The following is a 55,558-nucleotide window of genomic DNA, read 5'->3' on the forward strand; positions in this document are numbered from 1 at the left end:
AGGCGAACGTCGCCAAGGGCGGTGACCTTGGTCCCGATGAGGACAAATCGCCAGGTCAGAGTGCAGATGGCCGGCGGATGCGGCGGCCGCGGACGATCTCCGGCTGGATGCGGATGTAGTGCGGCCGCTCCCCCAGCGCCCACGGCGTCAGCCCGAGCCCGGCCAGCCCGCGCCGCTCGATCTCGTCGACGACCGCGTCAGCGCGTCCGACCAGCACCACCGACCAGCCGGTCAGGGCGTCCTCGTCGTACTGGTCCGCCTCGAACGCGACGACGGCGGACCGGGTGGCGGCCGCGAGCTTCGACCCCATGCCGGTGCGGATGATCACGTCGTCGCCGTCGAGAACGAAGTTCACCGGCTGGATCGCCGGGAGCGCGGCTTCGGTGAACACGATGCGGCCGATCGGCACCGTTCGCAGCAGCGCATAGCAGTCGTACCGGCCGAGATTCTCCAGACCGGCGGAATCGGCATGAGCGAGCGCGTTCACACCTTCAGATTCCACAGGCGGCACCGAGCCGACCAGGGACCAAGGTCCCGCCACATGCGCCGGAAGTCCGCCGAACCTCGCAGGCCCGGGCGTTCCACGTGGCCGGTCCGGCGCGCGGCCGGTCGTATCCTTGCTCCGACACGCGAAGGGAGAAGGCCGGGATGAGCGATCTGCCCGCGCGGCGATCGGACCAGAGGGCGAGCGACGACGATCGGGAACTGGTCGCCGAGGACCTGCGCGACGCCTTCGGGGAGGGTCGGCTCGACAACGACGAGTACCAGCGCCGCATCCAGGCGGTGTGGGAGTCGCGCACCTACGGCGAGCTGGACCGTCTCACGGCCGACCTCCCGCAGCCGCTGCAGCGCGAGCGCCGTCAGGCCGAGGAGGAGCAGCAGAAGGTCGTCGCGGAGCGGAAGAAGCGAGAACTTCGCGAGTACCTCGACGAGTGGCAGGCGTGGGCCGGCGCCGCCGTCATCATGATCGGCATCTGGGGCATCAGCAGCATCGCCTCCGGCGACCTGCAGCGGTTCTGGCCCGTGTGGCCCATCGGGATCTGGGGCCTGATCCTTCTGGTCAGCGGCCTCGGCGGGCGCGACAAGGACAAGAAGGAGAAGGGCGGCTGACGCAGGTCAGTCGGTGGCCACCGACGCCTTGAGGTCGCGACGCAGCTCGCGCGGCAGCGAGAAGATCAACGACTCCTCGGTGGTGCGGTGCTCCTCGACGGTGGGGAAGCCGCGCTCGCCGAGCCACGCGACGACGCCGTCGACCAGTTCCTCGGGCACGGACGCACCGCTGGTCAGGCCGACCGTGGTGACGCCGTCGAGCCAGGCCTCGTCGATCTCGGAGGCGTTGTCGATGCGGTACGAGGCGTCGGCGCCGGCGTCGAGAGCGACCTCGACCAGCCGCACCGAGTTGGACGAGTTGGCCGAGCCGACCACCAGCACCAGCTCGGACTCGGCGGCGATCTCCTTGACCGCGACCTGGCGGTTCTGCGTGGCGTAGCAGATGTCGTCGCTGGGCGGGCTGATCAGCGCCGGGAACCGCTCGCGCAGTTTGCCGACGGTCTCGTACGTCTCGTCGACGGAGAGCGTGGTCTGCGACAACCAGACGACACGGGACGGGTCGCGGACCTCGATCTTGTCGACGTCGGCCGGGCTCTCGACCAGCTGGATGTGCTCGGGCGCCTCACCCGAGGTGCCCTCGACCTCCTCGTGCCCGGCGTGGCCGATCAGCACGATGTCGAGGTCGTCCTTGGCGAACCGGCGGGCCTCGTTGTGCACCTTGGTGACCAGCGGGCAGGTGGCGTCGATGGTCCGCAGTCCGCGGTCGGCGGCCTCGGAGTGCACCATGGGCGACACACCGTGCGCGGAGAAGACGACGAGCGCACCCTCGGGCACCTCGGACAGCTCCTCGACGAAGATGGCGCCGCGCTGCTCGAGGGTCTCGACGACGTGCTTGTTGTGCACGATCTGCTTGCGCACGTAGACCGGCGGGCCGTAGTGGTCGAGCGCCTTCTCGACGGTGACCACGGCGCGGTCGACGCCCGCGCAGTATCCCCGCGGGGCGGCCAGGAGCACTCGTCCCGAATCAGTCATGTGTTCCATGCTAGGTGCTCTCGACGTCGGAGCGAGCGGCCGCTGCCGACCGGCGAGGTCCGCCGGGGAATCGAAGCAAGAGGTACGGTGCCCATCGTGGCCCTCGACACATCGCCGGAGAAGCCCGCACCGGTCCGCGTCATCTCGCAGCTGATCGGCCAGTGGGTGGCCCGGCTCGGCCCGGTCTGGGTCGAGGGCCAGGTGGCCCAGTACTCCCGCCGTCCGGGCACGTCGACGGCGTTCCTCACGCTGCGCGACCCGCATGCCGAGGTGTCGCTGACCGTGACCTGCCCGGTCGGCCTGCTCGACGCGCTGGAGGTGCCGCTGGCCGACGGCGCACGCGTCGTCGTGCACGCGAAGCCGTCCTGGTATTTCACCCGCGGGACGCTCTCACTGGCCGCCGACCAGTTGCGCACCGTCGGACTGGGCGATCTCCTGGCCCGCATCGAGCGGCTGCGGAAGATCCTGGCCACCGAGGGGGTGTTCGCCGACGCGCGCAAGCGGCCACTGCCGTTCCTGCCGCGGGTCGTGGGGCTGATCTGCGGCCGCGACTCCAAGGCCGAGCACGACGTCCTCGAGAACGCGCGACGGCGCTGGCCCGGCGTGCGGTTCCGGGTCGAGCCGGTCGCCGTGCAGGGGCTGAACGCCGTCAGCCAGATCATGGACGCGCTGCGGGTGCTCGACCGCGACCCCGAGGTCGACGTCGTGATCATCGCGCGCGGCGGCGGCTCGGTCGAGGATCTGCTGCCGTTCTCCGACGAGGCGCTGGTGCGCGCCGTTGCCGCCGCGACGACCCCCGTGGTCAGCGCGATTGGACACGAGGCCGACGCCCCGCTGCTCGACCTCGTCGCCGACGTCCGCGCGTCGACGCCGACCGACGCGGCCAAGCGCGTGGTGCCCGACGTCGCCGAGGAGGCCGAGCGGGTGGCCCGGGCGCGCGAGCGCATCCGGTCCGCCGTCCGGCACCGGCTGGACCGCGAGCGGCACGGCCTGGACTCGCTGCGTTCCCGCCCGGCGTTGGCCGACCCGCACCACGGCCTGCGGCTGCGCACCCAGGAGGTCGACGCGCTGGTGCAGCGGGCCCGGCGCACGGTGCGGCACGCGCTGGACCGCGCCGCCGTCGAGGTCGACCACACCCGGGCACGCATCCGGGCGCTGTCACCCGCCGCCACGCTGGAGCGCGGCTACGCCGTCGTGCAGAAGGACGACGGGACCGTCGTGCGGCAGCCCGCCGACGTCACGGCCGGGGACCACGTGCGGCTGCTGGTCGCGGGCGGCGAGATCGCGGCGACGGTCGACGCCGCCGGCGAGCGCCCGGCGCCCTGAGAGGTGCCTGACTGGTAGGTTGGCTGCCCATGCAGGCCGCCGAACCCACCTACGAACAGGCCCGCGACGAGCTCATCCAGATCGTCGCGAAGCTCGAGGCCGGCGGCACCACGCTGGAGGAGTCGCTGGCGCTGTGGCAGCGCGGTGAAGAGCTGGCCGCCCTGTGCGAGCGCTACCTCGACGGCGCCCGCGCCAAGCTCGATGCCGCCAGCGGCAAGGCCTAGGCCCCGACACCGAGGGCTGACGCCGGCGCCCAAGGCCGATCACACCTCGCCGTCGTACGCCGTCCGCTTGCCCTCCGCGGTGAGCCGAGCCAGCCGGTCCGCATAGTCGGCGGGCGGCGTCCGCCGCCAGGAGTGGCCGCGCCGGATGCCGGCGTGCTTGAGCCCGCGCTGCGCCAACCAGGCCCGCTCGTCCTCGGTCGCGTCGGCGTCGCTCTCGCCCACGGCGTGCTGGATGTACGGCGTGTCACGCGGATGGCCCCACTCCTCAGCCGGGACGGGGTAAGGGTCGCCCGGCGACGGATCGGGTCCGAACAGGTCGTACCAGAGATTGCGCAGCCACTCGTCGTTCAGCCACTGCGTCTCCTGCTTGCCCACCGGTGTGTGCGACGAGTCACGAATGTGGGCCGACAACTCGTCCTTGAACGCCGCGAAGCTGTCTCCCCACTCGGGGTCAGCCTCCCATTGCGCGACCGATTCGCAGCCCTCGGTATAGCCGTCCGGATAGGTGTCGACGCCCACGAACGAGTTACCCATCCAGCGCCGGTAGTTCTCGGTCCGCTCGGTCACGGCGCGTCTCCCATTCCGATGAAGTCGTCCTTCTTGGCACCGTCCGGAAAGCAGGTCACGAGCATCCACTGTCCGTCGATCTTCCGGAAGATCATCGCAGCTCCGGGACTGTCGTTGTCAGCGACCTGGTCGGTGCGGACGATCGGCATGGGCCCACCGCCACTCGCCATGGCATCGCGCCTGGCCCTGAACCAATGGTCGGTCATCTCTGGGTTAGAGGTGCCCGCGCCACGGAATCCGGCCGTGTCGCCCGGCGCCAATCCGGCGTCCTCCGCGGCGACGAAGATCCTTGCGCCGGCGATCGTGCCGTGGCGGTTCAGGTAGGCGTGCAGGCCTTCGAGCGTGCCGCCGGTGTGGGCGAGCAGCGCCTTGAGCGGCTTGATCAAGGCCTCCACCGTGGTGAACTTCCCCGCCACGTGGCCGATCCCGTGCTTCGTGTGCACCACTCCGTCGGCGTCGCGGCGCCAGGAGTTCTTGGCGTCCGTGCGGCCCATCGGATCTTTCTTCCAGCTCACCCGCGCCATCAGCGCCTCGTCCGGCACATCGGGGCCGTGCAGCTGGACGGCGTGGCCGCGGGGATGGCAGATCATCGCCAGCAGGTCGGAGCCCAGCACTTCGCCGAACTCGGCGCGCAGGCCGGCCGCCACCGAGAGCGGGATCGCGTTGACCGTGGGCGCCCGCTCGGCCACCTCGGACGGCTGCCGCTCGTCGACCGCGGCGTCGGCGACCAGGTCGGCGACGTACGTGCGCCCATCGCCCTCGGGGAACGCCGCCACGATGGCCTCCGGACCGGACCCCAGCGCCACCGGGGTGACGGTGCCCGGTGCGCCGGTGAGCAGCTCGACCAGTGCCCTGGTCTCGTCGGCGAACACCCGGGCCAGGTCGTCCAGCGAACGGGTGGCCCCGGCCACGCCGAGGGCGACCCGCGGCGGCACCAGCGGGGCGATGGCGGCGCCCTCGAGACGCGCACCATCGGCCGCCCGGGCCACCGCGGCCGCATGGGACCGGGCCTGGTCGAGCGGCGCAGCGCAGCTGCGGTCGAGATCGAGCCAGGCGTCGAGCAACCCGGTCAGCGCCCGCCGGATGGGCCCGCTGCCGTCATCGCCCGCCACACCATCGAAGGTGCGCCACACTCACCCGCTGTGACAGTCAGCGCAGCAGCCGCACGAAGTCCTCGAGCCCCTCGTACGAGACGGTGCCGCGGACGATCGTGATCGCGCCGCCGTCGACGCGGACGAGGGCGCGGTCGGGCCGGTCGTCGTCCTCGAGGAGGCGTTCCCAGGTGTCGCCGTCGATGGTGCTCTCGCCGTCGGGCTGGAAGCCGGCCAGGCGATCGTCGCGGTAGCTCTGGATCTCGCCGTCGGTCTGTTCCAGGCCGATGAACTGCTCGCCGTCGCCGATGAGGAAGCCGAGCTTCCAGCGGTCGCCGCCGGACTCCTGGGCGAAGTCGATGCTGGTGGCGCGCCAGCCGTCCGGGACCGGCTCGGGCGCCAGCACGTCGTACCCGTACTCCTCGCGGGCCACGGCGAGCGCCGGCTGATAGTCGACCGCGTCGGGCAGCCGCGGCTCGTCGTCGCTGAGCAGGTTGAACACGAGAGCGATCACGGCGATCACGCCGGCCAGGACGCCGACGCTGCGCAGGATGTCGCCCAGCGAGGGGTTGCCGCGGGTCGAGGTGGCTGCCACCCCAGCATCGTTCCAGGTCGCCGCCCGCCACGCCGCAGCGGCCCACCCACGTGCCGCCCGACACGACCGTGGACGTTTCCGATCGATGTACTCAAGTTACGCAACGGTGACACGACGATGTGGGCTGGCTCACACTCGGGCGTCAAACGACCGCCACCCGAGAGGAGCCGCACGTGTCCGTCACCGACCGGGCGACACCGCCGCCCACCGACGTCGACAAGGCGTTCCTCGGCCACGCCACCTATCGCAGCCTCGGTGAGCAGCAGCTGAGCCCCGCCGAGGAACGCTTCGAACGCGGCCGCCGCACCGCGGGGCTCTTCCTCGCGCCCCTCGTCACCGTGATCGCGCTGCTGCTGCCACTGGGTCTGGACGACCAGCAGCACACGCTCGCCGCGATCCTGCTCGGCGTCATCGTCCTCTGGGTCACCGAGCCGGTGCCGATCCCGGTCGGCGGGTTCATCGGTATCGGCGCGATCGTGCTGCTCGGCGTGGTGCCGGCGGCCGAGGCGCTGGCGCCGTTCGGCTCGCCGACGGTGTTCACGTTCATCGGCGCGTTCATCCTGGCGCAGGCGATGCTCAAGCACGGCCTCGCGAAGCGGTTCGCGATGTGGATGCTGAACCTGCCCGGCGTCGGCTCGTCCACCACGCGGGTGATCATCGTCTTCGGGCTGATCACCTGCCTGCTGTCAGCGTTCGTCTCGAACACCGCGACGGTGGCGATGCTGATGCCGACGGCGATCGGCATCCTCACCGTCATCGCCAAGCTGCTGCAGGCGAAGGGACTGGTCGCGGGGAACTTCGACCCATTGCGGCTGCGGGTCGGCGCCGCGCTGATGCTGATGCTCGCGTACGGCGCCAGCGTCGGCGGGCTGCTGACGCCGGTCGGGTCGCCGCCGAACCTCATCGGCCGCGGGCTGATCGAGGAGGCGACCGGCGAGACGATCTCGTTCCTGGACTGGATGCTGCTCGCGCTGCCGATCTGCGCGCTGATGTTCGTCGCGCTCGCCATCGTGCTGCTGCTGCTCAACCGGCCCGAGATCAAGCACCTCGAGGGCGTCTCGGAGTGGGTGGCGAAGGAGAAGGCCGCGCTCGGCCGGTTCTCGCGAGCGGAGAAGAACACCCTGATCGCGTTCAGCGTGACCGTCAGCCTGTGGATCTTCCCCGGCGTCATCGCGGTCGTCGCCGGCACCGAGTCCGAGCTGTACACGACCGTGAGCGGCCGGCTGAACGAGGGCGTCGTCGCGGTCATCGGCGCCTCGCTGCTGTTCCTGCTGCCCAGCGACTGGAAGCGGCGCGAGTACACGCTGCGCTGGAGCGACGCCGCCCGCATCGACTGGGGCACGGTGGTGCTGTTCGGCACCGGCATCATCTTCGGCTCGCTGCTGGAGTCGACGGGCCTGGCCGAGACGATCGGCAGCGGCGCCTTCGACTCCCTCGGCCTGACCAGCACGTTCGCCATCACGGCGTTCGCCGTGCTGCTGGCCATCGTGATCTCGGAGACCACCAGCAACACGGCCGCGGCCGCCGTCGTCGTCCCGATCATCATCCCGATCGCGGTCGCGGCGGGCGTCAACCCGTTCGTCCCGGCGCTGGCCGCGACGTTCGGCGCGTCGTTCGGGTTCATGCTGCCGGTGTCGACGCCGCAGAACGCGATCGTCTACGGGTCCGGCGTCGTGCCGATCACCAAGATGATCCGCTCCGGCGTCTCGTTCGACGTGCTCGGCGCGATCCTGATCCTGCTGCTGCTCCCGGTCATGGTGAGCGTCCTCGGCCTGGGCGGGTGACGGCGGTGGCGCAGACGATCGCGGTCATCCCCGGCGACGGGATCGGCCCCGAGGTGATCGAGTCGGCCCGGACGGTGCTGGACGCGCTGGACCGGCGGCACGGCCTGGACCTCGCCTACGAGACGTTCGACTGGTCCTGCCGGCGCTACGCCGAGACCGGCGCGATGCTGCCGGCCGACGGGCTGGAGACGCTGGCCCGGTTCGACGCGATCCTGCTCGGAGCCGTCGGCTGGCCGGGCGTGCCGGACCACGTGTCGCTGTGGGGACTGCTGATCCCGATCCGGCGGGCGTTCCGGCAGTACGTCAACCTGCGGCCGATCCGGGTGTTCGACGGTGTCGGCAGCCCGCTGCGCGCGGCAGCGCCGGGCGCCGTCGACCTCGTGGTCGTCCGCGAGAACGTCGAGGGCGAGTACAGCGAGATCGGCGGGCGGCTCAACCGCGGCTTCCCGGACGAGTTCGCCGTCCAGGAGTCGGTGTTCACCCGCGCGGGTGTCGGCCGGATCGCCGACTACGCGTTCGAGCTGGCCCGCGGCCGCCGCGGCTACGTCACGTCGGCGACGAAGAGCAACGGCATCGTCCACACGCTGCCGTTCTGGGACGAGGTCGTCGCCGAACGCGCGGAGCGCTTTCCCGACGTGCGCTGGGACCAGGAGCACATCGACGCGCTGGCGGCGAAGTTCGTGCTGCAGCCGGAGCGGTTCGATGTCGTCGTCGCGTCGAACCTGTTCGGCGACATCCTCAGCGACCTCGCGGCGGCCGTCGCGGGCAGCATCGGCATCGCGCCGTCGGCCAACATCGACCCGACCGGCACGTACCCGTCGATGTTCGAACCGGTCCACGGCTCCGCCCCGGACATCGCCGGGCAGGGCCGGGCCAACCCGATCGGCGCCCTGTGGTCGTGCGTGCTGATGCTGGAGCGCCTCGGGCACGAGAAGGCGGCGGCCGAGCTGATGACGGCGATCACGACGACGCTGAGCTCGGTCGCGACCCGCACTCCCGACGTCGGCGGCGAGGCCACCACCGCCGGCGTCACGGCCGCCGTCGCCGGGCTGGTGGCCGGCGGGGACGGGTGACGGGAGCGGCGCACGTGCCGCAGACTGACGTGATGGGGTCGCTCACGAGGCCGTGGCGACGGTGGAGTCTGGTGCGCAGCACGGTCGTCATCCAGCTGGCGGTCGTGCTCGGCATCGTCGCGGTCGTGACGGCGATGGTGGTCGTGAACGCCCAGCGCGAGGCCCGTGAGGCGGCCGGCGACCGCTCGCTGTCGGTCGCGCGGGCCGTCGCCGCGGCGCCGTCGGTGATCGCCGCGTTCGGCACCGACGACCCCAGCGCGCACCTGCAGCCGTACGCCGAACGGGTCAGGGCCGGCGCCGACGTCGACTTCATCACGATCATGTCGCCGGAGGGGGTCCGCTACACCCACCCTGACCCGGCACAGATCGGCGGCACGTTCCTCGGCAACCTGGGCGACGCGCCGTCCGGCGGCACGCTGCGCGAGACGTTCTCCGGCACCCTCGGCCCGTCGGTCCGCGCCGTCGTGCCGGTGCGCTCCGGGCCCGACGGCGGCGCCGTCGTCGGGCTGGTCGCCGTCGGCGTCACCATCGAGAACGTCGGCGAGCGGGTCGCCGAGCAGGTCCCGTGGATCGTCCTGACGGCGCTGGCCGCAGCCGTGCTCGGCGTCGCCGGGTCGGTGGTGATCGGGCGGCGGCTGCACCGGGTCACCGGCGGCATGGGCCCGGCGGAGGTCACCCGCACGCTCGCCTACTACTCGTCGGTGCTGCACGCGATCCGCGAGGGGCTGCTGATCCTGGACGAGCACGGCCGGGTGGTGCTGGCCAACGACGAGGCGGTCCGCCTGCTCGGCCTGCCCGATCCGCTGCCGTCCGGCTTCACCCTCGACGACGTCGACCTGCCACCCACCGTCGTCCGGGCGCTGACCGGCGCGGGCAGCACGATCGACGAGATCGTGCTCACCGAGGAACGGGTCATCGTCGTCAGCCGGCGCCCGGCCCGCACGGACGACTCCGCCGCCGGTCAGGGCCGCAGCGGCGCGGTGGTGACGATGCGCGACCACACCGAGCTGGAGCGGCTGGCCCGCGAGCTGGACACCGCCACCAGCTTCTCCGATGCGCTGCGAGCGCACGCGCACGAGTCGGCGAACCGGCTGCACGCCGTCGTGTCGCTGCTCGAGCTGGGCCGGTCCGACGCCGCGCTGGAGCTGGCGACCACCGAGCTGGCCACCACGCAGGCGCTGGCCGACCGCGTGGTGGCGGCGATCGACGAGCCGGTGCTGGCGGCGCTGCTGCTCGGCAAGACCGCGCAGGCCGACGAGCGCGGCGTCGCGCTGACCATCGAGGCGGCCGGCTCGGCACAGGAGGCCGGGGTGTCGACGCGCGACCTGGTGACAGTCGTCGGCAACCTGGTCGACAACGCGGTCGACGCCGCCGGTGCGGGCCCGCCGCCGCGCTGGGTGCACGTCGCGATCGACGCCACGGAAGGGCTGATGGTCGAGGTGAGCGATTCCGGCGCCGGCATCGCCGCCGCCGACCGCGACCGCGTCTTCGACCGTGGCTGGTCCACGAAGGACGGCGCCGGCGCGCACCAGGGCCTGGGCCTGGCGCTGGTCGCACAGGTGGTGCACCGCCTGGACGGCGAGATCGAGCTGGCCGAGACCGGCGGCGCGACCCTGTTCCGGGCCACGCTGCCCGCCGCGCCGGCAGTGGTGGAGCCGGCATGAGTGACGCGCTGCGCACCCTCGTGGTCGAGGACGAGCCGATCGTCGCGGCCGCCCACGCGACCTACGTCGAGCGGGTGCCGGGTTTCGAGCTGGCCGCCGCGGTGCACTCCGGCCGCGAGGCGCTGGCCGTGCTGGCCCGCGAGCGGATCGACCTCGTCCTGCTGGACATGAACCTGCCCGACCTGCACGGCCTGGACGTCTGCCGCAAGCTCCGGGCGGCGGGGCTGAGCACGGACATCATGGCGCTGACGGCGGCGCGCGACCTGGCGATGGTGCGCGCCGCGGTGTCGCTGGGCATCGTCCAGTACGTCATCAAGCCGTTCACGTTCGCGATGCTGGCCGACCGCCTCACCCGCTACGCGGCCTACCGGGCGCGGACCAGCGCGGAGTCGGAGGCGACCAGCCAGCACGAGATCGACCGCCTGCTGGGCACGCTGCGCGCGCCCGACCTGTCCCGGCTGCCGAAGGGCCTGGCCGAGGACACCCTCGACCAGGTGGTGGCGGTGCTGCGGGAGCAGGACGGCGCGTCGGCCCGCGAGGTGGCCGCCGCGCTGTCGGTGTCGCGGGTGACGGCGCGCCGCTACCTGGAGCACCTGCACGACCTCGGCCGGGTCGAACGCGAGGCGCGGCACGGCGGCGCCGGGCGGCCGGAGCTGAACTACCGGCTCACGCCGGATAGACACTGATCTCGCTGGCCTTCACCGATGCCCACACCTGCCCGCCCGGCTCCAGCCCGAGGTCGGCGACGGCGAGCGGGGTGACGTCCGCGAGCACCGGCACCACGCCGTCGGCCGTCACTCGGACGAGGTCGCCGTGCGCCTCGAGGTCGGCGATGACCAGCGGCCACGCGTTGCGGGCCGACCCCTCCGGCCGGCTCGGGCTGAGGGTGACGGCCGCCGGAGGGAAGGCGATGTGCACGAGTCCGGTGGCGTCGTGGGCCAGGGCGACGACGGCGCCGGACGGCAGCTGGGCCGTGCGCCCCGACGCGGCGCCCGTCAGCAGGTTCAGGCCGACCAGGCGGGCGACGTAGTCGGTGCGCGGCCGGCGGGCCACCTCGGCCGGCTCGCCCTGCTGGACGACGCCGCCACGCTCCAGCACGACGACGCGGTCGCCGAGCACCATCGCCTCCAGCGGATCGTGCGTGACGACGAGCGTGCAGCCGCCGTAGCCGCCGAGGTGCCGGCGCAGCTCCGCCCGGACCGCCGGGCGGGTCCCGGCGTCGAGCGCGGCCAGCGGCTCGTCGAGCAGCAGCAGCCGCGGCTCGACGATCAGCGCGCGGGCCAGCGCGACCCGCTGCGCCTGGCCGCCGGAGAGCTCACCCGGACGCCGGCGCTCGTACCCGTCCAGCCCCATCCGGGTCAGCCACTGGCGTGCCTCGGCGCGGGCGCGGTCGCGGGGCATGCCGCGCGAGCGCAGCCCGAACGCGACGTTCTCCAGCACGCTCATCTTCGGGAACAGCAGGTAGTCCTGGACGACCATGCCGACCCGCCGGTCGCGCGGCCGGACGTGCACCCCCTCGGCGGGGTCGTCGAGCGTCACACCGTCCAGCTCGACCCGGCCGGCCTCCAGCGGCAGGATCCCGGCCAGCAGCTGCAGCACCGTCGACTTGCCCGCGCCGTTCGGGCCGAGCAGCGCGACCACCTCGCCGGGCGCGACCGTGAGCGCCGCCCGCAGCTCGAGGTCGCCGCGGCGCAGCGAGAGGTCGGCGTCGAGGCTCATGCGGCCCCGATCCAGCGGTCGCGCAGTCCGACCAGGATGGTCACCGACACGGCGATCATCAGCAGGCTGAGCACGATGGCGACGTCGCTGTCGCCGGCGTTGATCGCGACGTATGCCTCCAGCGGCAAGGTGCGGGTGGTGCCGGGGAAGCTGCCCGCGAACGTCACCGTCGCGCCGAACTCGCCGAGCGCCCGGGCCCAGCACAGCACCGCGCCGGCCAGCACGCCCGGCATGACGGCGGGCAGCGTGACCCGGCGGAACGTCGTCCAGGACGTGGCGCCGAGCGTGGCCGCGACATCGTCGTAGCGGCGGTCGGCGGTGCGCAGTGCCCCCTCGACCGCGACGATGAGGAACGGCATGGCGACGAAGACCTGCGCCAGCACGACCGCCTCGGTGGTGAACGGCAGGCTGATGCCGAACGTGTCGTAGAGCCAGCCGCCCACCAGGCCGCGCCGGCCGAACACCATGAGCAGCGCGACGCCGCCGACGACCGGCGGCAGTACCAGCGGCACCGTCACCAGGCCGCGCAGCACCGACCGGCCGGGCAGCGTCGTCCGGGCCAGCAGCCACGCGACCGGCACGCCGCACACCAGCGCGACGCCCGTCGACACCGTCGCCGTGACCAGCGACAACCGCAGCGCCGTCAGGACCTCGTCGGAGGTGAGGATGGACGGGAGATCTCCCCACGGCGCCCGCACGATCAGCCCCACCATCGGCAGGACCAGGATCGCGACACCGAGCGCCGCGGGGATCAACAACCCCGCCGGGACCCTCAGGTCGTCGGTCCGACGGGTTCGGCTCACGGTGCCAGGAAACCAGCCTCGCCGAGGATCGTCTGGCCCGGCTCGCCGGTGATCGCGTCGACGACCGCCTGCGCGCCCTCCGGGTTGGGGGCGTCGGTCAGCAGGGCCACCGGGTAGTCGTTGACCACCTGGTCAGTCTCCGGGACGTCGATCGTCTCGACGGCGTCGCCCTCGGCCGCGGCGTCGGTCAGGTAGATCAGTGCCGCGTCGGCCTCACCCAGCGCGACCAGCGACGCCGCCTCCTTGACGTCCGTGGTCAGGGTGTCCGGCGCCGCCGTGACCCCCGCCGCGTCGAGCAGCCGCTGCGCCGCGCCGCCGCACGGCACCTGCGGCTCGCAGATCGCGATGCGCAAGTCGGGGTTCGCGAGGTCGGCCAGCCCGGTGACGTTGCCGGGGTTCCCCGCCGGGACGGCCAGCGCCAGCGTGTTGCGGGCGAAGATTCGCGGCTCGCCGTCGACCACCCCGCCCGCGACCGCGTCGTCCATCGTGTTCGTGTCGGCCGTCGCCAGCACGTCGGCCGGCGCGCCGGACAGCAGCTGCTCGACCAGGCCCGAGGACGGCCCGAAGGAGTACACGATCTCGAGGTCCGGGTAGTCGTCGCCCAGCTGGTCGGCCAGAGCCTCGAACGACTCCGTGAGCGACGCGGCCGCCAGCACCGTCACCGTCCCGGTGGGCGCGTCGGCCGGCTCGGTCGTCTCCGCCGCCGCCTCGTCGGACGGGGCCGCCGAGCTGTCGTCTCCGTCGTCACCCCCGCAGGCGACGGAGAGCAGCGCGGCCGCGGTGACGGCGAGCGCGAGCCTCGCGCGCCTCATGCCCGGCCCACCGGAAGGTCGACGACGACGTTCGTGGCCTTGACCGACGCGATCGCCGCGACGCCGACATCCAACCCGAGGTCGTCGGCGGCCTCCCTGCTCATCAGCGACACGACGCGGTGCGGACCTGCCTGGATCTCCACCTGAGCCATCACTCCGTCCTTCTTCACCGAGATGACGATGCCGGGGAAGTGGTTGCGCGCGGATTCCCGCGGCGTGGGGAGGGCGGCCTCGTCGGGCCCGATCTCCCGCGCCACCCGCGCCAGCTCGACCCCGTCGACGACCATGCGCCCGGCGTCGTCGCGGTCGAGCCGTAACCGCCCGCCGTCGGCCCACCGTCGCAACGAGTCGTCGCTCACCCCCAAGAGGCGAGCCGCGTCAGATATCCGAAACTGCGGCACAACGGACAGCATAGACCCGCAGATGCGGTTCCACAGCGCCCAGTCTGGGCCGGCAGCGTGGTATCGCCGCGCGGATCAGCGGCGGCGGGAGACGCGGCGGCGAATCAGGAGGGCCGCCGTCAGCACGAGGACGAGCCAGCCGATGGCGGCCCAGACGACACGCGACGGGCCCCAGCCCCAGCTGGGGTCGTCGCCGTCGGCGGTGCCGTCGGCCGCCAGACCGGACGATGCCGGCTGCGGCGGCGCGGCCGGCCGGGGCGGCGCGGAGCGGGCGGACTCGGTGACACTCACCGCCGGTGCGGCGGTGCCGGCGTCGGCGGACGCCGGCTCCAGCGCGCCCGCGAACAGAACGGCGACGAGGGCGAGGACCAGAGCCGACCTGCGACCGAACCGGCGCACGGCGCCAGGCGAGGTCATGGGCGAACGATCACGCACGACGATGAACCCCCCGGCATCGCAGGACCGCTGGTCAGTGACCGAGAAGCGGACGACGCTTGTCTCGCGGTGAGCGCACGGTGACCTCGCCCAGCAGCACGAAGCCGCGCACCCGGTAGACCGGGGCGCCCGGCGTGACCGGCTCGCGCAGCTTCATCTTCCGCTCGCCGAGGATGTTCGTGCCCTCGTCGAGCCGGACGTCGATGCCCTCGGGCACGATGAGGGTGAGGCTGCCGAGCACGATCGCGGTCTGGATCTCGACCTCGGGCGTCCGGACGACCGCCTCGGTGAAGTCGAGCACCACCTCGCCCAGGATCGACGTGACGTCGATGCGGGCGGGCACCTCCCACCGGCCCTGGCGCTTCTCGTTGCTGAGCACGCTGGTGATGCGCTCGGAGGGGCGGACCGGGCCGCCGGACGGCTGCAGCGGCGGCTGCACCCCTGCCTCGGGGGACGCGACCCGGGGGCCGGCGGCCGGCCGGCCCTGCTGCCAGTTCGCCGCCGGGTTGCCACCGGGCAGCGGGTACGGACCCTGCGGGAGATCGCGGGTGATCGGCTGCAGTTCGCCGTACGTGCGCGCCTTGAACGTCGCCTCGAGCCGTTCCTCCAGCTCGGTCAGCGTCAGCCTGCCGTCGCCGGCGGCCTGGCGCAGCGCCTCGGCGACCCGCTCGCGGTCGACGTCGGAGCAGCGCAGGTCGGCGGCGCTGCGGACGTCGGGGAACTCGACGCTCGGAGCGGGGGCGGGTTTCGGGTGGTCGGGAACCTCGCTCATTTCTCGCCCGCCGCCTTGCGCTGGACGTTGACCCCGCCGAAGACCGCCTTGCCGGTGACCCGCACGACCGGCGCGCCCGGGCCCGGCTGCGGGCCGCGGGTGGTGTCGTCGTTGAACGCGCCGAAGACGCCGTCGCCGTCGACGGCCACCCGGATGTCGGGCGGCACCACGATGTTGACGCCGCCGAAGACCGCCTTGATGTCGATCTCGACCTCGGCCGACTCGAGCGTGGCGTCGCGCAGGTCGAGGTCGGCGCCGCCGAAGACCGCCTTGATGCGGTAGTGCTGCGGCACGACCCAGTCGCCGCGCCGCTGGAGACCGCTGAACACGACCTTCGCGCTGCGCGACGACGGGACACCGCCGACCCGGGCCGACGAGGCCGGGGCGGGCGCGGCAGCGGCCCGGCGCACGATGGCGGCGGACGGCGGCAGCGGGAGGTCGCCGGGGAGGTCGCGGATCACCGGCTCGAAGTCGGCGTACGTCTTGGCGGCGTACAGCGCCTCGATGCGTTCTTCCAGCTCAGTGAGGCTCAACCGGCCGTCGGAGGCCGCCTGGCGCAGGACGTCGGCGACCTGCTCGCGGTCGGCATCGGACGCCCGCATCGCCCGCTGGTCGCTTGTCTCGTCCACAACTGACGACCTTAGCAATCACCCGGCCGTCCGGACGGAGGAGAAACCCCGGAGATCTACCCCTGAAGAAGGATCGGGGTACCCGTCAGGGCACCGTGTCGTCACCGCCCTCGCCGGCCTCCGAGGTCGCCCGCGGCGCGGTCTCCCCCGGTGTCTCACGCGGTGTCTCACGCTGTGTCTCCCCCGGTGACGCCGCCGCCGACGGCCGGCCGCCGTTCGGGGTCGCGGCGGCCGCCTGATCCCCGTGGTCCTTCATCGCCTCGACGGTGAGGTTGGTCCCGGACTCCGGGTCGAAGACGTGCACCCGCCGCAGGTCCAGCCAGAGGCTGGCCGGGGCCCCCTCGGGGATGCGGCTGCTGGCGTCCAGCGCGACCACCAGCTGGGTGCGCAGCGCCTCGCTGTCCAGCTCGCGCTCGAGCTCGGCCAGCTGGGCGCGGATGTCCTCGGGCGCGTCGTAGGGCACGTAGGCGTACTGCTCGTTGCCCAGCCACTCGATGACGTCGATGGTCGCGTCGAACACCACGCCGTGGTCGCGGACGGCGTCGGAGACGACGGACACGTCCTCGAACGCCTCGGGCCGCGCGCCCAGCAGCACGACGTCGTGGCCGCTGAGGTCCCCCGCACGCGACGCCGGCAGCTTCCACTCGCCGAACGGGGTGTGCAGGCTGTCGCCGGACACCGTCGCGGAGATGAAGTTCATCGGCGGCGACCCGATGAATCCGGCCACGAACAGGTTGACCGGGTTCTCGTACAGCTCGCGCGGCGTGGCGACCTGCTGGACGACGCCGCGGCGCAGCACGACGACGCGGTCGCCGAGCGTCATCGCCTCGACCTGGTCGTGAGTGACGTACACCGTCGTGATGCCCAGGCGCTTCTGCAGCCGGGAGATCTCGGTGCGCATCTGGCCGCGCAGCTTGGCGTCGAGGTTGGACAGCGGCTCGTCGAAGAGGAACGCCTGAGCCTCGCGGACGATCGCCCGGCCCATGGCGACCCGCTGGCGCTGCCCGCCGGAGAGGTTGGCCGGCTTGCGGTCCAGGTGCTCGTTGAGCTCCAGCAGATCGGAGGCTCGCCGCACTCGCTCGTCGACCTCCTTGTCGGGCGTCTTCGCCAGCCGGAGCGGGAAGGCGATGTTCTCGTAGACGGTGAGGTGCGGGTAGAGCGCGTAGTTCTGGAACACCATCGACAGGTTGCGGTCGCGCGGCGCCTTCTCGTTGACCCGCTGGTCGCCGATGCGCAGCTCGCCGCTGGTGATGTCCTCGAGCCCGACGATCATCCGCAGCAGCGTCGACTTCCCGCAGCCGGACGGGCCGACCAGGATGACGAACTCGCCGTCGGCGATGTCGAGGTTCACGTCCTTGACGGCGTGGAAGCCGTCGCCGTAGCGCTTGTTGATGTCCTTCAGCGTGATGGCAGCCATGGGATCTCCTCCATTAGCAGCGGGGTCAGCCCTTGACGGCGCCCTGGGTCAGGCCGGACACGATCCGGCGTTGGAACAGCAGGACGAGGATCACGACGGGGATCGTGACGACCACAGCCGCCGCCGCGATGGCGCCGGTCGGTTCCTCGAACTGCGAGGCGCCGGTGAAGAACGCCAGCGCCGCGGGGACCGGCCGGGCCGCCTCGGTCGAGGTCAGCGAGATGCCGTAGATGAAGTCGTTCCAGGCGATGAAGAACGAGATGATCGCGGTGGTGAACACGCCGGGCGTCGCGAGGGGCACGATCACCTTGCGGAACGCCTGCCAGGTGGTGGCGCCGTCGACCTGCGCGGCCTGTTCGAGCTCCCAGGGGATCTGGCGGAAGAACGCCGACATCGTCCAGATCGAGATCGGCAGCGTCAGCGACAGGTACGGGATGATCAGGCCCGGCCAGGTGTCGTAGAGGCCGATGTTGCGCCACAGGTTGAACAGCGGTGTCACGATCGAGATGACCGGGAAGATCGCCACCGCGAGCGCCGTCGTCAGGATCAGCCGTTTCCCGGGGAAGTCGAGCCGGGCGATGGCGTACGCCGCGAACATCGCCAGGACCACGGAGATGAACGTGGCGATCAGCGAGATGCCGACCGAGTTGCGCAGGGAGGACAGGAACAGGTCCTGGGCGTCGCCGCGCAGGATGTTGTCGTAGTTGTCGCCGACCCAGTCCGTCGGCAGGAACTGCCCCGTACCCAGGTCGCTGGGGGTCTTGAACGACAGCGAGACGATCCACGCCACCGGGAACAGGGCGTAGACCAGGATGACGATGCCGGCGACCCACCACCAGACCTTGGTGCCGCGCGAGAGCTGACCCTCGTCCATCATCGCTCCCCTCTCGCGCTGGCCAGATCGACCTTGAACAACTTGATGAACAGGAAGCTGATCAGCACCACGCACAGGAACAGCAGCACGGACACCGCCGAGCCCAGCCCGATCTCCAGCCGGCTGATCGTCTGCCGGTAGGCGAGGAACGAGACGACCTCGGTGTTGTTGGCGCCCTGGGTCATGATGAAGACGTTGTCGAAGATGCGGAACGCGTCGAGGGTCCGGAACAGCAGCGCGACCATGATCGCGGCCTTCATGTTCGGCACCGTCACCTTGTACAGCCGCTGCCACCAGGTGGCGCCGTCGACCTTCGCCGCCTCCTGCAGGTCTTCGGGCACCTGCGCCAGGCCGGCCAGCAGGAGCAGCGAGATGAACGGCGTCGTCTTCCAGATCTCCGACGCGATGATGACCGTCACCGACGTGCCGAACTCGCCGAACCAGTTGGTGTCGGCGCTGATGCCGGGCACCCAGTCGAACCAGGCGTTCACGAACCCCGAGCCGATGTTGAACGCGTAGAACCACGCGAAGGCCGAGACGACGGTGATGATCGCGTAGGGGATCAGGATGACAGTGCGCAGGATCGGCCGCAGCGACTTGAGCGCCCGGTGCATGACCAGCGCGAGCGCGAAGCCCAGCACCAACTCGATGAGCACGGTGACGACGGTGATCAGCACCGTGACGCCGACCGCCCGCCACCAGATCGGGTCGCCGAGCACGACGACGTAGTTGTTCAGCCAGGTGAACTCGCGGGCGCCCGGGTCGGTGAGCCGGTAGCGGAACAGCGACTCGTAGAACGCCTGCAGGATGGGGTAGGCGGTGACCAGCAGCATCACCACGAACGCCGGTCCGGCCAGCCACCACCCGAGTCGCCGCTCGGCCCGCGCCCGGTCGCTGATCGCGCCCTTGCCGCCGTCGTCGGCGGCCCGGCCGGTGTCGCCGGAGGTCTCAGTCACGCTCATAGCAGCCGCTCCCCCTTCAACACCTCGGTAATGAGCGTCGTGGCCTCCTCGGGCGAGGAGTCCGGCGTCACGGAGATCGGCGGGTGCCAGGTGTTCTGCAGGCCGGTGGAGACCTCGTTGTAGTAGGGGGTCTGCGGCCGCGGCGCCGCCGCCTCCAGCGACTCCCGGATGAGGTCGGCCATCGGGAACGTCTCCTGGACGTCGGGGTCCTCGTACGCCTCGGTGCTGGCCGCCGGGTTGCCGTTGGTGACCATGTAGTAGGCCTGGTTCTCCGGCTGGACGATGCACTGCGCGGCCTCGATGGCGAAGTCGGGGTGCTCGCTGAACGCGCCGATGCCGAGGCTGATGCCGCCGTATGGAGGACGGGAGTCCTCGCCCTCGGCGACCGCGGGGTACTGCGCCCAGCCGATGTCGTCGACCAGCGACTGGTCGAGGTTGCCCGCCTCGACGCCGGCCAGCGTGGCCGCCCAGACGAACGGCCAGTTGACCATGAACGAGCCGCGGTCGCCCTGGAACAGCAGCATCGACGCGTTCTCGTCCTCGTTGGCCAGGCCCGGCCCGCCCAGCCCGTTGCGGGCGATGTCCTCGATGATCTGCGCCGCGTCGCGCCCGGCGTCGGTCTCGAGGCCGAGCTGCACCTGGTCGGCGGGCGCCTCGGGGTTGTCGATGATCTCGCCGCCGGCCGAGGTGACCAGCGCGTTGATCCACACCGTCAAGGCCTCGGCCCGGATGCCCTGAACGCCGAGATACTTGTCCTGCGACTGCGCCGCGTCGATGATCTGCTGCCAGGTCACCGGTTCGTTCTCGGGGTCCAGCCCGGCGGCCTCGGCGACCGACTTGCGGTACCAGAGCAGCTGGGTGTTGGCCCAGAACGGGATGGCGACCAGCTCGTCGCGCCAGGTGGCGCCGTCGATGGCGCCCTGCACGACGTTGTCGGTGACCGTCTCGGCGACGTCGTCGGGGATCTCGGCGAGGAAGCCGGCCTCGGCCAGCTCGGGGATGAACGGCGGGTCGAGGCTGATGATGTCGATGGACGAGTCGTTGGCGGCCAGCCGCCGGGCCAGCTGCTCGCGCTGCGCCGAGGCCTGGCGCGGCAGCAGCGACGTCTGGATGCGGTATTCACCGTCCGATGCCTCGGTACATCGCTTGGCGAGCTCGGCCTGGCCGCCGTTGTCGGGGTTGATGTACCACGTCAATGTCGGCGTGGAGTCGTCGCTCCCGCAGGCGGCCAGCCCGGCGAGCACGACGACGGCGGCCGCGACGCTGAGGTTTCTTCGGCCCACATGCCCTCCCTGGAGCAGGCTGCCGCTCCTGGGTGACCGCTGCGTCATCGGAGCGTCAGAGTGTGAGTCGAACTTACGACATCGAGTGCCGCCGGTCGAGGACATACGGTGTTCTCGTGTTCGACGCCCCGCAGACCCTGGTCCGCCACGACGGCGTCGACGGCGAGGTGGTCGTCCGACGCCGCGACCAACCCGGCGGGCCGGTCTACGAGCTGATCGTCAACGGCACCTTCCTCATGGACACCGCCGAGACGTCGACGGAGCGCCTGCTGGCGGACCTGCTGCTGGACCGTCACCGGCAGCCGTCCGCGGTCCTGGTGGCCGGGCTCGGCTTCGGCTTCACCGCCGGGTCGCTGCTGGCCGACGCGCGAGTACGGCGGGTCGACGTCGTCGAGATCGAGCCCACGCTGGTGGACGTGCTGCGAAGCGGCGTCGTGCCGGGGCTGGACGCCGTCATCGCGGACTCACGGGTGCGGATCGTGGTCGACGACGTCCGCGCGATGCTGCCGGCGGCGCCGCCGTCGACGTACGACGGCATCCTGCTCGACGTCGACAACGGGCCGCACTTCCTCGCCCATCAGGGCAACGCCGAGGTGTACGAGCGCCCGCTGCTCTCCGCCGCCGCCCGGGCGCTGCGCCCGGGCGGCCTGCTGGCGGTCTGGTCGGCGACGCCGGCGCCGGTGCTGGCCGGCGTGCTGGCCGATGCCGTCGGCGACGTCGAGCAGGTGGTGCGCACCGTCCGGCGCGAGAGCCGCGACGTCGACTACCACGTGTACGTCGCGCACCGCCCGGAATGATCACGTTAAGTGGGTCTCTGCCCGCTCCACCGGGCATGCATTCCTGGTGAAGCGGGAGGACGCCTGGTAGAGGGCGGGCAATCGCTTTCCCGGGCCCGACCCAGGCGAGTTCACGCCTCACTAGGCGTGCATGCCCGGTGGAGCGTGAAGGCACCCCCTTAACGTGATCATTCCCAGGGGAGCGGCGCGTCAGGCCGGCACGCCGCGCGCCTCCAGCGCGTCCTCGACGATGCGCAGGCCGGACAGGCCCGGCATCCGCCCGATGTGCTCGTCGATGCTGCGCGCCGCGCGCCGGCCGTCCGGGCCGCTCATGAGATGGCGCAGCACGTGCCGCACCTCCGTCTCGGCCATGACGCCGGAGCCGACCGGGCCCCAGAACTTCCGCAGCGCGAACCAGGCGATCTTCTGCGCCTTCCTGCTGCGGGCCAGCCGGTCGCGGGCCTGGGTGGCGTAGAACGCGACGTGCCGCGCCTCCTGCTTCGCGATGCGCTGGAGCAGCTCGGCGAGGACGGGGTGCTTCTCCAGCTGGGCCAGCCGGTTGTACGCCGTGATCGCCGACCACTCGTTGGCCGCGCCCCAGATCATGTGGACGGCCACGAAGTCCTGGCCGACCACGTTGGCCAGCAGGGACTGCTTGATCGGGTCGAGTTTGTCGCGCCAGCCCATCTTCAGCCGGGTCGCCTTGAGGTGGTCGTAGTCGATGGTCTGGCCGTGCAGCTCCAGCACCTCGGCGAGCGCCTCGCCGTGCCAGAACTCCTCCATGTTCCACATGGTCATGAACGCCGTGACCTGCGGATCCTTGTGCGACGGCGTGACGAGCATGTCGCGCAGGTAGCAGACGGTGTGGTACTCGACGTCGCACATGTAGCGGAGGCTGCGCAACGTCTCGGGCGGCAGGGGGTCGGTCCGGAACTCGTGCAGCGGCAGGTCCTGCCATTGCACGGCGCGGGACGTTCGGGTGTAGTCGCGGATGTCGAAGGCCATGTCGTGCCGGGGCGACGTGCCGCGGTGGGGGTGCCCGCCCCGTCCCTCCCTGGGTCCTCGTAAAACGAAGGCTCATTCTTTATAGGCCGAGTATGCCTACCTCACATACTGCATGGCAATGTGCCGTCGATCACTCGGATATCCCCCGATCTGGACCCGGACACGGGGTCACCCGAGGGGGTACGCGACGGCGCGGCGACCACGTCCGGGGGAGCACCCCGGGACACCACGGGCACGCCCGGTCGACCATGATGGGCACATGAGCGACCAGGAGTACCGCATCGAACACGACACCATGGGCGAGGTACGGGTTCCCGCGGCGGCGAAGTACCGCGCGCAGACCCAGCGCGCCGTCGAGAACTTCCCGATCTCCGGCACGCCGATCGAGGGTGCGCTCATCCGCGCGCTGGCCTCGATCAAGGGCGCGGCGGCCCAGGTCAACGCCGAGCTCGGGGTGCTCGACGGCGACATCGCGAAGGCCATCCAGGAGGCCGCGGCCGACGTCGCGAACGGCGACCACGACCCCCACTTCCCCATCGACGTCTTCCAGACCGGGTCCGGCACGTCGAGCAACATGAACACCAACGAGGTCATCGCCACGATCGCCACCGAGCGGCTGGGCCGGCCCGTGCACCCGAACGACCACGTCAACGCGTCGCAGTCGAGCAATGACGTGTTCCCCACGGCCATTCACATCGCCGCCACGCGCGCCGTGGTGGAGGACCTCATCCCGGCGCTGCGACACCTCGAGGGCGAACTCTCGCGCAAGGCCGTCGAGTTCGTCTCGGTCGTCAAGAGCGGGCGCACGCACCTGATGGACGCCACCCCGGTCACGCTCGGCCAAGAGTTCGGCGGCTACGCGGCCCAGGTCTCCTACGGCGTCGAGCGGCTCGAGGCCGTGCTGCCGCGGGTCGCCGAGGTCCCGCTGGGCGGCACCGCCGTCGGCACCGGCATCAACACGCCGCCCGGGTTCGCCTCGGCCGTCATCGGGCGCATCGCCACCGACTCCGGGCTGCTGTTCACCGAGGCCCGCAACCACTTCGAGGCGCAGGGCGCCCGCGACGGCCTGGTCGAGCTGTCCGGACAGCTGCGCACCATCGCGGTGTCGCTCTACAAGATCTCCAACGACGTCCGCTGGATGGGCTCGGGCCCGCGTGCCGGCCTGGCCGAGATCGCGCTGCCCGACCTCCAGCCCGGCTCGTCGATCATGCCGGGCAAGGTGAACCCGGTCATCCCCGAAGCGCTGTGCATGGTGTCGGCCCAGGTGGTCGGCAACGACGCCACGGTGGCGTTCGCGGGCGCGGCCGGCAACTTCGAGCTCAACGTCATGCTGCCGGTCATCGCGCGCAACGTGCTCGAGTCGGTCCGGTTGCTGGCCAACATCTCGCGGCTGTTCGCCGACCGGTGTGTCGCCGGCATCGAGGCCAACGAGGAGCGCTGCCGCGAGTACGCCGAGTCGTCGCCGTCCATCGTCACGCCGCTGAACCGCTACATCGGCTACGAAGAGGCGGCCAAGGTCGCCAAGCAGGCGCTGTCCGAGCGGAAGACCATCCGCGAGGTCGTCGTCGAGCGCGGCTACGTCGCCGACGGCAAGCTCTCCGAGGACCAGCTGGACCAGGCGCTCGACGTGCTGAGCATGACCCGCCCGCCGTCCGCCTGACCCGTCCCCTGACGACACGAACCCCCGGCACCGGGTGCGGTGCCGGGGGTTCGTCGTTGCTGCTGCCGGCCGTCAGTACCAGCCGACGGACTCAGAGTGCGCCCACGCGCCGCACGGGTCGCCGTACCGGCCCTCGATGTACCAGAGACCCCACTCGATCTGGGTCACCGGGTTGCTGAGGTAGTCGTCGCCGAACCGGGACATCTTCTCCGGCGGCAGCGACTGCGGGATGCCGTACGCCCCGGACGACGGGTTCTCGGCCGTGTGCCGCCAGTTGGACTCGCGGGTCCACAGGTTGTCGAGGCACTGGAACTGGTCGTCGCCCCAGCCGTAGTCGGCCATGAGGGTGCGGGCGGCCGACTGCGGGTCCTCGACGGCGCGCTCCAGCGACCGGGCGGCCTCCTCGGCCGCGGCCTGACGGGCGGCTTCCGCGGCGGCGGCCGCTTCGGCCTCGGCCTTCGCCTTGGCTTCGGCTTCCGCCTTGGCCTGGGCGGCCTCGGCCTCGGCCTGCACCTGCGCCTGGGCGGCCGCGGCGAGGTCCTCCTCCAGGGAGGGCCGGTCCGGCTCGGCGGCCCGGGCGCCGACCTGAGGAAGCGTCAGCTGTTGTTGCTGCTGCTGCGTGCTCAACGCGGTGGTTCCGGAGCCGGGGGAATCGACGAGCCACCCGGTGAGAAGGGTGGCGAGGACGGTGATCGATGCGAGGATGCCGAGGCCTGCTGCGACTCGGCGCAGGCGCCTGCGTCTTCGATGCACGAGCGGGGGTACCTTCCTGTTGGGCCCCACCACCCTGCAATGGAATCGTGATCGTTGCCAACTCGACGGCGTGTCACACGGGCCATCGTGACGCTCCACGGCTATGCAGGGACGCTCCGCGCGAACTGACGCGGACTCCGTCGATTTGTGCCGGTTTCATGCGGCCTGAACAGCGAGAACTCCCGTGTCACCGAACCGGCGGATCCGGCGACACGGGAGTTCCGGAAATAGCTGACGAGTCAACGAAATGAGACGTCGCTCACCCGGGCGTGCGCTCCAGCATCTCGGTGACCAGGGCGGCGATCGGGGACCGCTCCGACCGGGTCAGCGTGATGTGCGCGAACAACGGGTGCCCCTTGAGCTTCTCCGCCACTGCGACGACGCCGTCGTGCCGGCCGACGCGAAGGTTGTCGCGCTGCCCGACGTCGTGCGTCAGGACGACGCGGGAGTTGCTGCCGATGCGCGACAGGACGGTCAGCAGCACGTTGCGCTCCAGCGACTGCGCCTCGTCGACGATGACGAAGGCGTCGTGCAGCGACCGGCCGCGGATGTGGGTCAGCGGCAGCACCTCGAGCATGCCCCGCTCGACCACCTCGTCGATGACGTCCTGCGTGGTCAGCGCGCCGAGGGTGTCGAAGACCGCCTGCGCCCAGGGGTTCATCTTCTCCGACTCGCTGCCCGGCAGGTAGCCGAGGTCCTGGCCGCCGACCGCGTACAGCGGCCGGAACACGACGACCTTCTTGTGCAGCCGGCGCTCCATGACCGCCTCGAGGCCGGCGCACAACGCCAGCGCCGACTTGCCCGTGCCGGCCCGCCCGCCCATGGAGACGATGCCGACCTCCTCGTCGAGCAGCAGGTCGAGTGCGATGCGCTGCTCGGCGGACCGTCCGTGCAGCCCGAACGCCTCACGGTCGCCGCGGACCAGCTTGATCCGTTTGTCCGCCGTCATGCGCCCCAGGCCGCTGCCGCGCTCGCTGTGCAGCACCAGGCCCGTGTGGCAGGGCAGCTCGCGCGCCTCCTCGAGGTCGGCGTACCCGTTCTCGTACAGCTCGTCGAGCAGGCTGCCGGCCACCTCGAGCTCGGCCATTCCCGTCCATCCGGACTCGATGACCGTCTCGGCGCGGTACTCCTCGGCGTGCAGCCCGACCGAGGACGCCTTGACCCGCATGGGCAGGTCCTTCGACACCAGCGTCACATCGTGGCCCTCGGCGGCCAGGTTGCGGGCCACCGCGAGGATGCGGGAGTCGTTGTCGCCGAGCCGGAACCCGGCCGGCAGCACCTCGGGATCGGTGTGATTGAGCTCCACGCGCACCGTGCCGTCGTCGTCGCCGACCGGTATGGGGTCGTCGAGGCGCCCATGCTCCACCCGCTTCTCGTCGAGCAGCCGCAATGCTGCTCGCGCGAAATATCCCAGCTCGGGATGGTGGCGCTTGGCCTCGAGTTCGGTGATCACCACGATCGGCAGGACGACCTCGTGCTCCGCGAAGCGGAGAATCGCGTACGGGTCGGCCAGCAGCACGCTCGTATCGAGCACGTAGGTGCGGCGAGCCGGCTCCTGCCGGGTGGTGCGACGACGGGGGTTCTGATTCTTGGAAGCGGCCACGTCCGTCTCCCTCACGCCTGAGTGCACCCTGACGGATCAGGCGTCTGTGTCGCGCGGAGTGCCGGGACCGAGCCCACTGGGCCGGGTGCCGGCCCTCCGTTCGCGCCATGGTGTCAGCACGTAGGACGGGCCTCCCGGACGGCCGGCTACTCACCGTCCGCCACTGCCAAGATTACCGCCAGGCATGATCCGAGCGATAGGACACGCCTTAACGGCCCGTGAACGATGTGTTTCGCCGGTCGGCGCTCTGGCCGGACGGATCGGCCGGACAAGCGGTCGATCGTGCGCATTCTCCGCACACGGTGCGGTATCGCCGCTGGTTGTCCTGGTTCCGGATCGGGCTGAATCGTTCGGTGAGGCAGATGCCCCGTCCAAGCGACTCGGGTCGGCTGGTCGGCCTGGCGCACTCGATCGGCCATGCGGACTCGTTGGCTCGGCCGGCCTGGTCGGCCGGCCTGGTCGGCCGGCGTTCCGTGGGCCGGGTGGACGTTCATTGGGTTCGCGCCGCTCGCCGTCCCCCTGCTGCCCATGTTCTCAGCCGCGCAACCGCGCCTCCAGCGGACCATTGGGCGCTTCGCGCCGGCGAAGGACCGCTTGACCCGCGATTCCGCGGCCAAGAACCTGGCAGCTATCAGGGGGACGGGGCGAGTCTGGACACACCTCGGGCTCCGCTGGCGTGGTCCAGGCCCGCCCGCCGACCCCGACCCGTGGCCCCACACGACCGCCGTCCCCGGGCCAACCCTCCCGGAAATGATCACGTTCAGCAGGTGTGCTCACGCTCCATCAGGCATGCATGCCTCGCAGAGCGAACACAGTCCTAGGCATGGCCCCCGAATCGCCGGAAAATCTCACAGCATGGACACCGATGACAGGCCGGCGGACGACAGAACCGCGGCCGCCTGGAGAACGGCGACACCGGGCCCCGGGCGCGACCGGCCGGTCAGGTCGCGTCGCGCTCGCGGTCGCGGTCGCGGTCGCGGGCGGCTTTGTAGGCCTCCCAGTCCCCGTACATCTTCTGGTGGTAGGTCTCGAGCCACTCGAAGTAGTCGTGCATGTTCTCCATGCGCTTCCGGACGAGCTCATTCTCCGGTTCCAACGCGGCGAGGACGGAGTTGGCGAGCCTTCGGCGAAGGGCGAAGAAGCGGTGCTCCGAGGAGAGGAAGGCGCCCCAGACATCCTCGTCGGCGCGATAGAAGTGGCTGCGGGAGCCGGCGACGGGAACGCGGCGAATGAAGCCTGGGTCGGACAGCGCCCGCGTGGCGGAGGAGATCGAGCCGGCGCTGGCGCCGAGCTCGCTCATCAGCTCAGCGGTCGAGACGTACGGCGCTGTGCTGAGCATGAGGTATCCGAGGACGCGGCCGTCCATACGGCGATGTCCCAGTTTCTCGAAGAGCAGCCCCAGCTCCTCGACGAAGAAGTCGAGTCGCGCCGCATCGTCCGCCATGAAACCTCCCTCGGCCCACATGGTGGGCCATGACCACCGGCGACCGCCAGTAGGCGGCGACAGCGCAGGCCAACGGCGTTCGGGGCATGTGCCGCCCGTCGACGCCGGCTGTAAAGTCTCAGTAACTTCTGAAACTTCGGACAGAATATCTCTTGCTTGAAAGTTCAGCGTGTCACTAGATTCACCCACACTTCAAGCGAACGGGCACCGAGACTGCCCGCGGCACACCCCGAGAGGTGACCATGCGCATGTGGCAACGGCTCACAGCACTCGCTGTCGGTGCTGCTCTCCTCACCGTCACCGCATGTGGCGGCGGCTCCGACGACGACGGCGACACCAGTGCCGGCAGCGGCGACGGCGCCGGCGCCGGCGAGAGCACTGGCGGCACGTTCTCCGTCGGCATCGACGAGCCGGACTTCCTCATCCCGGGCCGAGCCCAGGGCGCGTTCGACGAGATGCACGCGCTCTTCTCCGGCCTCGTCAAGTTCGGCGACCAGAGCGAGCCGCAACTGCTGCACGCCGAGTCGATCGAGAGCGACGACAACGTCGTCTGGACCATCGCCGTCAAGCCGGACTGGACGTTCCACGACGGCACGCCGGTGACGGCGCAGAGCTACGCCGACGCCTGGAACGCCACGGCGTACGGACCCAACGCCTGGGCCAACAACGCCCAGCTGTCGAACGTCGTCGGCTGGGACGAGCTGAACCCGGCCGAGGGCACGCCCGCCACCGACGCGCTGTCGGGCGTCGAGGTGGTCGACGAGAACACGCTGCGGGTGACGCTGAAGGCGGCCGACAGCCAGTTCCCCTACAAGCTCGGCCAGCCGGGCTGGTACCCGCTGCCCGAGGTCGCGTTCGAGGACTTCGACGCGTTCAACGAGGCGCCGGTCGGGAACGGGCCGTTCCAGATCGACGGCTCGTGGGAGCACGACGTCGCGCTGTCGGTGACCCGGTACGAGGACTACCAGGGCCCGCGGCCGAACGCCGACGGCATCACGTTCCGCATCTACAGCGACACCACCACGGCCTACACCGATGCCATCGGCGGCGCGGTCGACATCGTGTCGGTGCCGCAGGAGAAGTACAAGCAGGTCACGACCGACTTCCCGGACAGCTACGTCGCGTTCAACGCGATCCGGCTGGACTGGCTGGGCTTCCCGCTGTGGGACCCACGATTCCAGGACCCGCGGGTGCGTCAGGCGGTCTCGATGTCGATCGACCGCGACGCCGTCAACGAGGCGATCTTCGGCGGGCTGTACACGCCGGCGACGTCGTACCACGGCCCGTCCGCCCCGGGCGGCGGCACCGAGGGCATGTGCGGCGAGTTCTGCGAGTTCGACCCCGACCGGGCCAAGGAGCTGCTGGCCGAGGCCGGCGGCTGGGAGGGACCGATGGAGATCTGGTTCCCGGGCGGCGTCGGCTACGACCAGACGTTCGAGGCGCTGGCCAACCAGATCCGGCAGAACCTCGGCATCGAGGAGGTCACGACGAAGAGCCAGCCGGGCTTCGTCCAGTTCCTCGACGCGCTGCGCAACCAGCAGGCGACCGGCCCGTTCCGCGGCGGCTGGGGCTCGCTGTACCCGAGCATGCAGAGCCTGCTGACGTCCGTGTTCAGCACCAACGGCGACGGCCGTGAGGGTGGCGGCAGCTACGCCAACCCCGAGGTCGACGCGCTCATCACGCAGGCCGACGCGGCACCGTCGCTGGAAGAGGCGACCGACCTGTACAAGGCGGCCGAGCAGCGGATCATCGAGGACTTCCCGATCGTGCCGCTGTTCTACGCCAAGTACGTCTACGCCCACAGCAGCAACGTCTCCAACGTGATCATCGGCTTCGACCAGGTCGAGCTCAACGAGGTCGTCGTCAACTGATCGCGGCACGCGAACGACAGCAGGCAGAGAAGGGCACAGCAGAGTGACGATCCCGACGTCCCACCTGGTCGACGAGGCACTACGGGTACAGCCGGAGGCCGACGCGTTCCCCACGGTCGACGAGCTGGCCGCCGCGCTCCAGCGCACCCACGCGGCCCACCCGGAGGTGACCCGGATCCGCCGGGTGGGTACGTCGCGGCTCGGCGAGCCGATCGAGGCGATCACGATCGGCACCGCGGACCGGCACGCCGTCGTCTTCGGCGGCGTGCACCCGAACGAGCCGATCGGCAACATCACCGCGCTGCACCTGATCGAGCGGCTGACCACCGACCGCGAGCTGCTGGACCGGATGGGTTACACCTGGCACATCGTGCCGTGCATCGACCCCGACGGCATGCGGCTCAACGAGGGCTGGTTCCGCGGCCCGCTGACCCGGTCGGCGTACGGCCGCCGCTTCTACCGTCCGGCCCCGGACGAGCAGGTCGAGTGGACGTTCCCGTTCGCCTACAAGGACGCGTACTTCGACCGGATGATGCCGGAGACGGTCGCCCTGATGCGGCTGATCGACGACACCCGGCCGGCGTTCATGTGCTCACTGCACAACGGCGAGTACGGCGGCGTCTATTACTACCTGTCCAGCCCGGAGCCGGAGCTCTACCCGCTGCTGCACAGGATCGCCGCCGACGTCGGCCTGCCGCTGGACACCGGTGAGCCCGAGGCGCCGTACGTCGAGCGCTACGCCCCGGCGATCTTCGGGATGATCCGCAGCGAGGACCAGTACGACTTCGCCGAGGCCGCCGGGCTGGACCCGACGGATCGGCAGGCGGGCGGATCCAGCGCGGCCTACGCCGCCAAGTACGGCACGTTGACGCTGGTCACCGAGATGCCGTACTGGACCCACCCCGACGCCGACGACGACACCCTGCTCACCCGGACCTACGCCGACGTGCTGCGCGAGCAGGCCGAGGGGCTGCGCGACATCCACACCCGGCTGGACCGCATCCTCACCGCGGCCCGGCCCGACCTCACGGCCCAGTCGCCGTTCCTGCGCTCGTCCGAGGCGTTCGTGCCGATGCTGGCCAAAGCCGCCAAGCAGAGCGAGCACCGGGCCGGCCACCCCGACTCGCAGCGGCCGGCGTCGGTGTCCGAGCGGTTCGGCTGTCTCGACACGGTGCACATGTTCCGGCTGCGCTGGGGCGGGACACTGCTGCGGGCACTGGACGGCGAGCTGGCCATCGGCAACGGCACACCGGCCATCCGGGAACAGCGCGCCGCCATGGACGCCCTCTACGAGCAGTGGGCCGCCGAAGCCGCGCGAGTGACCCCCGCGGAGGCCATCGCCTACGGCAGGCTGGCAGCCGTGCAGTACGCCGCCATCCTCGTCACCGCGGCCCACGCGGCGCGGCGCGGCTGAGGCCGCCGGGCATGGGCAAGTACGTCGTCGGGCGCCTGTTGCAGCTGGTGGTCGTCTTCTTCGGCGTCACGCTGCTCATCTACCTCGCGGTCTACGCGCTGCCCGGAGACCCGATCCGCGCCCTGGGCGGCGACCGGCAGCTGCCGGAGAGCGTCGTCAACGCGATGCGCGCTCAGTTCAACCTCGACGACCCGGTGCTGCTGCAGTACGTGAAATACCTGGGCCACCTGTTCACCGGCGACCTCGGCACCGACTTCAACGGCCGCCCGGTCGCCGACCTCATGGGGCAGCGCTGGCCGGTGACGATCAGGCTGGCGCTGACGGCGTGGGTGATCCAGGTGGTCGTCGGCATCGGGCTGGGCGTGCTGACGGCGCTGCGCAAGGGCACATGGCTGGACCACACCGTGCTGTTCTTCACCGTCGCCGTGATCTCGATCCCGGTGTTCGTGCTCGCCTACACCGCGCAGATCGTGTTCGGCGTCAGGCTGGGCGTCGTCCCGGTGTCCGGCATCGACGAGGGCTGGCCGGTGAGCTACCTGCTGCCGTCGATCCTCCTGGCGGTCTTCGGCCTGGCGTCGGTGGCCCGGCTGGTGCGGGCCAGCATGCTGGAGAACCTGCGCGCCGACTACGTGAAGACGGCGATGGCGAAGGGGCTGAGCCGGCGGCGGGTCGTGTACCGGCACGTGCTGCGGAACTCGCTGATCCCGGCCGTGACGTTCCTGGGCATCGACCTGGGCTACCTGCTCGGCGGGACCGTGATCATCGAGGGCGTCTTCAACCTGCCGGGCGTAGGGCAGCTGCTGTTCTCGTCCATCGCGTCGCAGCAGGGACCGGTCGTCGTCGGGGTCGCCACCGTGCTCGTCGTCATCTTCCTCCTGGCCAACCTCGTCGTGGACCTGCTCTACGGCGTGCTCGACCCGAGGATCCGTCATGAGTGATCCCACGTCCGCCATCACGACCGCCGAGCCCGGGCCGGCCGGTCCGCCCGCCGCCGACGGGGTGCCGCCGCCGTCGCCGGCGAAGTCGTCGACGCTGCTCGGCGACGCCTGGCACGAGCTGCGGCGGCGCCCGCTGTTCGTCGTCGCGTCGCTGCTGGTGATCGTGCTCCTGGTGATGGCCGTCGCGCCGCAGCTGTTCGCCGGCTGGTTCGGCAACGGCGACCCGCGGGTCTGCGACCTGTCGCGCAGCATCGAGGGGCCGGCGTCGGGCCACCCGTTCGGCTTCGACAAGCAGGGCTGCGACGTCTACGCCAACGTGGTGCACGGCGCCCGCGCCTCGATCAGCGTGGGCGTGCTGGTGACGGCGCTGACGCTGGTGTTGTCGCTGGTGCTGGGCAGCCTGGCCGGGTTCTTCGGCCGCGTGGTGGACGCGATCGTGTCACGGTTCGCGGACGTGTTCTTCGGGTTCCCGTTCCTGCTCGGCGCGCTGGTCGTGCTGACGGCGTTCGAGGCGCGCAGCATCTGGGTGGTGGCGCTGGTCCTGGCGATGTTCCGCTGGCCGTCGATGACCCGGGTGATGCGGTCGAGCGTGATCCAGGTCCGCGACATGGACTACGTGCGCGCCTCGGTCGGGCTGGGTGGCGGCAAGCTGTGGCTGCTGCGCCGGCACGTGCTGCCGAACGCGATGACGCCGATCATGGTCATGGTGACGCTCGACATCGGCACGGTGATCGTCGTGGAGTCGACCCTCACCTTCCTCGGCGTCGGCCTGCAGGCTCCTGCGATCTCGTGGGGTCTGCAGCTCTCGAACGCGTCGACGGACTTCGCCGCCGCCCCGCACCTGCTGATCTTCCCGTCGTTGTTCCTGAGCTTGACGGTGCTCAGCTTCATCGTGCTCGGCGACCTCATCCGCGACGCCCTGGACCCGCGGCTGCGCTGAGCCGGGCGTCGCCCGCACTCGCGATGAGTTTTGCCGCCGCCGGCGGTCTACCTCGACGCAAGCCCGACCAGAGGAGACCCCATGAGCAGCGCCACCGTCGCGAGCATCCTGTTGTCCAGCACCGACCCCGACCGCCTGGGCATCTGGTACGCCGCCGCGCTCGCCCCGGCCGACGACGCGCGCATCGGCGACTACCGCATGCTGCGCTACGGCGACTTCTACCTGATGATCGACCAGCGCGACGACGTCGGCCCGGCCAACCCCGAGCCCGGTCGCATGATCCTCAACTTCGACGTCGACGACGCTCGCTCCGTGGTGGCGCGGCTGGACGCCATGGGCGTCAGCTGGCTGGCCCCGCTGGAGGACCGCGACGGCAGCCTGTTCGCCACGGCGATCGACCCGGACGGCAACTACGTCCAGATCATCCAGATCAGCCCGGAGCACCAGGCCGAGCTGGCCGCGGAACGCGCATGACCACCGCGCTCACGGCCCTCCCGTCCATCGCCGACGATCGCCGGGCGAACGGTTCGGCGGCGTATCGTCGGCGGAGGACCAGGGAGGCGACGGTGCACAGCACGACCACCGGCGAGACCACGGGCGACTTCCAGCAGCTCGCCCAGCCGTATCGGCGCGAGCTGCTCGCGCACTGCTACCGCATGCTCGGCTCGGTCCACGACGCCGAGGACCTCGTGCAGGAGACGTACCTGCGCGCCTGGCGGGCCTACGACCGGTTCGAGGACCGCTCGTCGCTGCGCACCTGGCTGTACCGCATCGCGACCAACGCCTGCCTCACCGCGCTGGAGAGCCGCGGCCGCCGGCCGATGCCGACGGGGCTGGGCGGACCGAGCACCGAACCGGGCGGCGACCTGCTCGAGCGCGCCGAGGTGCCGTGGCTGGAGCCGCTGCCCGATGTCGCGATCGGGGCCGGCAGCACCGACGGCGCCGACCCCGCGGCCGTCGTCACCTCGCGCGAGAGCGTCCGGCTGGCGCTGGTCGCGGCGCTGCAGCACCTGCCGCCGCGGCAGCGCGCCGTCCTCGTGCTGCGCGACGTGCTCCGCTGGAAGGCGGCGGAGGTCGCCGACCTGCTCGAGACGTCCGCCGCCGCCGTCAACAGCATGCTGCAGCGGGCGCACGCCCAGCTCGACAAGGTCGCGCCGTCCGAGGACGACGCCGTCGAGCCGCTGCCGCCGGAGAGCGAGGACCTGCTCGAGCGGTACGTCACCGCCTTCGAGTCCTACGACATCGACGCGCTCGTGCGGCTGCTCACCGCCGACGCCGTCTGGGAGATGCCGCCGTTCGCCGCCTGGTTCGTCGGCCCGGCCGACATCGGCGAGCTGATCCTCCTCCAGTGCCCCATGAAGCGCGCCGGCGACCTGCGCATCGTCCGCACGTCCGCCAACGGGCAGCCGGCGCTGGCGCAGTACCTGCGCGACGCCGAGGGCGTCTACCGTCCGTTCGCGGTCCAGGTCGTGTCGGTGGGCGCCGCCGGTCTCACGCACGTGGCGCAGTTCTTCGACGTGAGCCTGTTCTCGCGGTTCGGGCTGCCGGACGTCCTGCCATGACCCGCCCGCCGGCCGACGCGGCGGAGCTGCTCGAGCGGGCGCTGGGCTACGCGACGGTCAGCCTGGGGCTGGTCCGGCCGGCGCTGCTGTCGCGGCCCACGCCGTGCGCGGGCTGGGATCTGCGGGCGTTGCTGGCGCACCTGAACGACTCGCTCCTGGCGCTCCTCGAGGCGACGGGGTCCGGCCGGGTCGCCGCACCGGCCGCGGCCGACCCCGCGGCCGAGGCCGATCCGGTCGGCACCCTGCGCGAACGCGCCCGCCTGCTGCTGGCCCGGTGCGCGACCGGCGCCGGGCCGGACGTCGTCGCCGTCGAGGACCGGTCGGTGACCGCCCGCGTGGTCGCCGCCGCGGGAGCACTGGAGATCGCGGTGCACGGCTGGGACGTCGCCCGCGCCTGCGGGGCCGACCGGCCGCTGCCGCCGTCGTTCGCGCTTCGGCTGCTCGGGGTGTCGAGCCTGCTCGTCGGCGACGCGGACCGGCCGGTGCGGTTCGCGCCGCCGGTCCCCGTGACCGGTGGCGACGCCGCGGACGTGCGGCTGCTCGCCTTCCTCGGCCGGGATGCGGCCTAGTCTCGGGTCAGCGCCCGTAGCGGCGTTCGCGCTCGCTGTACGAGCGGAGGGCACGGAGGAAGTCGACCCGGCGGAAGTCGGGCCAGAGAGCCTCGCAGAAGTAGTACTCCGAGTTCGCGCTCTGCCACAGCATGAACCCGGACAGCCGCTGCTCGCCGCTGGCCCGGATGACGAGGTCGGGGTCGGGCTGCCCCTTGGTGTAGAGGTGCTCGGCGATGCCCTCGACGGTGACCACCTCGGCCACCTCCTCGATCGAGGCGCCCTTCGCGGCGTGCTCGTGCAGCAGCGCCCGGACGGCGTCGGCGATCTCGCGCCGGCCGCCGTACCCGACCGCGACGTTGACGTGCATGCCGTCGAGGTCGCGGGTGCGGTCGGCCGCCTCCTTGATGACGGTGGCGGTGCGCGGCGGCAGCAGGTCGAGCGCGCCCATCGGGTACACCCGCCAGCGCCCGGTGGCGGCGATGTCCTGGATGAGGCTCTCGATGATGCCGAGCAGCGGGACGAGTTCCTCTTCCGGCCGGTTGAGGTTGTCGGTCGACAGCATCCAGAGCGTCACGACGTTGACGTCGAGCTCGTCGCACCAGCCGAGGAACTCGCGGGCCTTCTCGGCGCCGGCCTGATGCCCGCTCGACGTGGGCGCGCTCAGCGCCCGTGCCCAGCGGCGGTTGCCGTCCATGAGCACGGCGACGTGTTGCGGCAGGCGGCCGCGGTCGAGGTGCCGCTGGATGCGCTTACCGTAGATGCGGTAGACCAGGTCGGACAGACCCATCGACCGATGCACCTCCAGCATCAGGACGTCGTTTCTCCCCGCCCGAGAGTACTCTCCTGCGCCCTATGTGCGGTGAATTCACAGGTACCGTGGGGTTCATGACGTTCGACGAGCAGGTGCGCGAGGCGGTCGCCGCGGTCAAGCCCCGGCTTCGGGGCTGGCTGCACGCCGGGACGTTCCCCATCGCGGTGCTGGCCGGCGTCGTGCTGGTCATCGTGGCGCCGACCACCCAGGTGCGGGTGAGCGCGGCCATCTACACCGTCACGGCGGCGCTGCTGTTCGGCATCAGCGCCGTCTACCACCGCGGCCGCTGGTCGCCCCGCGCGCAGGCGGTGCTGCGCCGGTTCGACCACGCCAACATCTTCCTGATCATCGCCGGCACCTACACGCCGTTCACGCTGCTCGTCCTGCCGGAGAGCGACGGGACGGTGCTGCTCTGGCTGGTGTGGGCGGGCGCGCTGCTCGGCGTGCTGTTCCGGGTGTTCTGGGACGGCGCACCGCGCTGGCTCTACGTGCCGATCTACGTGGCGCTCGGCTGGGCGGCGGTGTTCTGGCTGCCGGAGTTCGCGTCGCACGGCGGGGCCGCGGTCGCCACCTTGATCATCGTCGGGGGGCTCATGTACACGCTGGGCGCCATCGTCTACGGCACCAAGCGGCCCAACCCGTCGCCCCGCTGGTTCGGCTTCCACGAGGTGTTCCACGCGTTCACGCTGGCCGGCTTCGCCAGCCATCACGTGGGCATCTGGCTCGCCGCCTTCGGCGTCGGCGCCGTCGCGGCCACCTGACGTACGGCCGCGGCGTGTCGGGGTATCAGAGCCTCGCGCTCTTCGCCGGCATCGTCCTCGCGGGGTTCATCGCGCTACTGGCCGGATCGATCATGCTCGCGTCGCACCTGCGGTCTGCGCGACGCTCCGGGCGACGCGAGGACTTCCTGACCCCCGCCGTCTTCGGCCACACGGCGGTGGCGGCGTTCGGCGGCGTTGTGGTGCTGCACTTCGTGACGGCGTTCTTGCTGGTGCCCTGGTTCCCTCGGTTCGACTGCCCGCATCCGGCGGACTTCGACGGCCGCATGGTGTTCCCGCTGCGGGCCGTCTGCACGCAAGGCACCGTGGTCACCGACTTCGTGCCCGGCTGGGTCAACCCGGCCCTCAGCCTGCTGATCCTGGTCGGCGTGGGCGCGACGATCGCCGCGCTCGGCACCGCGAGGGCCGGGCGCGAGTCCGCTCGCGTGCTGCGACGGCGGCCGGCCGGCTGATCACGGGGTGGGGCCGGTGGCCCGGACCTCCTCGACGTGGGTGAGGGCCTGGCGCAGGTCGGCCAGCCACTCGTCGGCGTTCTTGGAGACCAGGCGGACGCACCAGGCGAGCGCCTCGGAGCGCGAGCGGGCGACCCCGGCGTCGACCAGGGTGTCGAGGACCCGCCGCTCCGGCTGACGCAGGCGGGTCATGACGGGCGCGGCCAGCCGGGTGAACAGCTCGCGCCGATCGCCGCAGTCGACACCCCAGGCGACCTTGCGGCGGCTGCGGTGCTCCAGCTCGCGAGCGATCTCGATGCGGCGCTCGCGGGTGCTCTCGCGGAACGCGCCGATGCGGCCGGTCAGAGCGGCATCGCGCTCGACGTCGGAGACGTCGTCGGTGGCGGGCGCCGGGATGCGGCCCACCACGGTGATCTCCTCGCGGTCGACCGTCACCTCGACCGGGCCTTCGAACCAGTCGTCCGGCAGCCGGCCGGTGAGCCAGCCTCGGATCCTCTCGACGGTGTCATCGTTGCTTTCCATGATTCGATGATTACAGGATTACGCGGTGGCGGCCAGTGCTTTCCGCTGCGGGCGGACAGCACCCGCGAGGCGGACCAGCAGAGCGTCAGGCGGTGGGACCCGCGAGCTGGGCCGTGAGCCCCTCGGGATCCGTCGTGGGAAGGTCGCAGACGAAGCCGCGGCAGACGTACGCGGCCGGCGCCCCACCCACCCCACCCCGATCACGCAGCAGCGGAACCGAAGCCGTCGCCGGATCGGCCGGGTCTCCGGCGACCACCACGGCGCCGGGCGAGCCCGACCGCAGCGCCGCCGCGTACAAGGCCGCCGTCCGGGGATCGTCCGCCGGACCGACGACCGCGACCTCCGCCGGGCCGGCCAGCCACGCCTCGGCGACCGCCAGTCCCCAGCCGGCGAACCGAGGCGCCCGTGCGGCCAGGGTGTCGTGGATGCGCAGCGCGTCGCCGGCGGCGGTGCGGTGCCGGTCCGAGCCGGTGTATGCGGCGAACCCGAGCAGCGCGCCGGCCGCCGCCGACCAGCCGGACGGCGTGGCGTTGTCGGTCGGGTCCTGGGGGCGGCGCAGGCCGGCCAGCCGTTCGTCGGTGGCGTCGTCGCCGGTGTCGAAGAAGCCGCCGTCCGGGTCGGGGAACTGCGCCAGCACGACGTCGAGGAGCTGCTCGGCGAGCGACAGCCAGACCGGGTCGCCGGTGACGGCGACGAGAGCCAGGAGCCCTTCGGCGACGTCGGCGTAGTCCTCCAGCACCCCCGCGTGCGACCCGGCGACGCCGTCGCGCGACACCCGCAGCAGCCGGCCGCGCTCGTCGAGGTGCAGCCGCACCAGCAGGTCGGCGCAGTCGACGGCGGCCGACACCCAGGACGGCTCGTCGAACAGCGCGCCCGCCTCGGCCAGAGCGGCGATCGCCAGTCCGTTCCACGCCGCCACGACCTTGTCGTCGCGTCCCGGCGCCGGCCGCGGCAGTCGCGCGTCGAACAGCTGGCGCCGCATGCGCGCCCACCGGTCCGCCTCGTCGTCCGACGGTTCGCGCAGCAGTTGCAGCGTCGACGCGCCGTGCTCGAACGTTCCTGACTCGGTGACGCCGAGCAGCGCGGCCGCCCAGTCGCCGTCCTCGTGGCCCAGGACCTCGCGCAGCTGGGCCGGCGTCCACACGTAGAAGGCGCCCTCGACCGGCGCCGCCCCCTCGACCGGCGGCGAGTCGGCGTCGAGTGAGCTGGCGAAGCCGCCCTCGGCGGTGCGCAGCTCGCGCAGCAGGAACCCGGCGGTCTCGCGGACCACGCGCGCCGCCGGCGCCGACCCCGTCGCACGCCAGAGGTGCAGGTACACGCGCAGCAGCAGGGCGTTGTCGTACAGCATCTTCTCGAAGTGCGGCACGACCCACCCGGCGTCGACGCTGTAGCGCGCGAACCCGCCGCCGAGCTGGTCGTACAGGCCGCCACGCGCCATCGGCTCGCAGGTCTGCTCGACCATCGAGAGCGAGCGGCGGTCGCCGGTGCGCGCGTGGTGGCGCAGGAGGAACTCCAGCACCATCGACGGCGGGAACTTGGGCGCGCCGCCGAACCCGCCGGCAGCCGGGTCGAACTCCCCGGTCAGCCGGGCGACGGCGGCGTCGAGCCGGTCCGCTTGCGGCGGGCCGTCACCGGCACCGACCTTGGCGCCGCCGCCGAGCGCCGCCGCGATGCGCTCCGCGGACTCCGTCACGTCGCCGCGCCGCTGCGTCCACGCCTCGTCGACGGCCTGCAGCAGCTGGCCGAAGGAGGGCAGCCCGTGGCGCGGCTGCGGCGGGAAGTACGTTCCTGCGTAGAACGGCTTCCCGCCGGGCGTGAGGAACGCGGTCATCGGCCAGCCGCCCTGTCCGGTGAGCGCCTGCACCGACTCCATGTAGACGGCGTCGACGTCGGGCCGCTCCTCGCGGTCGACCTTGATGGCGACGAAGTGCTCGTTGAGATACGCGGCGACCCGTTCGTCCTCGAACGACTCGTGCGCCATGACGTGGCACCAGTGGCAGGCCGCGTACCCGACGCTCAGCAGGACGGGGACGTCGCGGCGGCGCGCCTCGGCGAACGCGTCGTCGCCCCACTCCCACCAGTCGACCGGGTTGTCCGCGTGCTGCAGCAGGTAGGGGCTGCGGGCGTCGCGCAGGCGGTTGGGCATGTCGGTTCCCTCTCGGCCGGACCTCCACCACCCTAGGGGGACGCACGCGCCCTGAGGCACGATGGGCTCATGCCCGATCTCCCTCCCCTCGCGGTCACCGGCGCCACCGGTGTGCTCGGCGGCGCCGTCGCCCGGAACCTCGCCGACGCCGCGGTGGCCCACCGGCTGCTGGTCCGCTCGCCCGATCGGGCGCCACGGTTGCCGGGCACCGTCGCGCTGAGCTGCGACTACGGCGACGCCGACGCGGCTGCCGCGGCGCTGGCCGGCGTGCGCACGCTGCTGATGGTGTCGGCGTCGGAGAGCGCCGAGCGGCTCGCCCAGCACCGCACGTTCATCGAGGCGGCGCGGACGGCCGGCGTCGAGCACATCGTCTACACGTCGTTCTTCGGCGCCGCGCCGGACGCCACCTTCACGCTCGCCCGCGATCACGACGCGACCGAGGCGATGATCAGGGCGACCGGCCTGGCGCACACCTTCCTGCGCGACAACCTCTACCTCGACTTCTTCGAGGCGATGGTCGGCGACGACGGCGTCATCCGCGGCCCCGCCGGCGACGGCCGGGTGGCGGGCGTGGCGCGCGCCGACGTCGCCCGGGTCGCGGCGACGGTGCTGCGCGACCCGGCGGCGCACCGCGACGTCACCTACGATCTCACCGGGCCGCAGGCGCTGACGATGAGCGAGGTCGCCGGCCTCCTGTCCGCCGCCCGCGGCAGCACGGTGGCGTTCCACGACGAGACGGTCGCCGAGGCGTACGAGTCGCGCCGCCGCTGGAACGCGCCGGACTGGCAGCTCGACGCCTGGGTGTCGACGTACACCGCCATCGCCGCCGGCGAGCTGGCCGCCGTCAGCCCTGACGTCGAGCGCGTCACCGGGCGCGCGCCGATGAGCCTGGCGGACGTCCTGGCGCACTGACCGTCCCCGGGAGCCGCGGCTCCCGGGGGACGGTGACGGCGCCGGCTCAGGCGCTGCGGCGCGACCGCCAGCGCAGGGCGGCACCGACGGTGAGCACCGCGGCGGCGACCAGTGCGACCAGGCGCAGCGGCTCACCGAGACCGGTGTCGGGCAGATCCGGGCCACCCGGGGTGGGCGACGGCGACGGTGTGCCGCTCGGCTCCGGCGAGGACGGCGTCGGCGTGGGGGTCGGCGTCGGCGTCCCCGGCTCGCCGGCCGGCGGGTCGACGATCGTCATCGCGGCGATGTCCGTGCCGGCGTTCCCGGCCGTGATCGTCACGGTCTCGCTGGTCACGTCGTCCGGCAGCAGGTACCCCTCCGGCGCGGTGATCTCGACCCAGTAGTAATCGCCGAAGTCGAGGTCGCCGACGGTGCACAGGCCGTCGTCGCCCGTGGTGCAGGTGCCGACCACGATGTCGCCGTCGGCGAGCACGAGGTCGAACACGGCGCCGGGCAGGGAGTCGCCGGTGTCCTCGGCGACCTTGTGCACGGTCAGCTCGGACAGCTGCCTCGGGTCGTGCACGACCACCTGGGTGAGCTCGCCGCCGGCGTTCGAGGCGTCGATGACCACGGGGGCGCTGACGGTGTCGCCTGGCAGGTCGTAGCCCTGCGGCGCCGCGGTCTCGACCCAGACGTAGCTGCCGAAGTCGAGGTCGCCGACGGTGCAGGTGCCGTCGTCGCCGGTGGTGCAGGTGCCGGCGACGTCGCCGTCGGCGTCGTCGGCGCGCAGCTCGAACTCGGCCCCGGCCAGCGTCGTCCCGTCGTACGCGTCGACCTTCACGACGGTCAGCTCGGACAGCAGCCGCGGGTCGCGGAACACGAACGCCGCCGGCTCGTCGCCCACGGTGGACTCGTCGACGACGATCGCGTCGCTGACGGTGTCGCCTGGCAGGTCGTAGCCCTGCGGCGCCGCGATCTCGACCCAGACGTAGCTGCCGAAGTCGAGGTCGCCGACGGTGCAGGTGCCGTCGTCGCCGGTGCTGCAGGTGCCGGCGACGTCGCCGTCGGCGGCACCGGCGCGCAGCTCGAACTCGGCCCCGGCCAGCGGCGCGTCGTCGGTGTCGTCGACCTTGAGCACCGAGAGGCTGCCCGGCTTGCGCGGGTTGTAGAACGTCAGCGGCTCCAGCTCGGTGCCGGCGTTCTCGGCGGTGACGGTGACCGGCGCGCTGTACGGGTCGTCCGGCAGGTCGTACCCGGTCGGCGCGACGGTCTCGAGCCAGTAGTACGTGCCGAAGCCCAGGCCGGCGACCGTGCAGAGGCCGTCGTCGCCGGTGGTGCACTCGCCGACGAGCGTGTCGTCGTCGAGGTACAGCTCGAAGGTGGCCCCGGCCAGCGGCTCGGCGTCGTCGGACCCGCCGTCCAGCTTGAGCACCGACAGGTCGGTCAGCACCTGCCGGTCCTCGAAGGTGAGGGTGACCGTCTCGCCGGCGTTGTCCGGGCCGATCGTCACCGGGCCCTGGACCGCCGGGTCGGACAGCTCGTAGCCGGTCGGCGCGGCGGTCTCCTCGACCCAGTAGTCACCGAACGGCAGGCCGTCGACGGTGACCGTGCCGGTGGCGTCGGTGACGACCTCCCCCGGCGGGTCGACGACCGCGTCGTCGCCGGCGTCGAACTCGCCGTCGCCGTCGTCGAGCCGGACCACGAACGTGGCGCCGGCCAGCTCGTCGCCGGTGCTCGCGTCGGTCTTGACGATCTCGATGGCCGAGCGGAGCTGCCGGTCGGCCAGCGTCGACACCGGCAGCTCGGCGCCGGCGTTGTCGCGGTCGATCGTGGTCATGCCGCTGAACCGGTCGGCCGGCAGCTCGTACCCGGCAGGGGCGGCCGCCTCGTACCAGTAGTAGGTGCCCCAGGCGAGGTCGCCGATCGTGCACGTCCCGTCGTCGCCGGTGGTGCAGTCGCCGACCAGGGTGTCGCCGCCGGGCGCGTCCTGCACGCCGTCGGTGGGATCATCCAGGTACAGCTCGAACGTGGCACCGGCCAGCGGCTCCTGGGTGTCGGCGTCGAGCTTGAGCACGGTCAGTTCGGAGAGCAGCCGCGGGTCCTCGAACGCGTCCTCGATGACGGCATCGGGGGTGGCGGCGTCGATGACGATGCCCTCGCGGACGGCGTCGGCGGGCAGGTCGTAGCCGGCCGGCGGAACCGTCTCGGTGACGGTGTAGGTGCCGGTCGGGAGATCCTCGACCAGGATCGCGCCCTCGGCGGGGTCGGCGTCGCCGTCGCCGTTGTCGACGACGGTGCGCGACACGCCCTCGGCCGCTCCGCCGGTGCCCACGACGGTGAACGTCGCGCAGCAGACCGGGTCGCCCGACTCCGCGTCGACCTTGTGCCAGGCCAGCGAGCCGAGGTCGTTGACGAACGTGACCGTCGCCGTGCCGAACTCGCCCAGCGTGACGTCCTGCGGCTCCCCGTCCTGGAGGTAGCCGGGCGGCGGTGTGTCCTCGGTGATCGTGTAGTCGCCGGGCAGGGCCGGGTCGATGACGATGACGCCGTCGGCGGGGTCGGCGTCGTTCTCGTCGTTGTCGGTGATCGTCAAGCTGCCCGGGTCGGCGTTGCCGGGGATCGGGTTCGGCTCGACGGTGAACGTCGCGCCGCCCAGCGGCCGCCCGTCGGCGTCGTGCTTCTGGATGGTCAGCGGGCCGCACTCGGGCGAGGTGCCGACCGAGCCGGTGACGTAGTCCTTCAGCTCGGCGTTCGGGCTGGCGCCGGGTGCGCTGCGGATCCACAGCGACGAGAAGCCGGCGAACTCGCAGACGCCGGTGTCGCCGAGCAGCGCGGTGAGGTCGAACGCGATCTCGACGAACTGCTCCCGGCCCAGCGGCGACTCCGCGCTGGGAGTGGTGATCGCGGAGTCGTTGACCGCGAGGGCGAAGTCGTCGACGTCACCGGTGGCCACCCAGGCGCTGCCGTTCCACCGCTGCACCGCCTCGAGCTCCAGTGGTCGGCTGCCCAGGTTGAACAGGCTCAGCCGCAGGTCGCCGACGCTGCGGCCGGGCACCACGGTGTCTTCGCCGTTGACGGTGTCGGGCAGCTGGTTCAGCTCGACGTACCAGCGCACCGTGCCGTTGTCGGAGCCGCGCTCCCACCCGACGTACAGGAACTCGTCACCCTCGTGGACGCGGTCGTAGAGGTATGCGTCGCCGATGTCGCCCTTGCCCGGCGCGGCGGCGGACCCGTCGTCGTTCCACGTCGAGAGGTCGTTCTCCTTGCTGCCACGGTCGAAGACGGTCTCGTCGGTGCCGCCCAGCGGATCGTGGATGACGTCGACCTGCGCCGGGAAGATATCAGCACTCCCCCAGTCGACCGGGTCGCCGGCCGGGCCGGTGGCCGTCGTGGCGTTGCCGAAGCCCTCGTAGACGTTGCCGTCGATCTCGAACCCGCCGACGAGCTCGTTGCCGCTCTCGTTCGCCCACGCGCCCACGCCGGCCGTCGTCATCGAGCCGACGATCAGAAGCAGACCCACCCCGGCCCGTACGAACGGGCGCCGCATTCCGGACACAGTCGTCCGTCCCCCCAACAAGACAATGCCCGGCGCTGAATGCCGGGGAAACAACTGGAAAAAGGTCAATCGCCCTTCGGCGCCGAACCGACACGAGAATATCGTGCGGCCGACGCCGAAGGGCGAGTGCCCCCCGGCTTTGGAAAGGTATCTCCGCGCTATGGAAGTCGACCCGCCGAGGCCACCTATCAGGCGTGTGGACTCGGCCAACGCAGAGCATGCACCCAGCAATGCGAGGCTGTCAACGCGAACTCGAGCGCCCGCCGATGTGACGGAAGGCGTGACGAGAATTCACGGTTCCATCACGCAATGCAGTGCATTAGGAGCCGGTATGGATTCAACCGATCCGCGAGAGCGCACCCGGCCCGAAAACAGGTCCGGTCACATAGATCGTTCGATGCGAACCGACGGCCACGCCACCGGGCAGGATCAGTTGTCCGGCCGCCAGCTCGGTGCGCTCGCCGCCCGGCCGGACGCGGAACAGCCCGCCCACGGGCGGGTCGACCAGGCCGAGCTCCCACTGCAGCCAACTCTGCTTCACCAGCTCCACGGCATAGATGCTGCGGTGGCTGCCCGCACCGAGGTCGACGATCGAGGTGAGACCGTCGGCGAAGCGCCGGCAGTCACCCCTGTTCGGGCGCTCCGGGTCGCACACCGCGTTCCGGGTGCCGGGCTTGATCCGCCAGATCTGCGACTTGCCGGGCGTGGCCGGGAAGCCGCGCAGCTCGCCGACGTACCAGTAGCCGTCGGACCCGACGGTCACCGAGGTCGCTACGGCCTCGGACGGAATCCTGGTGCCGGCCGGTGGGATCTGCATGCCCTCGGCCTCGGACGGCAGCCCCGGAGGAACCGCGACGGTGCGGGGCTTCAGCCGCGCGACCGTGACGATGTGGCCGTTCGGGTAGACGCGGAGCAGGTCGTTCCCGGCCGCGTCGGCGACCAGGACGCTGCCGTCCCTGAGCGCGGCGACGCCGAACGGGTTGGAGTCGGTCGGGTTGTCCTCGAGGTCGTACGGGTCGGGGTCGCGCTGCTGGTAGGCGGCGATGTCCGCGATCGGCTTGGCGGGCTTGCCGTGCCGCAGCAGGTAGAGCGTCGCGGCGCCCGTACCCGGCTCGCCGGCGCCGGTCAGGGCGTACACCCTGCCGGACCGGCCGGCCGCCACGGCGGGGGCGAACCCGGTGTTCGGCACGGAGCCGATCACACGCACCTTCGGGTGCCGGCCGCGGTCGGTCACCTGGCTGATCGTGCCGTCGGACGCTCCGACCAGGATGCGTCCGTCCCGGTCGACGTCGACCCCCCGCGGTCCGTCGAACTGTGCGACCGGCTTCGGGGTGGACGACCCCTTCGCGACGGCCGCCGGCGCGGTGAACACCCCCGAGACGGCCAGGACTCCCGTGGCCAGAACTGCTGCTGCTGTGCGTGCACGCGTCAGATGCACCATGAGAAACCCCCCGATTTCTCGGCCCGCGCCCCCCGTGAGGCTGGTCCTCCGGCGCGAGTCCCGTCCAGGCCTAACAGCCTGGAAAAGGTGCGTCAAGGGGTTCTGAGCTGAGGGTTCACTTCGGGCCGGGCTCGAACGCCTCGGTCATCGCCTGCTGGTCCAGGGCCTTGTCGTTGAGCTCGTTGAGGCTGTACCAGTTCCCGAAATCGTCGCGGAACACCGCCTCGACGCCGTAGGGGCGCTCGGCCGGCTCCTGGATGAACTCGACGCCCCGGGCCACGTACTCCGCGTACGTCGCACGGCAGTCGTCGGTGTTCCAGGCCCCCGCGCCCAGCGCGCCCTTCGCCATCAGCTCGCGCAGCAGGGCCGCGGTGTGCTCGTCGTGCGCCGGCGGGCCCGGCACCGTGAGGTTCAGCTGGAACTCCGGGCTCGCCGGCGGGCCCACCGTCAGCCAGCGGAAGCCGTTCTCCATGGTGACGTCGGTGCGCAACTCGAAGCCGAGCTTGCCGATGAAGAAGTCCAGCGCCTGGTCGTAGTCGCTCACGTACGCGGTCGCGACGCCCAGCTTGGTGATCATGATCCGGTTCCCTTTCCGTCCGTCGGTGCTTCGACGTTAGGTGGGACGGGCGGCGGCGGGCTTCTCCGCGATTGCGGTGTTCGGCGCCCCCGTCGGCGACGGACGCCCCCACATGAGGACGTAGCAGCCGGGGATCAGCCGCGGCCCGGAGGCGAGCGCGTCGCGCTGGAACCGCGACGGCGACACCCCGACCAGCTCGGAGAACAGCCGGCTGAACGAGCCGAGGCTGGTGAAGCCGACCAGATGGCAGATCTCGGTGACGTTGAGGTCGGCGACGCGCAGCAGTTCCTGCGCACGCTCCACGCGGCGGCGCTGCAGGTAGCGGCCCGGCGTCTCGCCGTAGGCCGCCTTGAACGCGCGGACCAGGTGGTAGCGGGAGTAGCCGGCGGCGGCCGCGATGTCGGCCAGCTCCAGCGGCTCCGCGTAGTGCCTGTCGACGAAGTCGCGGGCGTGACGGAGCGCGACCAGCGTCTCGACGGCCGCCGCCCCGGACGGACCGGCGCTCATCGGTCCGGCGGCTCCTGGTGCTCGCGCATGCGCTCGGCGTCGCTGGCGCCCTCGGCGTCGAAGTCGACCCTGCGGATCTGCTTGCGCAGGCTGCGGTAGAGCAGGAACAGCGCGACGACCAGGAAGATCAGCACCAGGAAGCCGTACAGGCCGGGGCCGATGCCGGAGTCCTCAGCCTCCGCCTCCGCCGCGGTGAACGCCACCGCCTGCAGGATGCCCATCAGAACCTGTCTCTCCTCGTGTCATCCCCCACGCTCATTGTCGCACCGTGGGCGGATGTCGTGTTCACCGCAGTCCCGCGAAGAGGTCGTCCTCGGGCGTCGTGGTGGGCACGTGCGACGTCACGAGTTCGTAGTCCTCGGTGGGCCAGGCCTGCCGCGACACCTCGAGCGGGATGGCGAACCAGGAACCGTCGGGATCGATCTGGGTGGCGTGCGCCAGCAGCGCGCGGTCGCGCACCGGGAAGTACTCGGCGCACTCGACCCGGGTGGTGACGCGGGCGTCCCAGTTCTCGTCGCCCTCCCACTTCTCCAGCCACTCGGTGTACGGCGAGGTGAGGCCGCGCTGCTCCATGGCGTCGTTGAGCGCCTGCAGGCGCATGCGGCTGAAGGAGTGGTGGTAGTAGAGCTTCAGCGGCTGCCACGGCTCGCCGCTGCCGACGTAGCGCGTGGGATCGGCGGCCGCCTCGAACGCCGCGACGGTGATCTTGTGACACATGATGTGGTCGGGGTGCGGGTAGCCGCCGTTCTCGTCGTAGGTGGTGACGACGTGCGGGCGGAACCGGCGGATGACCTCGACCAGCGGCTCCGCCGCCTTCTCGACCGGCATGAGGCCGAAGCAGCCCTCGGGCAGCGGCGGCAGAGGGTCGCCCTCGGGCAGCCCGGAGTCGACGAAGCCGAGCCACTCCTGCTCGATGCCGAGGATCTCGCGGGCGGCGTCCATCTCCTTGCGGCGGATCTCGGAGATGTTGGCCAGCACCTCGGGGCGGTCCATCTTCGGGTTGAGGATGGAGCCGCGCTCGCCGCCGGTGCAGGTGACCACGAGGACCTCGACCCCCTCGGCGACGTACCGCGCCGTCGATGCCGCACCTTTGCTGGACTCGTCGTCGGGATGAGCGTGGACGTGCATCAGCCGCAGCTGCTCGGACACCGGATACCCCATCGGTCGTACGGAAACTTGTGCGTGACGGCGCCCACCGGCCGGATCGCCTCCGCTGCCCGAGGCGGCACCGCCCAGGTGGGGCGGGGGTTCCCGCGAGCGCCGCCTCCGGGATAATGGTGCCGCACGCCACCGACAACAACGCCCGCAGCCCCTGGGGACATCCCGCATGAGCGACCACGAGACCGCGCAAGGCGACCTGCTGGCGCAACGGTACGGCCGGACGCCCAGGTCCGGCGGGCCCGGTGCGCGCAGCAGCCGCGGCGTCCTCGTCGGCGTCGTCACCGGGGTCCTGCTGGTCACCGCCATCGTCGGATGGCTGATCGTCCGCTCGGCCAGCGGTCCCACCGTCGATGCCGAGCTGCTCTCGTGGGACGAGCCACGCGACGGCGTCCTGACCGCCCGGGTCGAGATCCGCCGCGACGCCGACCTCGCGCTGACCTGCGACCTCGTCGCCGTCGACCTGCGGCGCATCATCGTCGGCCAGTTGGACCTCGAGGTCCCGGCCGGCCCCGAGGAGCACCTCGTCGTCCCCGCCGACATCCCGCTCGAGGGCGACGGCATCGTCCCCGAGCTGCGCGGCTGCCGCCCGGCGTCTGAATAGCGCCACTCCAGGGCCGCGACCTCTGCGCGAGCCGACACACCTGACCTGCGACAATCGTCGGCTTGCCACATTGCTTGTATTCTTGTTCTTTCCCCGTCAGCACTTGGACCGGGCCGAACCGCCCGGCGGCGAAGCACACCCACACGGCGTGCGGCGCGACCGATAGACACCCGAGGAGCAGTTGCCGTGACCGCTACCAGCGACAACGTTGCTTGGCTCACCCAGGAGGCCTACGACCGCCTCAAGCAGGAGCTCGAGCACCTGATGGGGCCGGCCCGGCTCGAGATCGCGCGGCAGATCGAAGAGGCGCGCTCCGAGGGCGACCTGTCCGAGAACGGCGGGTACCACGCGGCCAAGGACGAGCAGGGCAAGCAGGAGGCCCGCATCCACCAGCTGCAGCAGCTGCTTCAGCGCGCGCAGGTGGGCGAGCCGCCGGACGACGGCGTGGTCGAGCCCGGCATGATCGTCGAGGTCAAGTTCCAGGGCGACGACGACGCCGAGCGGTTCCTGCTGGGCTCGCGCGAGCTGGCCTCCCTCGACGACTCCGTCGACATCGACGTCTACTCCCTGAAGTCGCCGCTCGGCGCCGCCATCAGCGGCAAGAAGGTCGGCGACAAGGCGTCCTACCAGGCGCCCAGCGGCAGCACCATCACGGTCGAGATCGTGAGCGCCAAGCCGTACGGCGCCTGACCAGCCGTCCCCGACGCACCGACGCCGCCCGTCCGGTCACCTCGACCGGGCGGGCGGCGTCGTCGTGTGCGGCGTGGCCCTACTTGCTGGACGCCTTCTTGTACTTGCGCACGGCCAGCGGCGCGAAGACCGCGATGATCAGCAGGCACCAGAGCAGCGCTGCCGCCACCGGGTGCTGCATCGGCCAGGCATCGGACGCCACCAGGCTCTGGTTGCCGAACAGCTCGCGCGCGCCGGACGCGATGGCGCTGACCGGGTTCCATTCGGCGATCGCCTGGACCACCGACGGCATGGACGACGGGTCGACGAACACGTTGGACATGAAGACGACCGGGAACAGCCAGATGAGCCCGGCCGACGCCGCGACCTGAGGGCTGCCGACCGACAGGCCGATGAGCGCGCCGACCCAGAGCATGGCGAACGCGAACAGCATGAGTAGTCCGACCGCCGCCAGGAACTGGCCGAACCCGTTGTGGAACGTCCACCCGACGATGAACCCGCAGACGATCATGATGACCAGCACGATGAGCTGGTTCACCAGGTCGGCGATGACCCGCCCCGCGATGACCGCGGACCGCGCCATGGGCAGCGAACGGAACCGGTCGATCAGGCCCTTCTGCATGTCGTCGGCGAGGCCGACACTGGCCGGCGCACAGGCGAACGCCATGGTCTGCACGAAGATGCCGGCCATCAGGAAGTCGACGTAGTCGACGCCCGGCACGTTGATGGCGCCGCCGAACACGTACGCGAACAGCAGCACGAACATGATCGGCTGAATGAACATGTAGATCTGGTTGTCCGGGACTCGCCAGCCCGCCCGGATGTTGCGCCACGTGATGGTCATGGCGTCGGTGAACGCCTGGTTGAATCCGACGCGGCTGGGCGCGGTGTCGATGGGTGCGACCTCCGTGGTCACGATGCCCTCCCCTGGGCCGTCTCGACCTGCTGTTCTTCTTCCGCGTGCCGGCCGGTGAGCTTGACGAACACGTCGTCGAGCGTGGGCCTGCGCAGCGCGATGTCGTCGATGGCGACCCCGGCCTCGTCGAGGTCGCGGATCACCTGGATGAGCCCCTTGGACCCGGTGTGGGTCGGGACCGTCAGCTTGCGGGTGTGGTCGTCGCGCACGCACTGGCCGCCGCTGCCGAGGTTGAGCACCTGCTCGGCCTTCCCGAGCGCCTCGGGGTCGTGCACGATGACCTCGATGCGCTCGCCGCCGATCTGGGCCTTGAGCTGGTCGGCCGTGCCTTGGGCGATGACGGTGCCGTGGTCGATGACCACGATGTCGTCGGCCAGCGCGTCGGCCTCTTCGAGGTACTGCGTGGTCAGCAGGATGGTCGAGCCCTCGGCCACCCGCTCGCGGATGACGTCCCAGAGGTCGAGCCGGCTGCTGGGGTCGAGGCCCGTGGTGGGCTCGTCGAGGAACAGCACCTGCGGCCGCACGATGAGGCTGCCGGCGAGGTCGAGCCGGCGCCGCATGCCACCGGAGTAGGTCTTGAGCGTGCGGTCGGCGGCGTCGGTGAGGTTGAACTGCTCGAGCAGCTCAGCCGCCCGCTTCGACGCCTCCTTGCTGGACAGCTGGTAGAGGCGGCCGAACAGCCAGAGATTCTCGCGCCCGGTGAGGTTTTCGTCCACCGCCGCGTACTGGCCGGACAGGCCGATCTTCGAGCGCACCGCCTGCGGTTCCCTGACGACGTCGTGACCAGCGACGACCGCCCGCCCGGAGTCGGGCGCGAGCAGCGTGGTGAGCATGCGAACCGTGGTGGTCTTGCCGGCGCCGTTGGGCCCGAGCAGACCGACCACGGTGCCCTCGGGCACGACGAGGTCGACGCCCCCGACGGCCTTCACGGCCTTCTCCCCGGAGCCGAAGGTCTTGACCAGACCCTCGGCGGTGATGGCGTTCACGGTGGTGTCCTCTCGTGTTGGTGTGGAGGCATCGTGGCAGGTGCCCCCGACAAGGTCGGGCCGATTTCGGCGCACCCGTCCCCGGCGGCTACCAGTGCCAGTGATTACTTATATAAGCGAAGTCTTCTATTATCAACCGCTCAGCCGAGCAGGGTGGTCGCCTCGTCCAGGTCGAGCTCGCCGGCGGCCAGCCGGCGCAGGACCTCTTCGCGGTCGACGGCGCCGGCACTCCCGGCGCCGGCTTCGGCCGGCACCTCGAGGCCCAGCCGTTCGAGCAACTCGGTGAAACGCTGCCGGGCGGTCGGGTAGCTGACCCCCAACTCGCGCGCGAGCTCCCTCATGTTGCCTCTGGACACCAGGAAGGTGCCAAGGATTTTCTGGTCCTGCGCCGTGAGCGAGCAGTACGGGCAGGACGCGAAGCGGCCGGACAGCTCGGTACCGCACGATTCGCAGCCGAGCCGGGTGACATGCAGCTTCACGCCACAGACCGGGCAGTCGGACGGCGGCTGGTGCGGATGCTCGGGGAAGCCGCCGATCATCGCTGCGCCCCTTCGGGCAGGCGGACGCTGATGTCGCCCATGACGACCTCGGCCTCGATCTCCGCGGCGCCGGTGCCGAGGACGATGTCGCGGTCGCGGTCGCGCCCGGTGCGCTCGGGCACCGAACGGAAGCGGCCGAGCTGGACGTCGGAGCGGATGCGGACGTCGGAGCCGTCGAGCAGGGTCAGCTGGAGCGACCCGGACTCGCAGCGCATGCGGGAGTGGCCGGCCACCTGCCGCGTCTCGACCTGTGCCGATCCGGCCTGGACCAGCAGGTCGACCGGGCTCTCCAGACCGTGCACCCGCAGCGAGCCGGCCGTGACCCGGACGTGGTCGAGGGCCGGCACGTGGTCGACCTGCAGGGAGCCGGCGATGACCTCGGCGCCGACGGCGAGTTCGGGGTTGACGCGGACATGGAGGTCGAGCAGCTGGCCGGGGTTCTGCAACCGGCTGGCGAAGTCGCGCCAGCGGCCACCCGCGAGCAGCACGAAGGCGCCGTCGCCCGGGACCAGCTCGGACTCGCCGGTGACGTGGAGCATGGCGCCGTCGCGCCGCACCGTGTGCTGGCCGTTGACGGCCACCGTGGCGACGCTGGGGTCGCCGACGATGACCACCCGCCGCGAGGTGGCCCGCACCTGGACACGAGTGATGCGCTGCGGGGTGACCGGGCCGCCGGCGCCGGCGGGCCCGGACGGCCCGGTGACCCTGGGGCCGGACGCGGCACCCGTGGCCGCTCCAGCCGGGTCCCCAGCGGCCCCGGCCGTGGCGTCGACGGGTTCAGCCGTCTCGGCATGGGCGGGCTCGGCGGCCTCGGCGCCGGTGGGCGCACCCGCCTTCTCGTCCTCGATCTGGTCGAGCAGGACGGCCGCCCGGGTGGGATCGAGCCGCCCGTCGGCCACCTGCTCGAGGATCTCACGCACGCTGAGGGTGTTCATGCCCCCATGGTGGGACCTGAACTATCAAAACGTCAAGCGCCACTAACAGATTGGTAGGTCAGTCTTCTGAAATGGAAACCCGATAGCCGGTCTCGCGCAGTTTGCCCAGCACCCGCTCACAGTGCTCCGGCCCGCGGGTCTCCAGTTGCAGTGCGATCTCGACCTCGTCGATCGACAGCGTCGACGCGGTGCGCTCGTGCACGACGTCGAGCACGTTGGCATCGACAGCGGCGAGGTCGGCCAGCAGCCGGGCCAGCCCGCCGGGCGAGTCGGGCACCCGCACCCGCAGCGCGAGGTACCGGCCGGCGGCGGCCATGCCGTGCCGGATGACGCGCAGCAGCAGCAGCGGGTCGATGTTGCCACCGGACAGGACGGCGACGACCGGTGGCTCATACGCGCCCGGGTCGTCCAGCAGCGCGGCGACGGCGGCGCCGCCGGCCGGCTCGACGACCAGCTTGGCCCGCTCGAGCAGGAGCACCAGCGCCCGCGACAGCGACTCCTCGGACACGGTGACGACGGAGTCGACGTACTCCTGGATCATCGCGAACGGGACGTCGCCGGGGCAGCCGACCGCGATGCCGTCGGCCATGGTCGCCATGCGCTCCAGCGCGACCGGCTTGCCCGCCTCGAGCGACGTCGGGTACGCCGCGGCTCCCTCGGCCTGCACGCCGACCACCCGGACGCCGGGCTTGAGGTGGTGCACGGCCAACGAGATGCCGGCCGTCAGCCCGCCCCCGCCGGTGCCGACGACGATGGTGCGGACGTCGGGGCACTGCTCCAGGATCTCCATGCCGACGGTCGCCTGACCGGCGACGATGTCGGGGTGGTCGAACGGGTGGATGAGCACCGCACCGGTCTCGGCGGCGAACGCGCGCGCCGCGAGCAGGGCGTCGTCGATGCTGGTGCCGGCGAAGCGCACGTCGGCGCCGTAGGCCCGGGTGGCCTTCTCCTTGACGATGGCCGCCCCCTCGGGCATGAACACCGTCGCCTTCGTGTGCAGCATGCTGGCCGCGAGAGCGACACCCTGGGCGTGGTTGCCGGCACTGGCCGCCACCACCCCGCGAGCCCGCTCCTGCTCGGACAGCCGGGCGATGCGCACATACGCACCCCGGATCTTGAACGACCCGGCGCGCTGCAGGTTCTCGCACTTCAGATGGACCCGGCCGCCGACCCGTCCGGCCAGCCAGCGGGAATCCTCGAGCGGAGTGGGTCGCACGACGTCGCGCAGCAGCTCGCGCGCGGCTTCCACGTCCGCCATGGAGACAGTACTCATGACGACGATCCTGTCACCCGGCTGCCTATGATCGCTGCACGACCACTACGGCACCCTAGCCGTAATCGGATACAAGATATAGAGTGAGACCGTGAAACTTGCCTGGTTGTGCAGTCATGAGTCCTACCAGCCCGAGGTCCTGCTGGAGCACGCCGTCCTCGCCGAACAGGTGGGATTCGACGTGGTCACCGGGGCCGATCACTTCCACCCGTGGGTCGACGACGTCTCGGCCGCCAGCTACGTCTGGTCCTGGTTCGGCGCCGTCGCGCAGGCCACGTCCAGGGTCGAGCTGGCCACCAGCGTCACCGCCCCGCTGTTCCGCTACCACCCGGCGCTGATCGCGCAGGCCGCCGCCACCGTCGACCGTCTCTCCAACGGCCGGTTCATCCTGGGTGTCGGCACCGGCGAGGCCATCAACGAGGCGCCACTGGGGTACACGTTCCCCGGCTACGCCGAACGGATCGCCCGCATGCGCGAGGCGCTGACCATCATGCACGGCCTGCTCGCAGGCGAGAAGCTCGACATCGACGGCGAGTACTACCAGGCCCGCACGGCGAAGCTGTACAGCCCGCCGATCGGGCGGGCGCCGGTCTGGATGGCGGCCGGCGGCCCGAAGTCCGCGACGTTCGCCGGTGAGACCTGCGAGGGCCTCATCACCAGCGTCAAGGACCCCGCCGAGACCGTCGCCAACATCATCACGCCGTACCGCGAGGCCGCGCAGGCCCGAGGCGCGGGCACCACGGTCATGGCGACCCGCTGGGTCGTCCTGGCCGGCAGCGACGACGAGGCCTGGGAGGCGCTCGTCTCGATGCGCGGCCTGCGGGCTCCCGGCCGCCTCGAGGTGGCCGACCCCATGGTGCTGCGCGAGCGTGCCGACGCCATGGACCGGCAGGAGATCCTCAGCAAGTACACGATCGTCCGCGACCTCGACGAGCTCACCGAGGCCTACCGGCCCCTGGTGCAGGACGTCGGGGCCGACTACGTGGCGATCCAGGTGGCCAGCGCCGACCCCGCCGACACCATCCGGCGCATCGGCGCCGAGGTGCTCCCGGCGCTGCGTGAGTCGGCCGCGTCCTGAAGCTGCGGGCCGCTCCCCCGCGCCCCATGATCATGTTCCCTGGCGGTCGCTGAGGCGCCGCGAGGGGACATGATCATGGGGTCGGCCGGGTCAGGACGGCGGCACCGGCGGCGGTGCGGGCGCGCTCGGCGGGCCGTCGGGGTCCGGCGGCGGGTCGGTCCGGGCGGCGAACGGCGACGGCGGCGAGTTCTGGCCGGGCTGCGGCTGCGGCTGCGGCTGGGCGTACGGTGCCGCCGGCGGCTGGCCGTACGGCGACCCGGCCGGCGGCTCGTACGACGGCTGCCCGTAGACCGGCTGGCCGTACCCGGCACCGGCCGGCTGGCCGTACCCCGGCTGGCCGTACGGCGCTGCGGGCGGGGCGGCCGGCCAGGCGGCGTACGGCTGCTGTGCGCCCAGCGCCGGCCGGGTCGCGAGCGCCGCCTCCTGCCGCAGCGTCAGCGTCCGCACCATGAGGATCGCCAGCACGGCCGCGGCGATGTAGCCGAAGTTCGCGGCCAGCGAGAGGCCGTCGGCGCTCTGCAGGCGATCGAGGTAGTCGGCGCTCAAGGAGTCGGGGACGCTGGTCTGCGCGCCGCGGTCCAGGCTGACCGCGAGGCCCCAGCACACCGCCCACACCACGACGATGGCCGGTCCGCGCCGCTCAGCCGGCGCCGCGCCATGGCGTCCC

General features: G+C 71.6%; 57 protein-coding genes (1 of these 57 cut by a window edge). 22 read left to right on the forward strand and 35 right to left on the reverse strand.

Annotated elements, in window-relative coordinates; genetic code table 11:
- Positions 1-55: 55 nt before the first annotated feature.
- Positions 56-487: a pyridoxamine 5'-phosphate oxidase family protein gene (locus DZA62_RS15735; RefSeq protein ID WP_116949872.1), complete on the reverse strand. Its 432-nt coding sequence runs from the start codon at positions 485-487 to the stop codon at positions 56-58.
- A gap of 161 nt (positions 488-648) precedes the next feature.
- Between DZA62_RS15735 and DZA62_RS15740 the strand changes: the two genes are divergently transcribed.
- Positions 649-1,110: a DUF1707 SHOCT-like domain-containing protein gene (locus DZA62_RS15740; protein ID WP_116949873.1), complete on the forward strand. Its 462-nt coding sequence runs from the start codon at positions 649-651 to the stop codon at positions 1,108-1,110.
- 6 nt (positions 1,111-1,116) lie between these two features.
- On the opposite strand, the gene DZA62_RS15745 is transcribed toward DZA62_RS15740, so the two are convergent.
- The gene (locus DZA62_RS15745; RefSeq protein WP_198663826.1) at positions 1,117-2,082 is read right to left on the reverse strand and encodes a 4-hydroxy-3-methylbut-2-enyl diphosphate reductase; all 966 of its coding nucleotides are present in this window, start codon (positions 2,080-2,082) and stop codon (positions 1,117-1,119) included.
- 96 nt (positions 2,083-2,178) lie between these two features.
- On the opposite strand from DZA62_RS15745, the gene xseA reads away from it, so the two are divergent.
- A complete protein-coding gene (gene xseA / locus DZA62_RS15750) occupies positions 2,179-3,408 on the forward strand; it encodes an exodeoxyribonuclease VII large subunit (RefSeq protein ID WP_116950115.1) in 1,230 nt (409 codons plus the stop codon).
- 29 nt (positions 3,409-3,437) lie between these two features.
- Positions 3,438-3,632 carry an exodeoxyribonuclease VII small subunit gene (locus DZA62_RS15755; protein WP_116949875.1) on the forward strand — a complete coding sequence of 65 codons (195 nt, stop codon included), beginning with the start codon at positions 3,438-3,440 and terminating at the stop codon, positions 3,630-3,632.
- Between the two features lie 39 nt (positions 3,633-3,671).
- Here the strand turns inward: DZA62_RS15755 and DZA62_RS15760 are convergent, their stop codons facing one another.
- The 3 genes from DZA62_RS15760 to DZA62_RS15770 form a co-directional block, all read right to left on the reverse strand.
- Positions 3,672-4,199, reverse strand: coding sequence for a hypothetical protein (locus DZA62_RS15760; RefSeq protein WP_116949876.1), 528 nt, complete (start codon positions 4,197-4,199; stop codon positions 3,672-3,674).
- Positions 4,196-5,071 carry a hypothetical protein gene (locus DZA62_RS15765; RefSeq protein ID WP_157987703.1) on the reverse strand — a complete coding sequence of 292 codons (876 nt, stop codon included), beginning with the start codon at positions 5,069-5,071 and terminating at the stop codon, positions 4,196-4,198. The genes DZA62_RS15760 and DZA62_RS15765 overlap by 4 nt, the downstream gene beginning before the upstream one ends.
- A gap of 277 nt (positions 5,072-5,348) precedes the next feature.
- Positions 5,349-5,885 (reverse strand): DUF4245 domain-containing protein, encoded by a 537-nt coding sequence (locus DZA62_RS15770; RefSeq protein ID WP_157987704.1) that lies wholly within the window; start codon positions 5,883-5,885, stop codon positions 5,349-5,351.
- Positions 5,886-6,058: 173 nt separating this feature from the next.
- On the opposite strand from DZA62_RS15770, the gene DZA62_RS15775 reads away from it, so the two are divergent.
- The 4 genes from DZA62_RS15775 to DZA62_RS15790 all read left to right on the forward strand — a co-directional run bounded on the left by DZA62_RS15775 (position 6,059) and on the right by DZA62_RS15790 (position 11,092).
- Complete coding sequence (locus tag DZA62_RS15775; RefSeq protein WP_116949879.1) at positions 6,059-7,669, forward strand: SLC13 family permease; 1,611 nt, start codon at positions 6,059-6,061, stop codon at positions 7,667-7,669.
- A 5-nt stretch (positions 7,670-7,674) separates the two neighbouring features.
- Positions 7,675-8,742 (forward strand): tartrate dehydrogenase, encoded by a 1,068-nt coding sequence (locus DZA62_RS15780; protein ID WP_116950116.1) that lies wholly within the window; start codon positions 7,675-7,677, stop codon positions 8,740-8,742.
- Between the two features lie 71 nt (positions 8,743-8,813).
- A complete protein-coding gene (locus DZA62_RS15785) occupies positions 8,814-10,406 on the forward strand; it encodes a sensor histidine kinase (protein ID WP_198663827.1) in 1,593 nt (530 codons plus the stop codon).
- Positions 10,403-11,092 (forward strand): response regulator, encoded by a 690-nt coding sequence (locus tag DZA62_RS15790; RefSeq protein ID WP_116949881.1) that lies wholly within the window; start codon positions 10,403-10,405, stop codon positions 11,090-11,092. Before DZA62_RS15785 ends, DZA62_RS15790 begins: the two co-directional genes overlap by 4 nt.
- Here the strand turns inward: DZA62_RS15790 and DZA62_RS15795 are convergent.
- From DZA62_RS15795 to DZA62_RS15845, 11 genes are all read right to left on the reverse strand, one after another.
- On the reverse strand, positions 11,073-12,125 hold the full coding sequence (locus DZA62_RS15795; RefSeq protein WP_116949882.1) for an ABC transporter ATP-binding protein: 1,053 nt from the start codon (positions 12,123-12,125) through the stop codon (positions 11,073-11,075). The genes DZA62_RS15790 and DZA62_RS15795 overlap by 20 nt on opposite strands.
- Positions 12,122-12,838 carry an ABC transporter permease gene (locus DZA62_RS15800; protein WP_116950117.1) on the reverse strand — a complete coding sequence of 239 codons (717 nt, stop codon included), beginning with the start codon at positions 12,836-12,838 and terminating at the stop codon, positions 12,122-12,124. The genes DZA62_RS15795 and DZA62_RS15800 overlap by 4 nt, the downstream gene beginning before the upstream one ends.
- A gap of 86 nt (positions 12,839-12,924) precedes the next feature.
- Positions 12,925-13,740: a molybdate ABC transporter substrate-binding protein gene (modA, locus tag DZA62_RS15805; protein ID WP_116949883.1), complete on the reverse strand. Its 816-nt coding sequence runs from the start codon at positions 13,738-13,740 to the stop codon at positions 12,925-12,927.
- Positions 13,737-14,153: a TOBE domain-containing protein gene (locus DZA62_RS15810; protein ID WP_408618904.1), complete on the reverse strand. Its 417-nt coding sequence runs from the start codon at positions 14,151-14,153 to the stop codon at positions 13,737-13,739. The genes modA and DZA62_RS15810 overlap by 4 nt, the downstream gene beginning before the upstream one ends.
- A 63-nt stretch (positions 14,154-14,216) precedes the next feature.
- A complete protein-coding gene (locus tag DZA62_RS15815; protein ID WP_116949884.1) occupies positions 14,217-14,558 on the reverse strand; it encodes a hypothetical protein in 342 nt (113 codons plus the stop codon).
- A 52-nt stretch (positions 14,559-14,610) separates the two neighbouring features.
- Entirely contained in the window at positions 14,611-15,348 is a 738-nt protein-coding gene (locus DZA62_RS35750; protein WP_157987705.1) for a DUF1707 SHOCT-like domain-containing protein, read from the reverse strand.
- A complete protein-coding gene (locus tag DZA62_RS15825) occupies positions 15,345-15,977 on the reverse strand; it encodes a DUF1707 SHOCT-like domain-containing protein (protein ID WP_198663829.1) in 633 nt (210 codons plus the stop codon). Before DZA62_RS15825 ends, DZA62_RS35750 begins: the two co-directional genes overlap by 4 nt.
- A gap of 85 nt (positions 15,978-16,062) precedes the next feature.
- Positions 16,063-17,394, reverse strand: coding sequence for an ABC transporter ATP-binding protein (locus DZA62_RS15830; protein ID WP_116949886.1), 1,332 nt, complete (start codon positions 17,392-17,394; stop codon positions 16,063-16,065).
- Between the two features lie 25 nt (positions 17,395-17,419).
- Positions 17,420-18,268, reverse strand: coding sequence for a carbohydrate ABC transporter permease (locus tag DZA62_RS15835; RefSeq protein ID WP_116949887.1), 849 nt, complete (start codon positions 18,266-18,268; stop codon positions 17,420-17,422).
- Positions 18,268-19,230: a carbohydrate ABC transporter permease gene (locus DZA62_RS15840; protein ID WP_116949888.1), complete on the reverse strand. Its 963-nt coding sequence runs from the start codon at positions 19,228-19,230 to the stop codon at positions 18,268-18,270. The genes DZA62_RS15835 and DZA62_RS15840 overlap by 1 nt, the downstream gene beginning before the upstream one ends.
- Positions 19,227-20,513, reverse strand: coding sequence for an extracellular solute-binding protein (locus tag DZA62_RS15845; RefSeq protein ID WP_198663830.1), 1,287 nt, complete (start codon positions 20,511-20,513; stop codon positions 19,227-19,229). Before DZA62_RS15845 ends, DZA62_RS15840 begins: the two co-directional genes overlap by 4 nt.
- Positions 20,514-20,629: 116 nt before the next feature.
- Between DZA62_RS15845 and DZA62_RS15850 the strand changes: the two genes are divergently transcribed.
- A complete protein-coding gene (locus DZA62_RS15850; protein WP_116949890.1) occupies positions 20,630-21,310 on the forward strand; it encodes a spermidine synthase in 681 nt (226 codons plus the stop codon).
- Between the two features lie 189 nt (positions 21,311-21,499).
- On the opposite strand, the gene DZA62_RS15855 is transcribed toward DZA62_RS15850, so the two are convergent.
- Entirely contained in the window at positions 21,500-22,294 is a 795-nt protein-coding gene (locus DZA62_RS15855; protein WP_116949891.1) for a ferritin-like domain-containing protein, read from the reverse strand.
- Between the two features lie 259 nt (positions 22,295-22,553).
- Here DZA62_RS15855 and DZA62_RS15860 point away from each other — a divergent pair, with 259 nt between their 5' ends.
- Positions 22,554-23,954 carry a class II fumarate hydratase gene (locus DZA62_RS15860; protein WP_116949892.1) on the forward strand — a complete coding sequence of 467 codons (1,401 nt, stop codon included), beginning with the start codon at positions 22,554-22,556 and terminating at the stop codon, positions 23,952-23,954.
- A gap of 72 nt (positions 23,955-24,026) precedes the next feature.
- Here the strand turns inward: DZA62_RS15860 and DZA62_RS15865 are convergent, their stop codons facing one another.
- The 3 genes from DZA62_RS15865 to DZA62_RS15875 all read right to left on the reverse strand — a co-directional run bounded on the left by DZA62_RS15865 (position 24,027) and on the right by DZA62_RS15875 (position 27,754).
- Positions 24,027-24,581, reverse strand: coding sequence for an aggregation-promoting factor C-terminal-like domain-containing protein (locus DZA62_RS15865; RefSeq protein WP_116949893.1), 555 nt, complete (start codon positions 24,579-24,581; stop codon positions 24,027-24,029).
- Positions 24,582-24,966: 385 nt separating this feature from the next.
- A complete protein-coding gene (locus tag DZA62_RS15870) occupies positions 24,967-26,310 on the reverse strand; it encodes a PhoH family protein (RefSeq protein ID WP_116949894.1) in 1,344 nt (447 codons plus the stop codon).
- A gap of 940 nt (positions 26,311-27,250) precedes the next feature.
- Positions 27,251-27,754, reverse strand: a complete 504-nt coding sequence (locus DZA62_RS15875) for a GbsR/MarR family transcriptional regulator (protein WP_157987706.1) — start codon at positions 27,752-27,754, stop codon at positions 27,251-27,253.
- Between the two features lie 242 nt (positions 27,755-27,996).
- Between DZA62_RS15875 and DZA62_RS15880 the strand changes: the two genes are divergently transcribed.
- The 7 genes from DZA62_RS15880 (at position 27,997) to DZA62_RS15910 (ending at position 35,048) form a co-directional block, all read left to right on the forward strand.
- Positions 27,997-29,625: a peptide ABC transporter substrate-binding protein gene (locus tag DZA62_RS15880; RefSeq protein ID WP_198663831.1), complete on the forward strand. Its 1,629-nt coding sequence runs from the start codon at positions 27,997-27,999 to the stop codon at positions 29,623-29,625.
- 43 nt (positions 29,626-29,668) lie between these two features.
- Positions 29,669-31,039, forward strand: a complete 1,371-nt coding sequence (locus DZA62_RS15885) for a M14 family zinc carboxypeptidase (protein ID WP_116949897.1) — start codon at positions 29,669-29,671, stop codon at positions 31,037-31,039.
- A gap of 11 nt (positions 31,040-31,050) precedes the next feature.
- The gene (locus DZA62_RS15890) at positions 31,051-31,977 is read left to right on the forward strand and encodes an ABC transporter permease (protein ID WP_116949898.1); all 927 of its coding nucleotides are present in this window, start codon (positions 31,051-31,053) and stop codon (positions 31,975-31,977) included.
- The gene (locus DZA62_RS15895; RefSeq protein ID WP_116949899.1) at positions 31,970-32,917 is read left to right on the forward strand and encodes an ABC transporter permease; all 948 of its coding nucleotides are present in this window, start codon (positions 31,970-31,972) and stop codon (positions 32,915-32,917) included. The genes DZA62_RS15890 and DZA62_RS15895 overlap by 8 nt, the downstream gene beginning before the upstream one ends.
- A gap of 81 nt (positions 32,918-32,998) precedes the next feature.
- Positions 32,999-33,391 (forward strand): VOC family protein, encoded by a 393-nt coding sequence (locus tag DZA62_RS15900; protein WP_116949900.1) that lies wholly within the window; start codon positions 32,999-33,001, stop codon positions 33,389-33,391.
- Positions 33,388-34,479 (forward strand): sigma-70 family RNA polymerase sigma factor, encoded by a 1,092-nt coding sequence (locus DZA62_RS15905; RefSeq protein WP_116949901.1) that lies wholly within the window; start codon positions 33,388-33,390, stop codon positions 34,477-34,479. Before DZA62_RS15900 ends, DZA62_RS15905 begins: the two co-directional genes overlap by 4 nt.
- Positions 34,476-35,048 (forward strand): TIGR03086 family metal-binding protein, encoded by a 573-nt coding sequence (locus DZA62_RS15910; RefSeq protein WP_116949902.1) that lies wholly within the window; start codon positions 34,476-34,478, stop codon positions 35,046-35,048. The genes DZA62_RS15905 and DZA62_RS15910 overlap by 4 nt, the downstream gene beginning before the upstream one ends.
- Positions 35,049-35,055: 7 nt before the next feature.
- Here the strand turns inward: DZA62_RS15910 and DZA62_RS15915 are convergent, their stop codons facing one another.
- Positions 35,056-35,817 (reverse strand): isoprenyl transferase, encoded by a 762-nt coding sequence (locus DZA62_RS15915; RefSeq protein WP_116950119.1) that lies wholly within the window; start codon positions 35,815-35,817, stop codon positions 35,056-35,058.
- A gap of 98 nt (positions 35,818-35,915) precedes the next feature.
- Here DZA62_RS15915 and trhA point away from each other — a divergent pair, with 98 nt between their 5' ends.
- A complete protein-coding gene (gene trhA, locus DZA62_RS15920; RefSeq protein ID WP_116949903.1) occupies positions 35,916-36,602 on the forward strand; it encodes a PAQR family membrane homeostasis protein TrhA in 687 nt (228 codons plus the stop codon).
- A gap of 14 nt (positions 36,603-36,616) precedes the next feature.
- Entirely contained in the window at positions 36,617-37,072 is a 456-nt protein-coding gene (locus tag DZA62_RS15925) for a hypothetical protein (RefSeq protein WP_116949904.1), read from the forward strand.
- Here DZA62_RS15925 and DZA62_RS15930 read toward each other — a convergent pair whose 3' ends face one another.
- Both DZA62_RS15930 and DZA62_RS15935 read right to left on the reverse strand, forming a co-directional pair.
- A complete protein-coding gene (locus DZA62_RS15930) occupies positions 37,073-37,594 on the reverse strand; it encodes a hypothetical protein (protein WP_116949905.1) in 522 nt (173 codons plus the stop codon).
- 85 nt (positions 37,595-37,679) lie between these two features.
- The gene (locus DZA62_RS15935) at positions 37,680-39,740 is read right to left on the reverse strand and encodes a thioredoxin domain-containing protein (protein WP_116950120.1); all 2,061 of its coding nucleotides are present in this window, start codon (positions 39,738-39,740) and stop codon (positions 37,680-37,682) included.
- Between the two features lie 69 nt (positions 39,741-39,809).
- On the opposite strand from DZA62_RS15935, the gene DZA62_RS15940 reads away from it, so the two are divergent.
- Positions 39,810-40,652, forward strand: a complete 843-nt coding sequence (locus tag DZA62_RS15940; RefSeq protein ID WP_116949906.1) for an NAD(P)H-binding protein — start codon at positions 39,810-39,812, stop codon at positions 40,650-40,652.
- A 46-nt stretch (positions 40,653-40,698) separates the two neighbouring features.
- Here DZA62_RS15940 and DZA62_RS15945 read toward each other — a convergent pair whose 3' ends face one another.
- The 6 genes from DZA62_RS15945 to mca all read right to left on the reverse strand — a co-directional run bounded on the left by DZA62_RS15945 (position 40,699) and on the right by mca (position 47,873).
- A complete protein-coding gene (locus tag DZA62_RS15945) occupies positions 40,699-44,124 on the reverse strand; it encodes an MSCRAMM family protein (RefSeq protein ID WP_157987708.1) in 3,426 nt (1,141 codons plus the stop codon).
- Positions 44,125-44,524: 400 nt separating this feature from the next.
- Complete coding sequence (locus DZA62_RS15950; RefSeq protein WP_116949908.1) at positions 44,525-45,628, reverse strand: ScyD/ScyE family protein; 1,104 nt, start codon at positions 45,626-45,628, stop codon at positions 44,525-44,527.
- Positions 45,629-45,743: 115 nt separating this feature from the next.
- Positions 45,744-46,205, reverse strand: a complete 462-nt coding sequence (locus tag DZA62_RS15955) for a VOC family protein (protein WP_116949909.1) — start codon at positions 46,203-46,205, stop codon at positions 45,744-45,746.
- 36 nt (positions 46,206-46,241) lie between these two features.
- Positions 46,242-46,712 (reverse strand): helix-turn-helix transcriptional regulator, encoded by a 471-nt coding sequence (locus DZA62_RS15960; RefSeq protein ID WP_116949910.1) that lies wholly within the window; start codon positions 46,710-46,712, stop codon positions 46,242-46,244.
- Entirely contained in the window at positions 46,709-46,933 is a 225-nt protein-coding gene (locus DZA62_RS15965) for a hypothetical protein (RefSeq protein WP_116949911.1), read from the reverse strand. The genes DZA62_RS15960 and DZA62_RS15965 overlap by 4 nt, the downstream gene beginning before the upstream one ends.
- 64 nt (positions 46,934-46,997) lie before the next feature.
- The gene (gene mca, locus DZA62_RS15970) at positions 46,998-47,873 is read right to left on the reverse strand and encodes a mycothiol conjugate amidase Mca (RefSeq protein WP_116949912.1); all 876 of its coding nucleotides are present in this window, start codon (positions 47,871-47,873) and stop codon (positions 46,998-47,000) included.
- 166 nt (positions 47,874-48,039) lie between these two features.
- On the opposite strand from mca, the gene DZA62_RS15975 reads away from it, so the two are divergent.
- Together DZA62_RS15975 and greA are read left to right on the forward strand one after the other, a co-directional pair.
- Positions 48,040-48,474, forward strand: a complete 435-nt coding sequence (locus DZA62_RS15975) for a DUF4307 domain-containing protein (RefSeq protein ID WP_116949913.1) — start codon at positions 48,040-48,042, stop codon at positions 48,472-48,474.
- A gap of 186 nt (positions 48,475-48,660) precedes the next feature.
- Positions 48,661-49,164: a transcription elongation factor GreA gene (greA, locus tag DZA62_RS15980; protein ID WP_116949914.1), complete on the forward strand. Its 504-nt coding sequence runs from the start codon at positions 48,661-48,663 to the stop codon at positions 49,162-49,164.
- A 79-nt stretch (positions 49,165-49,243) separates the two neighbouring features.
- On the opposite strand, the gene DZA62_RS15985 is transcribed toward greA, so the two are convergent.
- The 5 genes from DZA62_RS15985 to ilvA form a co-directional block, all read right to left on the reverse strand.
- Positions 49,244-50,080 carry an ABC transporter permease gene (locus tag DZA62_RS15985; RefSeq protein WP_232827513.1) on the reverse strand — a complete coding sequence of 279 codons (837 nt, stop codon included), beginning with the start codon at positions 50,078-50,080 and terminating at the stop codon, positions 49,244-49,246.
- Entirely contained in the window at positions 50,077-51,066 is a 990-nt protein-coding gene (locus DZA62_RS15990) for an ATP-binding cassette domain-containing protein (protein ID WP_116949915.1), read from the reverse strand. The genes DZA62_RS15985 and DZA62_RS15990 overlap by 4 nt, the downstream gene beginning before the upstream one ends.
- A 140-nt stretch (positions 51,067-51,206) precedes the next feature.
- Positions 51,207-51,605, reverse strand: coding sequence for a DUF2089 domain-containing protein (locus DZA62_RS15995; protein WP_116949916.1), 399 nt, complete (start codon positions 51,603-51,605; stop codon positions 51,207-51,209).
- Positions 51,602-52,540, reverse strand: coding sequence for a hypothetical protein (locus DZA62_RS16000; protein ID WP_116949917.1), 939 nt, complete (start codon positions 52,538-52,540; stop codon positions 51,602-51,604). Before DZA62_RS16000 ends, DZA62_RS15995 begins: the two co-directional genes overlap by 4 nt.
- Before the next feature lie 58 nt (positions 52,541-52,598).
- Positions 52,599-53,813, reverse strand: a complete 1,215-nt coding sequence (gene ilvA / locus DZA62_RS16005; protein ID WP_116949918.1) for a threonine ammonia-lyase — start codon at positions 53,811-53,813, stop codon at positions 52,599-52,601.
- A gap of 91 nt (positions 53,814-53,904) precedes the next feature.
- On the opposite strand from ilvA, the gene DZA62_RS16010 reads away from it, so the two are divergent.
- On the forward strand, positions 53,905-54,891 hold the full coding sequence (locus DZA62_RS16010) for a TIGR03557 family F420-dependent LLM class oxidoreductase (protein WP_116949919.1): 987 nt from the start codon (positions 53,905-53,907) through the stop codon (positions 54,889-54,891).
- 90 nt (positions 54,892-54,981) lie between these two features.
- Here the strand turns inward: DZA62_RS16010 and DZA62_RS16015 are convergent, their stop codons facing one another.
- Positions 54,982-55,558, reverse strand: the 3' portion of a protein-coding gene (locus DZA62_RS16015) for a DUF4328 domain-containing protein (protein WP_116949920.1). The gene runs 458 nt beyond the window's last position; 577 of the gene's 1,035 nt are visible here — the last part of the coding sequence; its start codon lies off the right edge, out of view; its stop codon occupies positions 54,982-54,984.

Source organism: Jiangella endophytica (genome assembly GCF_003427025.1).
In the GTDB taxonomy this organism is placed as follows: domain Bacteria; phylum Actinomycetota; class Actinomycetes; order Jiangellales; family Jiangellaceae; genus Jiangella; species Jiangella endophytica.

Bases quoted from the DNA above. Each gene is read 5' to 3' on its own strand.
- DZA62_RS15740 (WP_116949873.1), top strand. From the start codon at position 649: ATGAGCGATCTGCCCGCGCGGCGATCGGACCAGAGGGCGAGCGACGAC.
- DZA62_RS15745 (WP_198663826.1), bottom strand. From the start codon at position 2,082: ATGACTGATTCGGGACGAGTGCTCCTGGCCGCCCCGCGGGGATACTGC.
- DZA62_RS15755 (WP_116949875.1), top strand. From the start codon at position 3,438: ATGCAGGCCGCCGAACCCACCTACGAACAGGCCCGCGACGAGCTCATC.
- DZA62_RS15790 (WP_116949881.1), top strand. From the start codon at position 10,403: ATGAGTGACGCGCTGCGCACCCTCGTGGTCGAGGACGAGCCGATCGTC.
- DZA62_RS15795 (WP_116949882.1), bottom strand. From the start codon at position 12,125: ATGAGCCTCGACGCCGACCTCTCGCTGCGCCGCGGCGACCTCGAGCTG.
- DZA62_RS15800 (WP_116950117.1), bottom strand. From the start codon at position 12,838: ATGGTGGGGCTGATCGTGCGGGCGCCGTGGGGAGATCTCCCGTCCATC.
- modA (WP_116949883.1), bottom strand. From the start codon at position 13,740: ATGAGGCGCGCGAGGCTCGCGCTCGCCGTCACCGCGGCCGCGCTGCTC.
- DZA62_RS15810 (WP_408618904.1), bottom strand. From the start codon at position 14,153: ATGCTGTCCGTTGTGCCGCAGTTTCGGATATCTGACGCGGCTCGCCTC.
- DZA62_RS15815 (WP_116949884.1), bottom strand. From the start codon at position 14,558: ATGACCTCGCCTGGCGCCGTGCGCCGGTTCGGTCGCAGGTCGGCTCTG.
- DZA62_RS35750 (WP_157987705.1), bottom strand. From the start codon at position 15,348: ATGAGCGAGGTTCCCGACCACCCGAAACCCGCCCCCGCTCCGAGCGTC.
- DZA62_RS15830 (WP_116949886.1), bottom strand. From the start codon at position 17,394: ATGGCTGCCATCACGCTGAAGGACATCAACAAGCGCTACGGCGACGGC.
- DZA62_RS15835 (WP_116949887.1), bottom strand. From the start codon at position 18,268: ATGGACGAGGGTCAGCTCTCGCGCGGCACCAAGGTCTGGTGGTGGGTC.
- DZA62_RS15840 (WP_116949888.1), bottom strand. From the start codon at position 19,230: ATGAGCGTGACTGAGACCTCCGGCGACACCGGCCGGGCCGCCGACGAC.
- DZA62_RS15855 (WP_116949891.1), bottom strand. From the start codon at position 22,294: ATGGCCTTCGACATCCGCGACTACACCCGAACGTCCCGCGCCGTGCAA.
- DZA62_RS15860 (WP_116949892.1), top strand. From the start codon at position 22,554: ATGAGCGACCAGGAGTACCGCATCGAACACGACACCATGGGCGAGGTA.
- DZA62_RS15875 (WP_157987706.1), bottom strand. From the start codon at position 27,754: ATGGCGGACGATGCGGCGCGACTCGACTTCTTCGTCGAGGAGCTGGGG.
- DZA62_RS15880 (WP_198663831.1), top strand. From the start codon at position 27,997: ATGCGCATGTGGCAACGGCTCACAGCACTCGCTGTCGGTGCTGCTCTC.
- DZA62_RS15890 (WP_116949898.1), top strand. From the start codon at position 31,051: ATGGGCAAGTACGTCGTCGGGCGCCTGTTGCAGCTGGTGGTCGTCTTC.
- DZA62_RS15895 (WP_116949899.1), top strand. From the start codon at position 31,970: ATGAGTGATCCCACGTCCGCCATCACGACCGCCGAGCCCGGGCCGGCC.
- DZA62_RS15900 (WP_116949900.1), top strand. From the start codon at position 32,999: ATGAGCAGCGCCACCGTCGCGAGCATCCTGTTGTCCAGCACCGACCCC.
- DZA62_RS15905 (WP_116949901.1), top strand. From the start codon at position 33,388: ATGACCACCGCGCTCACGGCCCTCCCGTCCATCGCCGACGATCGCCGG.
- DZA62_RS15910 (WP_116949902.1), top strand. From the start codon at position 34,476: ATGACCCGCCCGCCGGCCGACGCGGCGGAGCTGCTCGAGCGGGCGCTG.
- DZA62_RS15915 (WP_116950119.1), bottom strand. From the start codon at position 35,817: ATGGGTCTGTCCGACCTGGTCTACCGCATCTACGGTAAGCGCATCCAG.
- trhA (WP_116949903.1), top strand. From the start codon at position 35,916: ATGACGTTCGACGAGCAGGTGCGCGAGGCGGTCGCCGCGGTCAAGCCC.
- DZA62_RS15930 (WP_116949905.1), bottom strand. From the start codon at position 37,594: ATGGAAAGCAACGATGACACCGTCGAGAGGATCCGAGGCTGGCTCACC.
- DZA62_RS15935 (WP_116950120.1), bottom strand. From the start codon at position 39,740: ATGCCCAACCGCCTGCGCGACGCCCGCAGCCCCTACCTGCTGCAGCAC.
- DZA62_RS15940 (WP_116949906.1), top strand. From the start codon at position 39,810: ATGCCCGATCTCCCTCCCCTCGCGGTCACCGGCGCCACCGGTGTGCTC.
- DZA62_RS15945 (WP_157987708.1), bottom strand. From the start codon at position 44,124: ATGACGACGGCCGGCGTGGGCGCGTGGGCGAACGAGAGCGGCAACGAG.
- DZA62_RS15950 (WP_116949908.1), bottom strand. From the start codon at position 45,628: ATGGTGCATCTGACGCGTGCACGCACAGCAGCAGCAGTTCTGGCCACG.
- DZA62_RS15955 (WP_116949909.1), bottom strand. From the start codon at position 46,205: ATGATCACCAAGCTGGGCGTCGCGACCGCGTACGTGAGCGACTACGAC.
- DZA62_RS15960 (WP_116949910.1), bottom strand. From the start codon at position 46,712: ATGAGCGCCGGTCCGTCCGGGGCGGCGGCCGTCGAGACGCTGGTCGCG.
- DZA62_RS15965 (WP_116949911.1), bottom strand. From the start codon at position 46,933: ATGGGCATCCTGCAGGCGGTGGCGTTCACCGCGGCGGAGGCGGAGGCT.
- mca (WP_116949912.1), bottom strand. From the start codon at position 47,873: ATGGGGTATCCGGTGTCCGAGCAGCTGCGGCTGATGCACGTCCACGCT.
- DZA62_RS15975 (WP_116949913.1), top strand. From the start codon at position 48,040: ATGAGCGACCACGAGACCGCGCAAGGCGACCTGCTGGCGCAACGGTAC.
- DZA62_RS15995 (WP_116949916.1), bottom strand. From the start codon at position 51,605: ATGATCGGCGGCTTCCCCGAGCATCCGCACCAGCCGCCGTCCGACTGC.
- DZA62_RS16000 (WP_116949917.1), bottom strand. From the start codon at position 52,540: ATGAACACCCTCAGCGTGCGTGAGATCCTCGAGCAGGTGGCCGACGGG.
- ilvA (WP_116949918.1), bottom strand. From the start codon at position 53,813: ATGAGTACTGTCTCCATGGCGGACGTGGAAGCCGCGCGCGAGCTGCTG.